At 70.7% G+C, this 57,671-nt stretch carries 49 protein-coding genes and 4 tRNA genes (1 of these 53 running past the window's edge); 15 read left to right on the forward strand and 38 right to left on the reverse strand.

The genetic code is table 11. The features are described from left to right. The 13 genes from ACX9I7_RS16865 to ACX9I7_RS16925 form a co-directional block, all read right to left on the reverse strand. A partial coding sequence (locus ACX9I7_RS16865; RefSeq protein WP_459387795.1) for a GTP-binding protein occupies window positions 1-231 on the reverse strand: 231 nt, incomplete at its 3' end. Window positions 232-397: 166 nt separating this feature from the next. Further along, window positions 398-2,521, reverse strand: coding sequence for an elongation factor G (gene fusA, locus ACX9I7_RS16870; RefSeq protein WP_387569091.1), 2,124 nt, complete (start codon window positions 2,519-2,521; stop codon window positions 398-400). Window positions 2,522-2,560: 39 nt separating this feature from the next. Continuing rightward, window positions 2,561-3,031, reverse strand: coding sequence for a 30S ribosomal protein S7 (gene rpsG / locus ACX9I7_RS16875; RefSeq protein WP_004950419.1), 471 nt, complete (start codon window positions 3,029-3,031; stop codon window positions 2,561-2,563). Window positions 3,032-3,033: 2 nt separating this feature from the next. After that, window positions 3,034-3,405, reverse strand: coding sequence for a 30S ribosomal protein S12 (gene rpsL, locus ACX9I7_RS16880; protein ID WP_003948652.1), 372 nt, complete (start codon window positions 3,403-3,405; stop codon window positions 3,034-3,036). An 802-nt stretch (window positions 3,406-4,207) separates the two neighbouring features. Then, complete coding sequence (locus ACX9I7_RS16885) at window positions 4,208-8,107, reverse strand: DNA-directed RNA polymerase subunit beta' (RefSeq protein WP_126914717.1); 3,900 nt, start codon at window positions 8,105-8,107, stop codon at window positions 4,208-4,210. A 119-nt stretch (window positions 8,108-8,226) separates the two neighbouring features. Further along, window positions 8,227-11,709 (reverse strand): DNA-directed RNA polymerase subunit beta, encoded by a 3,483-nt coding sequence (gene rpoB, locus ACX9I7_RS16890; RefSeq protein ID WP_358625993.1) that lies wholly within the window; start codon window positions 11,707-11,709, stop codon window positions 8,227-8,229. Window positions 11,710-12,335: 626 nt separating this feature from the next. Next, window positions 12,336-12,722 carry a 50S ribosomal protein L7/L12 gene (gene rplL, locus ACX9I7_RS16895; RefSeq protein ID WP_126914720.1) on the reverse strand — a complete coding sequence of 129 codons (387 nt, stop codon included), beginning with the start codon at window positions 12,720-12,722 and terminating at the stop codon, window positions 12,336-12,338. 106 nt (window positions 12,723-12,828) lie between these two features. Next, a complete protein-coding gene (rplJ, locus tag ACX9I7_RS16900) occupies window positions 12,829-13,359 on the reverse strand; it encodes a 50S ribosomal protein L10 (RefSeq protein WP_126914721.1) in 531 nt (176 codons plus the stop codon). A 361-nt stretch (window positions 13,360-13,720) separates the two neighbouring features. Next, entirely contained in the window at window positions 13,721-14,434 is a 714-nt protein-coding gene (gene rplA / locus ACX9I7_RS16905) for a 50S ribosomal protein L1 (RefSeq protein ID WP_126914722.1), read from the reverse strand. Window positions 14,435-14,542: 108 nt separating this feature from the next. Beyond that, the gene (rplK, locus tag ACX9I7_RS16910) at window positions 14,543-14,977 is read right to left on the reverse strand and encodes a 50S ribosomal protein L11 (protein ID WP_126914723.1); all 435 of its coding nucleotides are present in this window, start codon (window positions 14,975-14,977) and stop codon (window positions 14,543-14,545) included. A gap of 163 nt (window positions 14,978-15,140) precedes the next feature. Next, entirely contained in the window at window positions 15,141-16,025 is an 885-nt protein-coding gene (gene nusG, locus ACX9I7_RS16915; protein ID WP_459387796.1) for a transcription termination/antitermination protein NusG, read from the reverse strand. A gap of 84 nt (window positions 16,026-16,109) precedes the next feature. Continuing rightward, a complete protein-coding gene (gene secE, locus ACX9I7_RS16920; RefSeq protein WP_189456499.1) occupies window positions 16,110-16,394 on the reverse strand; it encodes a preprotein translocase subunit SecE in 285 nt (94 codons plus the stop codon). A 105-nt stretch (window positions 16,395-16,499) separates the two neighbouring features. After that, window positions 16,500-16,572 (reverse strand) — tRNA-Trp (locus ACX9I7_RS16925). 252 nt (window positions 16,573-16,824) lie between these two features. Here ACX9I7_RS16925 and ACX9I7_RS16930 point away from each other — a divergent pair. Continuing rightward, the gene (locus tag ACX9I7_RS16930; protein ID WP_189456501.1) at window positions 16,825-18,057 is read left to right on the forward strand and encodes a pyridoxal phosphate-dependent aminotransferase; all 1,233 of its coding nucleotides are present in this window, start codon (window positions 16,825-16,827) and stop codon (window positions 18,055-18,057) included. Window positions 18,058-18,205: 148 nt separating this feature from the next. Next, window positions 18,206-19,225 carry an adenosine deaminase gene (locus ACX9I7_RS16935; protein WP_459387797.1) on the forward strand — a complete coding sequence of 340 codons (1,020 nt, stop codon included), beginning with the start codon at window positions 18,206-18,208 and terminating at the stop codon, window positions 19,223-19,225. 11 nt (window positions 19,226-19,236) lie between these two features. Here ACX9I7_RS16935 and ACX9I7_RS16940 read toward each other — a convergent pair whose 3' ends face one another. The 6 genes from ACX9I7_RS16940 to ACX9I7_RS16965 all read right to left on the reverse strand — a co-directional run bounded on the left by ACX9I7_RS16940 (window position 19,237) and on the right by ACX9I7_RS16965 (window position 22,038). Next, window positions 19,237-20,292 carry a UDP-N-acetylmuramate dehydrogenase gene (locus ACX9I7_RS16940; RefSeq protein ID WP_387569107.1) on the reverse strand — a complete coding sequence of 352 codons (1,056 nt, stop codon included), beginning with the start codon at window positions 20,290-20,292 and terminating at the stop codon, window positions 19,237-19,239. 301 nt (window positions 20,293-20,593) lie between these two features. Further along, a complete protein-coding gene (locus ACX9I7_RS16945; RefSeq protein WP_358626004.1) occupies window positions 20,594-21,028 on the reverse strand; it encodes a MaoC family dehydratase in 435 nt (144 codons plus the stop codon). After that, complete coding sequence (locus ACX9I7_RS16950) at window positions 21,028-21,480, reverse strand: MaoC family dehydratase N-terminal domain-containing protein (RefSeq protein ID WP_189456509.1); 453 nt, start codon at window positions 21,478-21,480, stop codon at window positions 21,028-21,030. Before ACX9I7_RS16950 ends, ACX9I7_RS16945 begins: the two co-directional genes overlap by 1 nt. A gap of 112 nt (window positions 21,481-21,592) precedes the next feature. Continuing rightward, entirely contained in the window at window positions 21,593-21,757 is a 165-nt protein-coding gene (gene rpmG / locus ACX9I7_RS16955) for a 50S ribosomal protein L33 (RefSeq protein ID WP_004571794.1), read from the reverse strand. An 85-nt stretch (window positions 21,758-21,842) separates the two neighbouring features. Further along, window positions 21,843-21,915 (reverse strand) — tRNA-Met (locus ACX9I7_RS16960). A 50-nt stretch (window positions 21,916-21,965) separates the two neighbouring features. Then, window positions 21,966-22,038, reverse strand: a tRNA-Thr gene (locus ACX9I7_RS16965). A gap of 229 nt (window positions 22,039-22,267) precedes the next feature. On the opposite strand from ACX9I7_RS16965, the gene ACX9I7_RS16970 reads away from it, so the two are divergent. Continuing rightward, on the forward strand, window positions 22,268-23,536 hold the full coding sequence (locus ACX9I7_RS16970) for an amidohydrolase family protein (RefSeq protein ID WP_459387798.1): 1,269 nt from the start codon (window positions 22,268-22,270) through the stop codon (window positions 23,534-23,536). A 24-nt stretch (window positions 23,537-23,560) separates the two neighbouring features. Then, a complete protein-coding gene (locus ACX9I7_RS16975) occupies window positions 23,561-24,235 on the forward strand; it encodes an NAD(P)H-binding protein (protein ID WP_459387799.1) in 675 nt (224 codons plus the stop codon). Between the two features lie 54 nt (window positions 24,236-24,289). Here the strand turns inward: ACX9I7_RS16975 and ACX9I7_RS16980 are convergent. Next, a tRNA-Tyr gene (locus tag ACX9I7_RS16980) sits at window positions 24,290-24,371 on the reverse strand. Window positions 24,372-24,555: 184 nt separating this feature from the next. On the opposite strand from ACX9I7_RS16980, the gene ACX9I7_RS16985 reads away from it, so the two are divergent. Further along, window positions 24,556-25,044, forward strand: a complete 489-nt coding sequence (locus tag ACX9I7_RS16985; RefSeq protein WP_387569119.1) for a YajQ family cyclic di-GMP-binding protein — start codon at window positions 24,556-24,558, stop codon at window positions 25,042-25,044. A 104-nt stretch (window positions 25,045-25,148) separates the two neighbouring features. Here the strand turns inward: ACX9I7_RS16985 and ACX9I7_RS16990 are convergent, their stop codons facing one another. Further along, window positions 25,149-25,541: a YccF domain-containing protein gene (locus ACX9I7_RS16990; protein ID WP_459387800.1), complete on the reverse strand. Its 393-nt coding sequence runs from the start codon at window positions 25,539-25,541 to the stop codon at window positions 25,149-25,151. A 636-nt stretch (window positions 25,542-26,177) separates the two neighbouring features. Between ACX9I7_RS16990 and ACX9I7_RS16995 the strand changes: the two genes are divergently transcribed. Beyond that, window positions 26,178-26,612 carry a hypothetical protein gene (locus ACX9I7_RS16995; protein ID WP_459387801.1) on the forward strand — a complete coding sequence of 145 codons (435 nt, stop codon included), beginning with the start codon at window positions 26,178-26,180 and terminating at the stop codon, window positions 26,610-26,612. 61 nt (window positions 26,613-26,673) lie between these two features. On the opposite strand, the gene htpX is transcribed toward ACX9I7_RS16995, so the two are convergent. The 11 genes from htpX to ACX9I7_RS17050 form a co-directional block, all read right to left on the reverse strand. Beyond that, entirely contained in the window at window positions 26,674-27,537 is an 864-nt protein-coding gene (htpX, locus tag ACX9I7_RS17000) for a zinc metalloprotease HtpX (protein WP_189456521.1), read from the reverse strand. Between the two features lie 162 nt (window positions 27,538-27,699). Next, a complete protein-coding gene (locus ACX9I7_RS17005) occupies window positions 27,700-29,235 on the reverse strand; it encodes an NADH-quinone oxidoreductase subunit N (protein ID WP_459387802.1) in 1,536 nt (511 codons plus the stop codon). Further along, window positions 29,235-30,827 (reverse strand): complex I subunit 4 family protein, encoded by a 1,593-nt coding sequence (locus tag ACX9I7_RS17010; RefSeq protein WP_459387803.1) that lies wholly within the window; start codon window positions 30,825-30,827, stop codon window positions 29,235-29,237. The genes ACX9I7_RS17005 and ACX9I7_RS17010 overlap by 1 nt, the downstream gene beginning before the upstream one ends. A 3-nt stretch (window positions 30,828-30,830) precedes the next feature. Further along, window positions 30,831-32,834 (reverse strand): NADH-quinone oxidoreductase subunit 5 family protein, encoded by a 2,004-nt coding sequence (locus ACX9I7_RS17015; protein ID WP_459387804.1) that lies wholly within the window; start codon window positions 32,832-32,834, stop codon window positions 30,831-30,833. Continuing rightward, window positions 32,831-33,196 carry an NADH-quinone oxidoreductase subunit NuoK gene (gene nuoK, locus ACX9I7_RS17020; protein ID WP_387569136.1) on the reverse strand — a complete coding sequence of 122 codons (366 nt, stop codon included), beginning with the start codon at window positions 33,194-33,196 and terminating at the stop codon, window positions 32,831-32,833. The genes ACX9I7_RS17015 and nuoK overlap by 4 nt, the downstream gene beginning before the upstream one ends. Beyond that, window positions 33,196-33,801 carry an NADH-quinone oxidoreductase subunit J family protein gene (locus ACX9I7_RS17025; protein ID WP_459387805.1) on the reverse strand — a complete coding sequence of 202 codons (606 nt, stop codon included), beginning with the start codon at window positions 33,799-33,801 and terminating at the stop codon, window positions 33,196-33,198. Before ACX9I7_RS17025 ends, nuoK begins: the two co-directional genes overlap by 1 nt. Beyond that, the gene (locus ACX9I7_RS17030; RefSeq protein WP_189456532.1) at window positions 33,798-34,349 is read right to left on the reverse strand and encodes a NuoI/complex I 23 kDa subunit family protein; all 552 of its coding nucleotides are present in this window, start codon (window positions 34,347-34,349) and stop codon (window positions 33,798-33,800) included. Before ACX9I7_RS17030 ends, ACX9I7_RS17025 begins: the two co-directional genes overlap by 4 nt. A 2-nt stretch (window positions 34,350-34,351) precedes the next feature. Next, window positions 34,352-35,320, reverse strand: a complete 969-nt coding sequence (locus tag ACX9I7_RS17035; RefSeq protein ID WP_459387806.1) for a complex I subunit 1/NuoH family protein — start codon at window positions 35,318-35,320, stop codon at window positions 34,352-34,354. Then, a complete protein-coding gene (locus ACX9I7_RS17040; protein WP_459387807.1) occupies window positions 35,317-36,714 on the reverse strand; it encodes an NADH-quinone oxidoreductase subunit C in 1,398 nt (465 codons plus the stop codon). Before ACX9I7_RS17040 ends, ACX9I7_RS17035 begins: the two co-directional genes overlap by 4 nt. After that, entirely contained in the window at window positions 36,711-37,334 is a 624-nt protein-coding gene (locus ACX9I7_RS17045; RefSeq protein WP_387569147.1) for an NADH-quinone oxidoreductase subunit B, read from the reverse strand. Before ACX9I7_RS17045 ends, ACX9I7_RS17040 begins: the two co-directional genes overlap by 4 nt. Next, complete coding sequence (locus ACX9I7_RS17050; RefSeq protein WP_126914744.1) at window positions 37,325-37,741, reverse strand: NADH-quinone oxidoreductase subunit A; 417 nt, start codon at window positions 37,739-37,741, stop codon at window positions 37,325-37,327. Before ACX9I7_RS17050 ends, ACX9I7_RS17045 begins: the two co-directional genes overlap by 10 nt. Before the next feature lie 172 nt (window positions 37,742-37,913). Here ACX9I7_RS17050 and ACX9I7_RS17055 point away from each other — a divergent pair, with 172 nt between their 5' ends. The 8 genes from ACX9I7_RS17055 (at window position 37,914) to ACX9I7_RS17090 (ending at window position 49,274) form a co-directional block, all read left to right on the forward strand. Continuing rightward, window positions 37,914-39,167, forward strand: a complete 1,254-nt coding sequence (locus ACX9I7_RS17055) for a sensor histidine kinase (protein WP_459387808.1) — start codon at window positions 37,914-37,916, stop codon at window positions 39,165-39,167. A gap of 124 nt (window positions 39,168-39,291) precedes the next feature. Next, on the forward strand, window positions 39,292-40,626 hold the full coding sequence (locus tag ACX9I7_RS17060) for a sensor histidine kinase (protein ID WP_459387809.1): 1,335 nt from the start codon (window positions 39,292-39,294) through the stop codon (window positions 40,624-40,626). Between the two features lie 156 nt (window positions 40,627-40,782). Next, window positions 40,783-41,442 (forward strand): response regulator transcription factor, encoded by a 660-nt coding sequence (locus tag ACX9I7_RS17065; protein ID WP_311609155.1) that lies wholly within the window; start codon window positions 40,783-40,785, stop codon window positions 41,440-41,442. Between the two features lie 186 nt (window positions 41,443-41,628). After that, complete coding sequence (locus ACX9I7_RS17070) at window positions 41,629-43,602, forward strand: 2-oxoacid:acceptor oxidoreductase subunit alpha (RefSeq protein WP_387569157.1); 1,974 nt, start codon at window positions 41,629-41,631, stop codon at window positions 43,600-43,602. Further along, the gene (locus ACX9I7_RS17075) at window positions 43,595-44,644 is read left to right on the forward strand and encodes a 2-oxoacid:ferredoxin oxidoreductase subunit beta (protein ID WP_387569160.1); all 1,050 of its coding nucleotides are present in this window, start codon (window positions 43,595-43,597) and stop codon (window positions 44,642-44,644) included. Before ACX9I7_RS17070 ends, ACX9I7_RS17075 begins: the two co-directional genes overlap by 8 nt. Before the next feature lie 90 nt (window positions 44,645-44,734). After that, the gene (locus ACX9I7_RS17080; RefSeq protein ID WP_387569163.1) at window positions 44,735-46,699 is read left to right on the forward strand and encodes an APC family permease; all 1,965 of its coding nucleotides are present in this window, start codon (window positions 44,735-44,737) and stop codon (window positions 46,697-46,699) included. 80 nt (window positions 46,700-46,779) lie between these two features. Further along, window positions 46,780-47,784: an EamA family transporter RarD gene (gene rarD, locus ACX9I7_RS17085; protein ID WP_387569166.1), complete on the forward strand. Its 1,005-nt coding sequence runs from the start codon at window positions 46,780-46,782 to the stop codon at window positions 47,782-47,784. A 110-nt stretch (window positions 47,785-47,894) separates the two neighbouring features. Then, window positions 47,895-49,274 carry a M20/M25/M40 family metallo-hydrolase gene (locus ACX9I7_RS17090; protein WP_459387810.1) on the forward strand — a complete coding sequence of 460 codons (1,380 nt, stop codon included), beginning with the start codon at window positions 47,895-47,897 and terminating at the stop codon, window positions 49,272-49,274. Between the two features lie 37 nt (window positions 49,275-49,311). On the opposite strand, the gene ACX9I7_RS17095 is transcribed toward ACX9I7_RS17090, so the two are convergent. The 6 genes from ACX9I7_RS17095 to ACX9I7_RS17120 form a co-directional block, all read right to left on the reverse strand. After that, a complete protein-coding gene (locus ACX9I7_RS17095) occupies window positions 49,312-50,175 on the reverse strand; it encodes an ABC transporter permease (RefSeq protein WP_459387811.1) in 864 nt (287 codons plus the stop codon). Continuing rightward, the gene (locus ACX9I7_RS17100) at window positions 50,162-51,112 is read right to left on the reverse strand and encodes an ABC transporter ATP-binding protein (RefSeq protein ID WP_387569174.1); all 951 of its coding nucleotides are present in this window, start codon (window positions 51,110-51,112) and stop codon (window positions 50,162-50,164) included. The genes ACX9I7_RS17095 and ACX9I7_RS17100 overlap by 14 nt, the downstream gene beginning before the upstream one ends. A 134-nt stretch (window positions 51,113-51,246) precedes the next feature. Then, on the reverse strand, window positions 51,247-52,527 hold the full coding sequence (locus ACX9I7_RS17105) for a LolA family protein (RefSeq protein ID WP_387569177.1): 1,281 nt from the start codon (window positions 52,525-52,527) through the stop codon (window positions 51,247-51,249). Between the two features lie 163 nt (window positions 52,528-52,690). Continuing rightward, on the reverse strand, window positions 52,691-53,704 hold the full coding sequence (locus ACX9I7_RS17110; protein WP_358631081.1) for a polyprenyl synthetase family protein: 1,014 nt from the start codon (window positions 53,702-53,704) through the stop codon (window positions 52,691-52,693). A gap of 218 nt (window positions 53,705-53,922) precedes the next feature. Further along, window positions 53,923-55,146: an FAD-dependent oxidoreductase gene (locus ACX9I7_RS17115; RefSeq protein ID WP_189456561.1), complete on the reverse strand. Its 1,224-nt coding sequence runs from the start codon at window positions 55,144-55,146 to the stop codon at window positions 53,923-53,925. A gap of 105 nt (window positions 55,147-55,251) precedes the next feature. Further along, window positions 55,252-56,544, reverse strand: coding sequence for a carboxylate--amine ligase (locus ACX9I7_RS17120; protein ID WP_459387812.1), 1,293 nt, complete (start codon window positions 56,542-56,544; stop codon window positions 55,252-55,254). A 331-nt stretch (window positions 56,545-56,875) separates the two neighbouring features. Here ACX9I7_RS17120 and ACX9I7_RS17125 point away from each other — a divergent pair, with 331 nt between their 5' ends. Then, a protein-coding gene (locus ACX9I7_RS17125) for a fumarylacetoacetate hydrolase family protein (RefSeq protein ID WP_459387813.1) crosses the window boundary here: on the forward strand, window positions 56,876-57,671 show its 5' portion. The gene runs 392 nt beyond the window's last position; 796 of the gene's 1,188 nt are visible here — the first part of the coding sequence; it begins with the start codon at window positions 56,876-56,878; its stop codon lies beyond the right edge, outside the window.

A 57,671-nucleotide genomic window follows, 5' to 3' on the forward strand; every position in this document is an offset into this window, starting at 1 on the left:
ACGCGCCTCGGTCTGGTACTCGACGTGCGCGATGGAGATGGTGATACCGCGCTGACGCTCCTCCGGGGCCTTGTCGATCTCGTCGAAAGGCGTGAAGGGGTTCAGGTCCGGGTACGCGTCGTGCAGCACCTTGGTGATCGCCGCGGTAAGAGTGGTCTTACCGTGGTCGACGTGACCGATGGTGCCGATGTTGACGTGCGGCTTAGTCCGCTCGAACTTCGCCTTCGCCACTGGGGTCCTCCTGTGGAGTGGTTCTGTACGCCTAGATACGTTCGGCGCCAGGGATCTTTGCTGGGAAGCCGCCCACCGGGGCATTCCGACATGGTTTGTTGCGGAATGCCCCGACAGCCGGTGTCAAGCCTAAAGCGTGTACAACGCCCGCCGTAGCGGGAGCTGGTTACTCGCCCTTGGCCTTCGCGATGATCTCCTCGGCGACGTTCCGCGGAACCTCGGCGTAGGAGTCGAACTGCATCGAGTAGCTTGCGCGACCCGAGGTCTTGCTGCGGAGGTCTCCGACGTAGCCGAACATCTCCGACAGCGGAACCAGGCCCTTGACGAGCTTGGCGCCGTGACGGTCCTCCATGGCCTGGATCTGGCCACGGCGGGAGTTGATGTCGCCGATGACGTCACCCATGTAGTCCTCGGGGGTGGTGACCTCGACCGACATCATCGGCTCGAGCAGAGCCGGCGATGCCTTGCGAGCACCCTCCTTGAACGCCATGGAACCGGCGATCTTGAACGCGAGCTCGGAGGAGTCGACGTCGTGGTAGGCACCGTCGAGCAGCGTCACCTTGACGCCGGTCAGCGGGTAGCCGGCCAGCACACCGAACTCCATGGCCTCCTGGCAACCCGCGTCCACGGACGGGATGTACTCCCGCGGGATACGGCCACCGGTGACCTTGTTCTCGAACTCGTAGCCGTCGCCCTCGAGGGGCTCGATCGCGATCTGCACCTTAGCGAACTGGCCGGAACCACCAGTCTGCTTCTTGTGCGTGTAGTCGATCCGCTCGACGGCCTTGCGGATCGTCTCGCGGTACGCGACCTGCGGCTTGCCGACGTTGGCCTCGACCTTGAACTCACGCTTCATACGGTCGACCAGCACGTCGAGGTGCAGCTCGCCCATACCCGCGATGATGGTCTGGCCCGTCTCCTCGTCCGTGTGGACCTGGAAGGACGGGTCCTCCTCGGCCAGACGCTGGATGGCGACACCCAGCTTCTCCTGGTCGCCCTTGGACTTGGGCTCAATGGCGACCTGGATGACCGGGGCCGGGAAGTCCATCGACTCGAGGATCACCGGGTTGGACGCGTCGCAGAGGGTCTCACCGGTGGTGGTCTGCTTCAGACCCATGACGGCGACGATGTCGCCGGCACCCACCGAGTCGATCTCCTCACGCTTGTTCGCGTGCATCCGGTAGATCTTGCCGATGCGCTCCTTCTTGCCCTTCACGGAGTTCTGCACCTGGGTGCCGGCCTCCATGCGGCCCGAGTAGACCCGGACGAAGGTGAGCTTGCCGAGGTGCGGGTCGCTCATGATCTTGAAGGCAAGGCCGGCGAACGGCTCGTCGTCGGACGGCTTGCGCTTCACGACCTCGTCGGCGTTGTTGACCGCGTGGCCCTCAACGGCCTCGATGTCCAGCGGCGACGGCAGGTAGCGGACCACGGCGTCGAGCAGGGGCTGAACGCCCTTGTTCTTGAACGCGGTACCACAGAACACCGGGGTGACGGTGACGGAGTCGCCGCCGCCACGCGAGGCGAGAGTGATGCGGCGGATGGCCGCCATCAGCTGCTCCTCGGTCGGCTCCTCGCCGCCCAGGTACAGCTCCATCATCTCGTCGTCGTTCTCGGCGACGCCCTCGAGGAGCTTGCCGCGCCATTCCTCGGCAGCCTCGATGTGGGTGTCCGGGATGTCGACGACGTCGTACATCTCGCCCTTGGCGGCCTCGGCGGACCAGACAAGAGCCTTCATGCGGACCAGGTCCACAACGCCCTTGAAGTCAGCCTCGGTGCCGATCGGCAGCTGCATGACCAGCGGAACCGCGCCCAGGCGGTCGACGATCATGTCGACGCAGCGGTGGAACTCGGCACCCGTACGGTCGAGCTTGTTGACGAAGCAGATACGCGGCACGCCGTAGCGGTCCGCCTGACGCCAGACAGTCTCGGACTGGGGCTCGACACCGGCAACGCCGTCGAACACCGTCACGGCACCGTCGAGCACGCGCAGGGAGCGCTCCACCTCGACGGTGAAGTCGACGTGACCCGGGGTGTCGATGATGTTGATGGTGTGGTCGACGTTGTCGAGCGGCCAGTGGCAGGTGGTGGCAGCGGACGTGATCGTGATGCCACGCTCCTGCTCCTGCTCCATCCAGTCCATCGTGGCAGCGCCGTCGTGGACCTCACCGATCTTGTACGAAACACCGGTGTAGAACAGGATCCGCTCGGTGGTGGTCGTCTTGCCCGCGTCGATGTGGGCCATGATCCCGATGTTGCGGACCTTGGCCAGGTCAAGCGAAGTGGTGGCCATATGGCTCAGTCTTCTCTCGGTTCTCGATGGGGGTAGCGACTACCAGCGGTAGTGCGCGAAGGCCTTGTTGGACTCGGCCATCTTGTGCGTGTCCTCACGCTTCTTGACCGAGGCGCCGAGACCGTTCGAGGCGTCCAGCAGCTCGTTCATGAGGCGCTCGGTCATGGTCTTCTCGCGACGGGCGCGGGAGTAACCGACCAGCCAGCGCAGCGCCAGGGTGGAGGCGCGGCCCGGACGGACCTCGACCGGCACCTGGTAGGTGGCGCCACCGACACGGCGGGACTTGACCTCGAGAGCCGGCTTGACGTTCTCGAGAGCGCGCTTGAGGGTGATGACCGGGTCGTTACCGGTCTTCTCGCGCAGACCCTCCATGGCGCCGTACACGATGCGCTCGGCGGTGGAGCGCTTGCCGTGCAGGAGGATCTTGTTGATCAGCGACGTCACCAGGGGGGAGCCGTAAACCGGGTCGATGATGACCGGGCGCTTCGGGGCGGGGCCCTTACGAGGCATTCTTACTTCTCCTTCTTGGCGCCGTAGCGGCTGCGAGCCTGCTTACGGTTCTTGACGCCCTGCGTGTCGAGGGAACCGCGGATGATCTTGTAGCGAACACCCGGAAGGTCCTTCACACGGCCACCGCGCACGAGCACGATGGAGTGCTCCTGCAGGTTGTGGCCCTCACCCGGAATGTAAGCGGTGACCTCGATGCCGGAGGTCAGACGCACACGCGCGACCTTACGGAGCGCCGAGTTCGGCTTCTTCGGGGTGGTGGTGAACACACGCGTGCAGACGCCACGACGCTGGGGCGAACCCTCAAGTGCGGGCGTCTTGTTCTTCTCGACCTTGTCCTGCCGGCCCTTCCGGACCAGCTGCTGGATCGTAGGCACCGTTTCTCCGGTTTCTGTGATCTCGATAAAACTAACCTGGGCGTCACCGCCGACCCACGCGGTCGGGCGTGTCGAAGGCTGCAGACCCCACTGGAGGGCGGAATCAGCGCAGATTTCGGTGTTTCCGGCCGCTGGGTCCGTCCGGCTCCGGGTCTCTCACACGGTCTGAAGGCACGCGCGAGAGCCCAGGGACACCCCAGGCACAAGGTCAGAGCGTACCTACAGCATGGGCTGCGGTCAAAACAAATGCACACGCGGAGGACACCCCGATGTGCTGCATATGTCGCAGATCAGAGCGGCCGTGCGGGCCCCGCCGGGGCCGCTCCCGGCGCGACTACCGGCCGGCCGATACACCCCGATGGACGCTGGGGGTGACCGCCGCACGGTGGACGCCGGTGTCCTCCGCCAGCTGTGACCTGCCTCCGCCACGCGGGCTGTCACAGGGAGTCCGGCATGTGGGCCGGAACACATGAACGGTATGTGTTGCGCTCACGCGCTCACGCCGCTTCACCCCGCCCCGGCGCTCCCACGCCGCCTGCGTCGGCCTCCCGGACGCGGCGGTCTTCGCCCGCCGCCCCAAGGACGCCCTCCCCGCCCTGCGGGCCTGCGGCGGCTGCCCCGTCCCCCGCTACTGCCTGGAGGCGGCGGCACAGGACGAGGACGGGCACGAGGAGGGCTCGGACCGCAAGCGGGCACGCGCCGGGCGCACGAGCGTCGGGAGGGGCGCACGGCGTCCGGAAACGCCGCAGGGCGGCCACCCCGCGTGCGCGGGGCGGCCGCCCTGACGAGCGAACCAGAAGGGTTACTGGTTGTACGGACCGTAGTCGTAGTCCTCCAGCGGGACCGCCTGGCCGGAGCCGGTGCCGAAGGGCGAGTAGTCGATGTCGTCGTAACCGACGGCCGAGTACATCGCGGCCTTGGCCTCCTCGGTGGGCTCCACCCGGATGTTGCGGTAGCGGGACAGACCCGTACCGGCCGGGATGAGCTTACCGATGATGACGTTCTCCTTGAGGCCGATGAGCGAGTCGGACTTGGCGTTGATCGCCGCGTCCGTCAGCACTCGGGTCGTCTCCTGGAAGGAGGCGGCCGACAGCCAGGACTCCGTCGCCAGCGAGGCCTTGGTGATACCCATCAGCTGCGGACGGCCGGAGGCGGGGTGACCGCCCTCGGTGACCACACGACGGTTCTCGGACTCGAAGCGCGAGCGCTCCACGAGCTCGCCCGGCAGCAGCTCCGCGTCGCCGGACTCGATGATCGTCACGCGGCGGAGCATCTGCCGGATGATGATCTCGATGTGCTTGTCGTGGATCGACACACCCTGCGAGTTGTAGACCTTCTGGACCTCGCCGACCAGGTGGACCTGGACGGCGCGCTGGCCGAGGATCCGCAGGACGTCGTGCGGGTTGGTGGCACCCACGGTGAGCTTCTGGCCCACCTCGACGTGCTCGCCCTCGCTGACCAGCAGACGGGCACGCTTCGAGATCGGGAACGCCGTCTCGTCGCTGCCGTCGTCCGGAGTGACGACGATCTTCTTGGTCTTCTCGGTCTCCTCGATCCGCACGCGGCCGGCGGCCTCGGAGATCGGGGCGACACCCTTCGGGGTACGGGCCTCGAAGAGCTCGACGACACGGGGCAGACCCTGGGTGATGTCGTCACCGGCCACACCACCGGTGTGGAAGGTACGCATCGTCAGCTGGGTACCGGGCTCACCGATGGACTGGGCGGCGATGATGCCGACCGCCTCACCGATGTCCACCAGCTTGCCGGTCGCCAGCGAGCGGCCGTAGCAGAAGGCACAGGTGCCGACCGCGGACTCACAGGTGAGGACCGAACGGGTCTTGACCGTCTCGACGCCGTGGGCGACGAGCTGCTCGATGAGCACGTCACCGAGGTCGACGTTGGCAGGCGCGATGACCTTGCCGTCGACGACGACGTCCTCGGCGAGCATACGGGCGTAGACGCTCGTCTCGACGTCGTCCGTCTTGCGCAGGACGCCGTCCTCGCCCTTGACGGCGATCGCCAGCTTGAGGCCGCGCTCGGTGCCGCAGTCCTCCTCGCGGATGATCACGTCCTGGGAGACGTCGACCAGACGACGGGTGAGGTAACCCGAGTCGGCGGTACGGAGGGCGGTGTCCGCGAGACCCTTACGGGCACCGTGGGTGGAGATGAAGTACTCCAGCACGGTGAGACCCTCACGGAACGACGCCTTAATGGGTCGCGGAATGGTCTCGTTCTTCGCGTTCGACACCAGACCACGCATACCGGCGATCTGCCGCATCTGCATCATGTTTCCTCGGGCACCCGAGTCAACCATCATGAAGATGGGGTTCGTCTTGGGGAAGTTCGCGTTCATCGCCTCGGCGACCTCGTTGGTCGCCTTGGTCCAGATCGCGATGAGCTCCTGCGTGCGCTCGTCCTTGGTGATCAGACCGCGCTCGTACTGCTTCTGGACCTTCTCGTCCTGCGCCTCGTAGCCCTTGACGATCTCCTTCTTCGCCTCGGGAACGACGACGTCGGAGATGGCCACGGTGACACCGGAACGGGTCGCCCAGTGGAAACCGGCCGCCTTCAGGTTGTCGAGCGTCGCCGCCACGATGACCTTGGGGTAGCGCTCGGCCAGGTCGTTGACGATCTCGGAGAGCTGCTTCTTGCCCACCGAGTAGTCGACGAACGGGTAGTCCTCGGGCAGCAGCTCGTTGAAGAGCGCGCGGCCCAGGGTGGTGCGCAGGCGGAACGAGTCACCCTGCTGCCACTCCGGCTCGCCCTCCTCGCGGACCGGGGGAACCCAGCCGCGCGGCGGAACGGTGCCGATCGGGAAGCGGATGTCGACCTTCGCCTGGAGCGAGAGCTCACGGGCGTCGAACGCCATGATCGCCTCGGCGACCGAGCCGAAGGAACGACCCTCGCCGCGGACCTCGCGCTCCTCCTCGTCGGTGGTGAGGAAGAACAGGCCCAGCACCATGTCCTGGGTCGGCATGGTGACCGGACGGCCGTCGGCCGGCTTGAGGATGTTGTTCGAGGACAGCATCAGGATGCGGGCCTCGGCCTGCGCCTCCGCGGAGAGCGGCAGGTGGACGGCCATCTGGTCACCGTCGAAGTCCGCGTTGAACGCGGTGCAGACGAGCGGGTGGATCTGGATGGCCTTGCCCTCGACCAGCTGCGGCTCGAAGGCCTGGATGCCGAGGCGGTGCAGCGTGGGCGCACGGTTCAGCAGCACCGGGTGCTCGGCGATGACCTCTTCGAGGACGTCGTACACCACGGTGCGGCCGCGCTCGACCATGCGCTTGGCCGACTTGATGTTCTGCGCGTGGTTCAGGTCGACCAGGCGCTTCATCACGAACGGCTTGAAGAGCTCCAGCGCCATGGCCTTGGGCAGACCACACTGGTGCAGCTTCAGCTGCGGACCGACGACGATGACGGAACGGGCCGAGTAGTCGACACGCTTACCGAGCAGGTTCTGACGGAATCGACCCTGCTTACCCTTCAGCATGTCGCTGAGGGACTTCAGCGGACGGTTGCCGGGGCCCGTGACCGGGCGACCACGACGGCCGTTGTCGAAGAGGGCGTCGACCGCCTCCTGGAGCATCCGCTTCTCGTTGTTCACGATGATCTCGGGGGCACCGAGGTCGAGCAGACGCTTCAGACGGTTGTTGCGGTTGATCACACGGCGGTACAGGTCGTTCAGGTCGGAGGTCGCGAAGCGGCCACCGTCCAGCTGCACCATCGGACGGAGGTCCGGCGGGATCACGGGGATGCAGTCCAGCACCATGCCGCTGGGGCTGTTGCGGGTCTGCAGGAAGGCGGAGACGACCTTGAGGCGCTTGAGCGCACGGGTCTTCTTCTGGCCCTTGCCGGTCCGGATGATCTCGCGGAGGCGCTCGGCCTCCTCGTCGAGGTCGAAGGACTCCAGGCGCTTCTGCAGCGCGGCGGCGCCCATCGCACCCATGAAGTAGGTGCCGAAGCGGTCGCGCAGCTCGCGGTAGAGGAGCTCGTCGCCCTCGAGGTCCTGGACCTTGAGGTTCTTGAAGCGGCTCCACACCTCGTCGAGGCGGTCGATCTCGCGCTGCGCGCGGTCGCGCAGCTGCTTCATCTCACGCTCGGCGCCCTCGCGCACCTTGCGGCGCACATCGGCCTTGGCGCCCTCGGCCTCGAGCTCGGCCAGGTCGGACTCGAGCTTCTTGGCGCGGGCCTCCAGGTCGGCGTCGCGACGCTGCTCGATCTGCTGACGCTCGACGGAGACGTGGGCCTCCAGCGAGGGCAGGTCGCGCGTACGGCGCTCCTCGTCCACCCACGTGATCATGTAGGCGGCGAAGTAGATGACCTTCTCGAGGTCCTTCGGGGCGAGGTCGAGGAGGTAGCCCAGGCGCGACGGGACGCCCTTGAAGTACCAGATGTGGGTGACGGGAGCGGCGAGCTCGATGTGGCCCATCCGCTCACGGCGCACCTTGGCGCGCGTGACCTCGACGCCACAGCGCTCACAGATGATGCCCTTGAAGCGGACACGCTTGTACTTGCCGCAGTAGCACTCCCAGTCCCGGGTCGGACCGAAGATCTTCTCGCAGAAGAGTCCGTCCTTTTCGGGCTTCAGGGTGCGGTAGTTGATGGTCTCCGGCTTCTTGACCTCGCCGTGGGACCAGGTCCGGATGTCGTCCGCGGTCGCCAGGCCGATCCGCAGCTCGTCGAAGAAGTTGACGTCGAGCACTGTTCGTCAATCCCTCTTTCAGGGTCGTGCCCCTCGCGTTAGCGATTTATGGGCTCTACATCAGTGGTCTGGGGGTCCGGGGACGGTGGGGGCCTCTCGCGAGGCCCCCACCAGACCCGTCAGACCTCTTCGACGCTGCTCGGCTCGCGCCGGGACAGGTCGATACCGAGCTCCTCCGCCGCGCGGAAGACGTCCTCGTCGGTGTCCCGCATCTCGATGGACATGCCGTCCGAGGACAGCACCTCCACGTTGAGGCAGAGGGACTGCATCTCCTTGATGAGCACCTTGAAGGACTCGGGGATGCCGGGCTCGGGGATGTTCTCGCCCTTGACGATCGCCTCGTAGACCTTCACGCGGCCGGTGACGTCGTCGGACTTGATGGTCAGCAGCTCCTGGAGGGCGTACGCGGCGCCATAAGCCTCCAGCGCCCACACCTCCATCTCACCGAAGCGCTGGCCACCGAACTGAGCCTTACCACCCAGCGGCTGCTGGGTGATCATGGAGTACGGACCGGTCGAACGGGCGTGGAGCTTGTCGTCGACCAGGTGGTGCAGCTTGAGGATGTACATGTACCCGACCGAGATCGGGTCCGGGAACGGCTCGCCGGAGCGGCCGTCGAACATCCGGGCCTTGCCGGACGGGAGCACCAGGCGCTCGCCGTCGCGGTTGGGGATCGTGGACTCGAAGAGACCGGCGATCTCGTCCTCGCGGGCGCCGTCGAAGACCGGGGTCGCGACGTTGGTGCCGGCGGCGACGTCGTCGGCGCCGATCGCCTGGAGGCGCTTCATCCACTCCTCGTCGCCCTCGACCTTCCAGCCGCGGCTGGCGAGCCAGCCGAGGTGGATCTCGAGGACCTGTCCCGGGTTCATTCGGGACGGGACACCGAGCGGGTTGAGGATGATGTCGACCGGGGTGCCGTCCTCGAGGAACGGCATGTCCTCGACCGGGAGGATCTTGGAGATGACACCCTTGTTGCCGTGACGGCCGGCGAGCTTGTCACCATCGGTGATCTTGCGCTTCTGGGCCACGTAGACGCGGACCAGCTGGTTCACGCCCGGGGGCAGCTCGTCGCCCTCTTCGCGGTCGAAGACGCGGACGCCGATGACCTTGCCGATCTCACCGTGGGGGACCTTCAGCGAGGTGTCACGGACCTCACGGGCCTTCTCACCGAAGATCGCGCGGAGCAGACGCTCCTCGGGGGTCAGCTCGGTCTCACCCTTCGGGGTGACCTTGCCGACGAGGATGTCGCCGGCGACGACCTCGGCACCGATGCGGATGATGCCGCGCTCGTCGAGGTCGGCGAGGACCTCCTCGGAGACGTTCGGGATGTCCCGGGTGATCTCCTCGGGGCCCAGCTTGGTGTCACGGGCGTCGACCTCGTGCTCCTCGATGTGGATCGAGGAGAGGACGTCGTCCTGGACGAGGCGCTGCGACAGGATGATCGCGTCCTCGTAGTTGTGGCCCTCCCACGGCATGAACGCCACGAGGAGGTTCTTGCCGAGCGCCATCTCACCGTTCTCGGTGGACGGACCGTCGGCGAGCACCTGGCCGGCGACGACGCGGGCGCCCTCGTCGACGACGACCTTCTGGTTGAAGGAGGTGCCCTGGTTGGAGCGGGAGAACTTGGCGACGCGGTAGGTGTTGTACGTGCCGTCGTCGTTGGCCACCGTCACGTAGTCGGCGGAGACCTCCTGGACGACACCGTCCTTCTCGGCCTTGATGACGTCACCGGCGTCGACCGCGCAGCGGTACTCCATGCCGGTGCCGACCAGCGGCGCCTCGGCCTTGATCAGCGGAACGGCCTGGCGCATCATGTTCGATCCCATGAGCGCGCGGTTGGCGTCGTCGTGCTCGAGGAACGGGATCATGGCGGTCGCGACCGACACCATCTGGCGCGGCGAGACGTCCATGTAGTCGACCTCGTCCGGCGCGATGTAGTCGATCTCGCCGCCACGGCGGCGGACCAGCACGCGGGCCTCGGCGAAGCGCATGTCCTCACCCAGGGCGGCGTTCGCCTGGGCGATGACGAAGCGGTCCTCCTCGTCGGCGGTCAGGTAGTGCACCTCGTCGGTGACCTGGCCCTCGACGACCTTGCGGTACGGGGTCTCGACGAAACCGAACGCGTTGACGCGACCGTAGGAGGCGAGCGAGCCGATCAGACCGATGTTCGGGCCTTCGGGCGTCTCGATCGGGCACATACGGCCGTAGTGCGACGGGTGGACGTCTCGGACCTCGAAGCCGGCCCGCTCACGGGAGAGACCACCCGGACCCAGCGCCGACAGACGACGCTTGTGGGTCAGACCCGACAGCGGGTTGGTCTGGTCCATGAACTGGGACAGCTGGCTGGTGCCGAAGAACTCCTTGATGGAGGCGACGACCGGCCGGATGTTGATCAGGGTCTGCGGCGTGATCGCCTCGACGTCCTGGGTGGTCATCCGCTCGCGGACGACGCGCTCCATACGAGCCAGACCCGTGCGGACCTGGTTCTGGATGAGCTCGCCGACGTTGCGCAGACGACGGTTGCCGAAGTGGTCGATGTCGTCGGTCTCGACGACGATGTCCGTGCCGTTCTCACCGACGGTCTCGACCTCGCCGGCGTGCAGCTTCACCAGGTACTTGATCGTCGCGATGACATCGTCGACGGTCAGCACACCGGCGTCGAGCGGAGCGTCGGCGCCCAGCTTCTTGTTGACCTTGTAGCGACCGACCTTCGCGAGGTCGTAGCGCTTCGGGTTGAAGTAGAGGTTCTCGAGCAGCGTCTGCGCGGCCTCACGGGTCGGCGGCTCGCCCGGGCGCAGCTTGCGGTAGATGTCGAGCAGCGCGTCGTCCTGGCCCTGGGTGTGGTCCTTCTCCAGGGTGGCGCGCATGGACTCGTACTCGCCGAACTCCTCGAGGATCTGCTCGGTGGTCCAGCCGAGAGCCTTCAGGAGGACGGTGACGGACTGCTTGCGCTTGCGGTCGATGCGGACGCCGACCATGTCGCGCTTGTCGACCTCCATCTCCAGCCAGGCACCCCGGGACGGGATGATCTTGGCGGTGAAGATGTCCTTGTCGGACGTCTTGTCGATGGAGGAGTCGAAGTAGACACCCGGCGAACGGACCAGCTGCGAGACGACGACACGCTCGGTGCCGTTGATGCAGAAGGTGCCCTTCGGCGTCATGAGCGGGAAGTCGCCCATGAAGACCGTCTGGGACTTGATCTCACCGGTCTCGTTGTTGGTGAACTCGGCGGTGACGAAGAGCGGGGCCGCGTACGTGAAGTCGCGCTCCTTGCACTCGTCGATCGAGTTCTTCGGGGGCTCGAAGCGGTGGTCACGGAAGGTCAGCGACATCGACCCGCTGAAGTCCTCGATCGGGGAGATCTCCTCGAAGATCTCCTCCAGACCGGACTTGGTGGGGACGTCCTGACCACTTTCCAGCGCAGCCTCGACGCGAGCCTTCCAGGCGGCGTTGCCGAGCAGCCAGTCGAAGCTCTCGGTCTGAAGCGCAAGAAGGTTCGGAACCTCGAGGGGCTCCTTGATCTTCGCAAAAGAGATGCGCAGCGGGGCGGTGCTGGCGCCGGTGTTCGTATTGGCGGTCGAGGCGTTGCGCGAGGCGGCCAAGAGGGGGTCCTTCCGAGGGCTCGGACTCACTACGCGCGTACCGGTCCCACTCGTCGCGTACGAGAGAAATCCCAGCTCAGGGGGTTTCCTTCAGCTGTGCTCGAGAGTGGGCATGCCCCTGGTGACGGGCAGGGAGCAGCTAACAGGCAGCGCAAAGGGTCAGTGTAGCCACTTGGCCCACTGATGTCCAGAGCGGATTTCCGGAGACCGGTGCGATACCAATCTCTCCCTCCGGGATCCTGTTGTTCCGCATCGCCTGGCGTCCTGCCCGACGCAAGCCATGCGCGGGAAGCGCATGACGATACTTCCCGCTCCGCCCCCGATCCATGCCTCGGACGGAGGATCGATGTGGCGGCGCGTCCGTAGGACGCGTCCTGAGAATCGCGCGCGGCGTGCCGTTCGTCAAGGCCCCTCGGCCCCCGGCGGCCGCTCCGGGCGCCCTCCCGCCCTGCTGGGAGCGGGTTCGTCGCCTCGGCGAGGCGGCGAAGATCACCATACTCGTCTCCGGGCCGCCGTGCGCGCATCCGTCCCGGGAACGCCCAAGGGCGACCACCCGTGCGGGTGATCGCCCTTGGTTGATTCCGGCCCGGGGGCCGGAAAGGAGAGTCGGCAGACTCCCGAGGTACTTACTTGACCTCGACGGAGGCGCCGGCGCCCTTGAGGGCCTCGGCGGCCTTCTCCGCGGCGTCCTTGGCGACCTTCTCGAGGACGGGCTTCGGGGTGCCGTCGACGAGGTCCTTGGCCTCCTTCAGGCCCAGGGAGGTCAGCTCACGCACGACCTTGATGACCTGGATCTTCTTGTCACCGGCGGCGGTGAGGATGACGTCGAACTCGTCCTTCTCCTCGACCTCGGCGGCAGCGGCGCCACCGGCGGCACCGGCAACGACGACCGGCGCGGCGGCGGCGGCGGTGACGTCGAACTTCTCCTCGAACGCGGACACGAAGGCCGCGAGCTCGATGAGGGTCATCTCCTCGAACTGCGCGAGCAGCTCGTCCTGGGTCAGCTTCGCCATGATTGGCGTCCTTCCACTAAATCGGCAGGTGCCGGATGTACATGTCGGCGGGCGTGCGGCCCGCTACGACCGGTGCCGGGTGGCGCCGGTCAATGCGCGAGCCGAATTACTCGGCACCGCCCTGCTCGGCGAGCTTGGCGCGCAGCGCGTCCGCAGTGCGGACGAGCTTCGTCGGCAGCGCCTGGAAGAGCGAGGCAGCCTGGGACTGCTTGCCCTTCATGGCACCGGCCAGCTTGCTGAGCAGAACCTCGCGGGACTCGAGGTCCGCAAGCTTCTTGATCTCATCGGCGGACAGCGCCTTGCCATCAAGGACACCGCCCTTGATGATCAGGTTCGGGTTCTCCTTGGCGAAGTCACGAAGACCCTTCGCCGACTCCACCGGGTCACCGGTGACGAAGGCGACAGCCGTCGGGCCAGCGAAAAGCTGGGCGTCGAGCTGGTACCCGGCCTCTTCGGCCGCGATCTTGGTCAGCGTGTTCTTCACCACGGCGTACTGCGCGTTCTCACCGAGCGAACGGCGCAGCGTCTTGAGCTGCGCCACGGTGAGACCGCGGTACTCGGTCAGCACAGCGGCGTTGGAGCTGCGGAACTTGTCCGTGAGCTCGGCAACCGCGGCGGCCTTGGCGGACGTCGCCATGAGCCTCGGCCTCCTTCCGGGTGATTCGGACCGCTTAGGCGCGAGAAGGGGGCTTGGGCAAAACGAAACGCCCCGGCGCAGGCGCTCGGGGCGTGACTCGACCGCGGGGACGTAATCCTCTTACGTCTCGGCGGGAGTGCAATCCACGTGACACCTGCGCAGGTCGCCCGCAGCTAGCGGATCCTTCGGCCGTCGCACCCCCGGATGGAGGCGCGACAACGACCAGCGGTCTTTGGCTTCCTCAGGAGATTACGCGATAGGTGCGTATGGATGCAAATCGAGCCGGGCCCCGCACCTTCGAAAGAGGTGCGGGGCCCGGCCCGTACTGCTCAGAGCGCCACTACGCGCCCGCGAGGCCGTCTCAGACGGTCTCGTCCTCCACGAGGAGGTTGCGGGTGCGGTTGGAGTCCAGGGCGATGCCCGGGCCCATCGTGGTGGTCAGGGTCGCCTTCTTGATGTAGCGGCCCTTCGCGGCGGACGGCTTGAGGCGGTTGATCTCCTCGAGCGCGGCGGCGTAGTTCTCCACCAGCTTGGCCTCGTCGAAGGAGACCTTGCCGATGATGAAGTGGAGGTTCGAGTGCTTGTCGACTCGGAACTCGATCTTGCCGCCCTTGATCTCGGTCACGGCCTTGGCCGTGTCCGGGGTGACCGTGCCGGTCTTCGGGTTCGGCATCAGACCACGGGGACCGAGCACGCGGCCGAGGCGGCCGACCTTGCCCATGAGGTCCGGGGTGGCGACGACGGCGTCGAAGTCCAGACGGCCCTTGGCGACCTCGTCGATGAGCTCGTCGGCACCGACGATGTCGGCGCCCGCGGCACGCGCGGCCTCGGCACGGTCGCCGGTCGCGAAGACCAGGACCCGGGCGGTCTTACCGGTGCCGTGCGGAAGGTTCACGGTGCCACGGACCATCTGGTCGGCCTTGCGCGGGTCGACACCCAGGCGGAAGGCAACCTCGACGGTCGCGTCGAACTTGGTGGTGGAGGTCTCCTTGGCGAGACGGACGGCCTCGAGGGGAGCGTACAGACGCTCCTCGACCTTGGCGTCCGCAGCGCGGAGAGTCTTGCTGCGCTTCACTTCTGCTCCTGAAAGGTTGAGCGTGGAGTCGTGGTCCGGGCCAGCGCTTGGCCCTGCCACTGCTGTGTCGATCATGCGGCTGACGCCGCGTGGTCAAACGGGAGCTGATCAGCCCTCGACCGTGACGCCCATGGAACGGGCGGTGCCGGAGATGATCTTCTCGGCGGCGTCCAGGTCGTTGGCGTTCAGGTCGGGCATCTTGATGGTGGCGATCTCGCGGACCTGCTCGCGCGTAAGCTTCGCGACCTTGGTCTTGTGCGGCTCGCCGGAGCCCTTCTCCACGCCCGCGGCCTTGAGGATCAGCTTGGCGGCCGGCGGAGTCTTGGTGACGAAGGTGAAGGAACGGTCCTCGTAGACCGTGATCTCCACCGGCACGACCATGCCACGCTGCGACTCGGTCGCGGCGTTGTAGGCCTTGCAGAACTCCATGATGTTGACGCCGTGCTGACCCAGCGCGGGGCCGACCGGCGGAGCCGGGTTGGCGGCGCCGGCCTTGATCTGGAGCTTGATGAGCCCCGTGACCTTCTTCTTCTTGGGAGGCATTGCTCTCTCCGGGTCCTAGTGAGAGTTTTTTTGCCATACGCACACTGCGCGCAGGCATACCGCACCACGATAACGGGTAACGCGGCGGGACCAAAAACCGAGAGGTCAGACCGGCCCTGGGGCGCGGTCTGACCTGTTCGGTGGTGTGTGGGCCAGAAGTGTCTTAGTTCTTCTGGATCTGGTCGAAGCTGAGCTCGACCGGGGTCTCGCGGCCGAAGATCTCGACGAGGCCCTTGACCTTCTTCGAGTCGGCGTTGATCTCGTTGATCGTGGCCTGGAGGGTCGCGAACGGACCGTCCGTGACGGTGACCGAGTCGCCGACCTCGAAGTCCAGGACCTGGACCTCGACCTTGCGGGACGGGGCCGGACGGCCCTCGGCCTCCGCGGCCTCCTTGGCGGCCTTCGCCTCGGCCTCCGGGGCGAGCATCTTGACGATCTCGTCCAGGGTCAGCGGGTACGGGTCGTAGGCGTTGCCGACGAAGCCGGTGACACCCGGGGTGTTGCGGACGACGCCCCAGGACTCGTTCGTCAGGTCCATGCGCACCAGCACATAGCCGGGGAGCTTGTTCTGGCGGACGGTGCGGCGGTCGCCGTTCTTGATCTGGACGACCTCTTCCTGCGGCACCTCGGCCTGGAAGATGTAGTCCTCGACGTTCAGCGAGACGGCGCGCTGCTCGAGGTTGGTCTTCACGCGGTTCTCGTAGCCCGCGTAGGTGTGGATGACGTACCACTCGCCGGGCAGACCACGCAGTTCCTCGCGGAGCGCGGCGACCGGGTCGACCGGGGCGGCCTCCTCCTCGGACTCCGCCTCCTCGTCGGCGGCGTCCTCGGCGGCGGCCTCGTCCTCGTCGGACTCGACGTGCAGCGCGGCCTCCTCGGCCGGCTCGCCCGCGGCGGCTTCCTCGGCGTCGAGCTCGTCGACGTTGTCGGCGTTCTCGACGATCTCCTGCGGGGTGTCGTCGCCCTGCACCTCGGCCGAGACAGCCTCGTCAACGTTGGCCTCCGCCGCGACGGGCTCGGCGGCGTCGTTCAGGTTCGGGTCAGACACGTGGCTGCTTCTTCCTGGCTACAAGGGGTGGAACGAGCGAATAGGCGGCACTCTACGAGGGCCGCCTTGCGCACGGGGGCCGGCTCAGCCGAAGACGTACTTGACGGCCTGCTCAAACCCATAGTCAATCACGGTCACCAGTCCAATGACGATGACAACGAAGACGATCACCACAGTGGTGTACGTCGACAGCTGGCTCTTGGTGGGCCAGACGACCTTGCGGAGCTCGGCGACGACCTGCCGGTAGAACAGCGCGAGGCGGCCCAGAGGGCCCTTCTTCCCGCGCTTTCCGCCGCGGCGCTTCGCGGGCGCCTCGTCCTCGGGACGACCACTCTCAGGTGTCGCGGTGGAGCCGAGGGCTTCCGTCACTACGTCCTCACCTGAATCCCGGTCGTGGCCGTGCCGCGCCCGGGTGAGCCGCACGGCGGTGCATTTCAGTACGTACGCATGCACGCAACCTGGCGGTGCGTGTAGCAGGGCCGAAGGGACTTGAACCCCCAACCGCTGGTTTTGGAGACCAGTGCTCTACCAATTGAGCTACGACCCTTTGTGGTTCCCCCAACGTACCGCATCCGCCCGGAAGCACGGTGTGCCCGGGAGTGGATTCGCCGGTGGAGGCCAACGAGGCATGAGTGTACGTGCTCGAGCCGCCGACGTCGAACAGCTATCAGCGGCGACGCGTCCCGGCCGCCGCCGCGCTGCGCTCCAGGAGGGTGCCGGGACCGGCGGTAACCCCGTGGGACGGCGCCTCCGGGCAATCCGCGTGCCCGGCTTCCGGCCGGTCTGGGACGATGCCCCTATGACCGCTGCGACTCCTCCCCAGTCCCCCACCGAGCGCCGGGTCTCCGCCCGCGTCGGTGCCATCTCCGAGTCCGCCACCCTGGCCGTGGACGCCAAGGCCAAGGCCCTCAAGGCCGCCGGGCGCCCGGTCATCGGCTTCGGCGCCGGCGAGCCCGACTTCCCGACCCCCGGCTACATCGTCGAGGCCGCGGTGGAGGCCTGCCGTACCCCCAAGTACCACCGCTACACCCCGGCCGGCGGCCTCCCCGAGCTCAAGGCCGCCATCGCCGCCAAGACCCTGCGCGACTCCGGCTACGAGGTCGACGCCTCCCAGGTGCTCGTCACCAACGGCGGCAAGCAGGCCATCTACGAGGCGTTCGCCGCGATCCTCGACCCGGGCGACGAGGTCATCGTCCCCGCCCCGTACTGGACCACCTACCCGGAGTCCATTCGTCTCGCGGGCGGTGTGCCGGTGGACGTCGTGGCCGACGAGACCACGGGCTACCGGGTGTCGGTCGAGCAGCTGGAGGCGGCCCGTACGGAGCGCACCAAGGTGCTGCTCTTCGTGTCCCCCTCCAACCCCACGGGCGCCGTCTACACCCGCGCCCAGGTCGAGGAGATCGGCCGCTGGGCCGCCGAGCACGGGCTGTGGGTGCTGACGGACGAGATCTACGAGCACCTGGTCTACGGCGACGCCGAGTTCTGCTCGCTGCCGGTCGTCGTGCCGGAGCTGCGCGACAAGTGCGTCGTCGTCAACGGCGTCGCCAAGACGTACGCCATGACGGGCTGGCGCGTGGGCTGGATCATCGGCCCGAAGGACGTCGTCAAGGCCGCGACGAACCTGCAGTCGCATGCCACGTCGAACGTGTCCAACGTCGCCCAGGTCGCGGCCCTGGCCGCCGTGTCCGGTGACCTGACGGCCGTCGACGAGATGAAGGTCGCCTTCGACCGGCGCCGCCGGAAGATCGTCTCGATGCTGAACGAGATCGACGGCGTGGTCTGCCCCGAGCCGGAGGGCGCGTTCTACGTCTACCCGTCCGTCAAGGAACTGCTCGGCAAGGAGATCCGCGGCAAGCGGCCGGCCTCCTCGGTCGAGCTGGCGGCGCTGATCCTGGACGAGGCCGAGGTGGCCGTGGTGCCGGGTGAGGCGTTCGGTACGCCGGGCTACCTGCGGCTGTCGTACGCGCTGGGCGACGAGGACCTGGTGGAGGGTGTCTCGCGGATCCAGAAGCTGCTGGCCGAGGCGAAGTAGCCTGCGGCTCGCTTCGGCGTGACGATGCGGGGTTCCGGCCGTGCTGTGCGGCCGGGGCCCCGCATTCGTTTTCGGGTTCGTTTTCGGGTCCGTCCCCGATCAGGGAAAACGCCTTCCGGTCCGGTGCCGGTTGAGGCAGGATCGGGCAATGGAACGCTCGCGTGATCTCCGTCTGCTGCCCAAGGCCCATCTCCACCTGCACTTCACCGGGTCCATGCGCCCCTCGACCCTGCTGGAGCTGGCCGACAAGTACGGCGTGCACCTGCCCGAGGCGCTGAGCGGCGGCGAGCCGCCGAAGCTGCGGGCCACGGACGAGCGGGGCTGGTTCCGCTTCCAGCGGCTCTACGACATCGCGCGCTCCTGCCTGCGGTCCGAGGAGGACATCCGGCGGCTGGTGCGCGAGGCCGCGGAGGAGGACGTCCGGGACGGTTCGGGCTGGCTGGAGATCCAGGTCGACCCCACCTCGTACGCGCCCCGGCTGGGCGGTCTGATCCCCGCCCTGGAGATCATCCTGGACGCGGTGGAGGACGCGTCGCGGGAGACCGGGCTGGGGATACGGGTCCTCGTCGCCGCGAACCGGATGAAGCACCCACTGGACGCCCGGACGCTCGCGCGGCTGGCGGTGCGCTACGCCGACCGGGGCGTGGTCGGCTTCGGGCTCTCCAACGACGAGCGGCGCGGGCTCGCCCGCGACTTCGACCGCGCCTTCGAGATCGCCCGGGAGGGCGGCCTGCTGGCCGCCCCGCACGGCGGCGAGCTCTCGGGGCCGAGCAGCGTCCGCGACTGCCTGGACGACCTCCACGCGGCCCGCGTGGGGCACGGCGTGCGGGCCGCGGAGGACCCGCGGCTGCTGCGGAAGCTCGCGGAGCGCGGGGTGACGTGCGAGGTCTGCCCGTCCTCGAACGTCGCCCTGGGCGTCTACGACAAGCCGTCGGACGTCCCGCTGCGGACGCTGTTCGACGCGGGCGTGCCGATGGCGCTGGGCGCGGACGACCCGCTCCTGTTCGGCTCGCGCCTGGCGGCGCAGTACGAGCTGGCGCGGGAGCACCACGGCTTCACGGACGCCGAGCTGGCGGAGCTGGCGCGGCAGTCCATCCGCGCCTCCCGCGCCCCGGAGGGGGTGCGGGAGGGGCTCCTGGCGGGGGTGGACGCCTGGCTGGCGGCGTAGCCGCCGGGCGACTACAGGCTGACCCCGACGGTCACCGGCTCGTTCACGAGCGTGACCCCGAACGCGGCGTGGACGCCGTCCCGGACCTCGCGGGCGAGGGCCAGAAGGTCCTCGGTCGTGGCCGAGCCCCGGTTCGTGAGGGCGAGCGTGTGCTTGCCGGAGATGCGGGCCGGCCCGGAACCGTAGCCCTTGGTGAAACCGGCGCGGTCGATCAGCCACGCGGCCGAGGTCTTGACCAGGCCGTCCCCCGCCGGGAAGGCGGGCGGCATGACGTCCGGCCCGAGCCGCTCGGTCACGCGGGCCAGGAACGCCTCGTGCTCGGCGGCCGTGAGGATGGGGTTGGTGAAGAAGGAGCCCGCCGACCAGGTGTCGTGGTCCTCGGGGTCGAGGACCATGCCCTTGCCGGCGCGCAGCTTGAGCACGGTCTCCCGGGCCTGGAAGGCCGGGACGCGGTCGCCCGCCTCGACGCCGAGGGTGCGCGCGGTCTCGGGGTAACGGATGGGCGCGGAGAGCCCGCCCGCGTCCTCCAGCTCGAAGCGGACCCGCAGGACGACGTAGCGCGAGGGGTCCTGCTTGAAGCGGCTGTGCCGGTAGGTGAAGGCGCACTCGGCGTTGGTGAGGGTGACGGTCTCGTCGGTGCGGCGGTCGTAGGCGACGACCTCGGTGATCGTCTGGGAGACGTCCTGGCCGTAGGCGCCGACGTTCTGGATGGGGGTGGCGCCGGCGGAGCCGGGGATGCCGGCCAGGCACTCGACGCCGGCGAGGCCGGCGTCGACGGTGCGGGCGACGGCGTCGGACCAGTTCTCACCGGCGGCGAGCTCGAGGCGGGTGCCCTGGAGGTCGAAGCCGGTGGTGGCGATGCGCAGGGCCGTGCCGTCGAAGCCCTTGTCGGAGATGACCAGGTTGCTGCCGCCGCCGATGATCAGCAGCGGGGTGCCGGTGCGGTCGGCCTCGCGGACGGTCTCGACGATCTCGGCGTCGGTGACGGCCGTGATGAGTCGGGTCGCGGGGCCGCCGAGCCGGAAGGTGGTCAGGGGGGCGAGGGGGGCGTCGTGTCGTTCCTGCACGGGCACCAGGGTACGGGGGTGGGTCGGGGTCGGGGCGGGGTGGACGGGCCCTTACGGGGCTGAGCTCTTCGCGGGGCCTGCCACTTTGGTAAGGGTTGCCCCGTACTTGGCTCCAGCGGCGAAGAGCTCTTTACGCCCCTACCAGGGCCCATCCACCCCGCCCCGCCCCCTTCCGCTACTACCTCGTGGACACGCTTCCGGGCAATCGGGCGGGTGGGTGGGGTAGAACCGCGCCGCCAGGCGCGGGAAACCCCACCGGGGGCAGCCGGAAAGCCACGGAACCCCGCGCGGGAGGCGCCGGTCAGGCGAGGGCGACGACCGCTCGGGCCATGCCGAGGACCTTCTGGCCGTCGCAGACGGCCGTGAGGTCCACGCGGACCTGCCGGGCCTCGTCGTCGAGCTTGGCCGCGACCTTGGCGGAGACCTCGATGACCGCGCCCTCGTCGTCGTTCGGCACAACGACCGGCTTGGTGAAGCGGACGCCGTAGTCGACCACCGCCGCCGGGTCGCCGACCCAGTCCGTCACGACGCGGATCGCCTCGGCCATGGTGAACATGCCGTGCGCGATGACGTCCGGCAGACCCACCTCCTTGGCGAACTTCTCGTTCCAGTGGATCGGGTTGAAGTCGCCGGAGGCGCCCGCGTAGCGGACGAGTGTGGCGCGTGTCACGGGGAAGGTCGCGGCGGGCAGCTCGGTGCCGACCTCGACGTCGTCGTACGAAACCGTGGCCGCCATCACGCCTCCTCGGCGGCGCGCGCCACCAGCTTCGTGTGCGCGGTCACGACGTGTTCGCCGGCCGCGTCGTGGACCTCGCCGCGGACGAGCAGGACGTCGTTGCCCGCCAGCGACTTGATCGACTCGATCGTGGACGTGACCGTCAGCCGGTCGCCCGCCCGGACGGGGCGGGTGTACGCGAATTTCTGGTCGCCGTGCACCACTCGGGAGTAGTCCAGCCCCAGCTGCGGGTCCTGGATGACCAGCCCGGCGGCCTTGAAAGTGATCGCGAACACAAAAGTGGGCGGAGCGATCACATCGGGGTGGCCGAGCGCCTTGGCGGCCTCGGGGTCGGTGTACGCCGGATTGGCGTCGCCGATGGCCTCGGCGAATTCGCGGATCTTCTCCCGGCCGACCTCATAGGGGTCGGTGGCCGGATAGGTCCGTCCGACGTAGGACTGGTCGAGCGCCATGGCCCGGCACCTCCTGAGTGGACTGGTCCTTGAGGGACTGTTTACGGGTCGGAATATGCCATGAGGCCGCCCCCAGAAGCTGGGGACGGCCTCATGAACGACCTGTGCGCTGTTAGCGCGTCTCGCGGTGCGCCGTGTGGGCGTTGCAACGAGGGCAGTGCTTCTTCATCTCAAGACGGTCCGGGTCATTACGCCGGTTCTTCTTGGTGATGTAGTTCCGCTCCTTGCACTCCACGCAGGCCAGCGTGATCTTCGGGCGGACGTCGGTGGCAGCCACGTGAGTGCTCCTTGACGGATGGACGGATACAACGCATAAAAGAGTAGCCGATCGGAGGACCGACCCCACAATCGGCTACTGTGTGTAGCGGCGACCGGACTTGAACCGGTGACACAGCGATTATGAGCCGCTTGCTCTACCGACTGAGCTACGCCGCTTTGATGAGGTTGGTTCCCCCGTCCGAAGACGGGAGAACCTCTCCCACCAGAGCCCCAAAACGGAATCGAACCGTTGACCTTCTCCTTACCATGGAGACGCTCTGCCGACTGAGCTATTGGGGCGAGCGAGGAAGACATTACACGGTCTGCGGCCGAAGGTGAAATCCGTATGCGGCCGCCCCTGCCAGGGCGTTCTTCCCGGCCGTCACCGGCGTGGCCGCCGGCGTGTTCCCGGCCGCCCCGAAGGCCACACCAGTACGACTATTCGGCGGTTCCGCCGACCGGCTCGGTGCGCGGCCTACGCTCGAACCGCTGCGTGATCATGCCCGCCCCGGCCTACCGGAGGATCGTGATGCCCGACAGTCAGCCGCAGCCCGCGAGAAGCCCCGACGGCGACGCCGCCGCCCCGCCGGGCGAGGGCGCGCTGGTGCTCTGCGGTGCCCGGCTCGCCGACGGGCGCGTGGTGGACGTACGCCTCAGCGGGGGGCGCATCGAGGCCGTCGGCACGGCGGGCAGCCTCGCGCCCGGCCCGCGCGTCGACCTCACCGGCTATGTGCTGCTGCCCGCGCCCGCCGAGCCGCACGCCCACCTGGACACCGCGCTGACGGCCGACGCCGGCGGCCCCGTCCCGCACGGCGTCGAGGACGTCCAGCGCCGGACGACGGAGGCCGCCCTGCTGCAGCTGGGCCACGGCGCCACCGCCGTGCGCACCCACGTCCGCGTCGGCGACGTGGCGGGGCTGCGCGCCCTGGAGGGCGTCCTGGCGGCGCGGCGCTCGCTGCGGGGGCTCACGGAGCTCAGCGCGGTCGCCGTGCCCCGGCTGCTGACCGGCGTCGCGGGGGCCGACGGGCTCGCCATGCTGCGGGACGCCGTCGGGATGGGCGCCACCGTCATCGGCGGCTGCCCCGACCTCGACCCCGACCCCACCGGCTACGTCGAGACCGTCCTCGCGCTGGCCGCCGAGCACGGCTGCGCCGTCGACCTCCACACGGACGGCGCCGAACCGGCCCGGCTGGCCCGGCTCGCCGCCATGGCGGGCGGGCTGCGCCCCGGTGTGGCCATCGGGCCGTGCGGGGCCCTCGCCCGGCTCCCCCGGGACCAGGCCGCCCGCGCGGGCCAGCAGCTGGCGGCGGCCGGGGTGACGGTGGTCTGCCTGCCCCAGGGCGACTGCGGGGTCGCGGGCGGCGCCCGGGGCGGCGGGGGCGCCTGGTGCGCGCCGGTACGGCTGCTGCGCGCGGCGGGCGTCAAGGTCGCGGCGGGCAGCGGCTCGCTGCGCGACGCCGTCAACCCCGTGGGGCGCGGCGACCCCCTGGAGGCCGCCTTCCTGCTCGCCTCGCACGGCGAGCTGGCCCCCGAGCATGCCTACGAGGCCGTCAGCGGCCGGGCCCGCGCGGTGATGGGCCTGCCCGAGGTCCGGGTGGAGGCGGGCTTCCCGGCGGAGTTGCTGGCCGTCCGGGGCCGCGCCGTCGCGGGCGTGCTGTCCCTCGGCTACAGCCGGCTCGTCATCCACCGCGCCCGGGTCGTCGCGCGGACCAGCGCGGTCCGCGAGTACGGCGACGTCCAGGCCACGGTGGCCCTGGACCTGCCCCGGCAGTCGCCGCGCGGCGGGGACCCCTCGTGAGGGGTCGCGACGTACGGTCGGATCATGCGCATTGTCATCGCTGGAGGACATGGCCGGATCGCGCTGCGGCTGGAGCGGTTGCTCGCCGCGCGCGGTGACGAGGTGGCGGGGATGATCCGCCGTCCCGGGCAGGCGGGAGACCTGCTGGCGGCGGGCGCCGAGCCCGTCGTGTGCGATCTGGAGTCGGCGGGCGTGGCGGATGTCGCCCGCCACCTGGAGGCCGCCGACGCGGCCGTCTTCGCGGCCGGCGCGGGCCCGGGCAGCGGGTCCGCGCGCAAGGAGACCGTGGACCGGGCCGCCGCGGTCCTCTTCGCCGACGCGGCGGAGGCGGCGGGCGTACGGCGCTTCGTCGTCGTCTCGTCCATGGGCGCCGACCGCGAGCCGCCGGAGGGCACGGACCCGGTCTTCGCCGCCTATCTGCGGGCCAAGGGCGCCGCGGACGCGGACATCCGCTCCCGGGCCGGGCTCGACTGGACGATCCTGCGCCCGGGCCGGCTGACGGACGAGCCCGGCACGGGCCGGGTCACGCTCTCGGCGGGCTCCACGGGCCGGGGCGACGTGCCCCGGGACGACGTGGCGGCCGTGCTCGCGACGCTGCTCTCCGAGGACGAGCGGGGGGCCGTGGGGCTGACGCTGGAGCTGATCGGCGGCGACACGCCGGTGGCGGAGGCCGTGCGGGCGCTGGGCGAGGTCTCCTGAACGTCTCCGGAAACGAAAGAAGCCCCTGATCCGTAGATCAGGGGCCTCATTCCGTGGCGGCGCCAGGATTCGAACCTGGGTAGGCTAAGCCGACGGATTTACAGTCCGCTCCCATTGGCCACTCGGGCACACCGCCATGGGTCGTCACCTCGGTCGCTCTTTCGAGCACTCCGTGGCAACGACGTAAACAATACCCGATGACCTGGGGTGCTCCGCCACTCGGTTCACAGCCCCTCGTTCGGGCCCCGGGTGACTAGGCTTGCCACGCGGCCCCCGGGCCGCGCCCCCTGACGGATCTACGCACGAGGAGCCAACTCAATATGGCCGACTCCAGTTTCGACATCGTCTCGAAGGTCGAGCGGCAGGAGGTCGACAACGCCCTCAACCAGGCCGCCAAGGAGATCTCGACGCGCTACGACTTCAAGGGCGTCGGCGCCTCGATCGCCTGGTCGGGCGAGAAGATCGAGATGCGTGCCAACTCCGAGGAGCGCGTGAAGGCCGTTCTCGACATCTTCGAGACCAAGCTGGTCAAGCGCGGCATCTCCCTGAAGTCCCTGGACGCGGGCGAGCCGCAGGCGTCCGGCAAGGAATACAAGCTCTTCGCGTCCATCGAGGAGGGCATCTCCCAGGAGAACGCGAAGAAGGTCGCGAAGATCATCCGCGATGAGGGCCCCAAGGGCGTCAAGGCCCAGGTCCAGGGCGACGAGCTCCGCGTCTCCTCCAAGAGCCGCGACGACCTCCAGACCATCATCGCCCTCCTCAAGGGCAAGGACCTGGACTTCGCGCTCCAGTTCGTGAACTACCGCTAGTTCGCGAACCATCGCCGGCCACACCGAAAGGGGTGCGTCAGGAGCGGCTTCGCCGCCGCTCCTGACGCACCCCTTTCGTCTGCCGCTCGGTCCTCGGTGGACAACTATCGCGTCGCGAACGGCCGGTCCGTCGGGACGATCTCGCGCCCCAGGGGCATCAGCGAGATCGGGATCAGCTTGAAGTTCGCGATGCCCAGCGGGATGCCGATGATCGTGCAGCACATGGCGATGCCGGTGACGATGTGCCCCAGCGCCAGCCACCACCCGGCAAAGATGAACCAGACGACGTTGCCGATCAACGACCCGGCCCCGGCGTCCCGCCGCTCCACGGTCGTCCGGCCGAACGGCCACAGCGCGTAGCCGGCGATGCGCAGGGAGGCGATGCCGAAGGGGATCGTGACAATGAGGACGCAGCAGATCAGACCCGCCACGACATAGCCGAGCGCCATCCAGAAACCACAGAGCACCAACCAGATGACATTGAGGATGAACTTCATAACAGCAGCCTTCCACTGGACCGAACCGACAGCCACTGAGACGTCGGCGGACTGGTCCATAGTTGCTGCCTGACCTGGTGCTCTACCCCGAGAAACCCCCTAGGGGTCATCGCCGGGCGACAGGCTCCGCATGCTCCCCGAACAAAGTGCCGCTGGATCGATACAGCGCACCCCACACGAGGGAGCGGACGCCTGGAGCGATCCGGCCCGGGGCATCCCTTGCCGCGACCAACTCGCGATCTCGCAAGGAGACATCATGCTGCTTCTCGTCACCCAGCCCCTCGGCCTCGCCGTGGCCGGTCTCGCCGCCCTGGCGAACCCGCTGGTCGGCTTCTTCGCATCCGCCCTCGGCAAGTAGGCGCCTGGCAACGGTGACTTCGGATGGGCCCGGATGCTTTCCGGGCCCTCCGTCGTTCGCGGTGGTGGGCGCCCTGCGCCAACTGTCGTTCGATGTATGCGACTTGGCGCCCGTATGCGCCGTATGGGGGATGGGCCGCCACCTCGGCGACGCGTTTCGTGACCCGTCCGGCGCAGCCCAGCGCGCCGTGGGGTCCGGGGCGTGGTCATGTGGCTGGACCGGACGTATCACGCGGACGTACGCACGGAACGGACGACAGGACGAGGAGTCGGAGCCCCATGCACACGTACCGAATCGCAGGTCTGGCGGTCGCGGCGGTGGCGATCGTCGCCGTCAGCGCGCCCAGCAGCGCCCGAGCCGCCGCTCCCGCCACGCCCGCCGATGTCGACATCCTCGGGTGCGTCACCGGGGGCGGCTGGCCCGGCTACCCCGGCGACGACGACGGGCTCGGAGTCCTCGACGACGACAACAACTCGATGGTGTGCCAGGGTGGTTCGCACAACGGCGAGACGATCAGCCTGGCCAGCGGGCGGGGCGACCGGCCGTCGTCGGGGCACCGGCCGCCCGGTGGCCACCGGCCGACCAACGGGCACCTCCCGGGCCTCAGCGACCGGCCGACCAGCGGACGCCCGCCGGCTCACGGCGACCGGCCGACCAACAGCCACCTCCCCGGCCTCAGCGACCGGCCGACCGGCGGTCACCACCGGCACTGAGCGAGCACCGCGCCCCGTAGGGGCGCGTGACGAAGATCCGCCGGACACGGCCTGGGGCCGGTCAGGCGCGCGGGCCCGCCATCCGCTCCAGGCGCGCGATGCGCTCCCGCATGGGCGGGTGCGTCGAGAAGAGCTTCGACATGCCCTCGCCGGGGCGGAACGGGTTCGCGATCATCATGTGGCTCGCCGTCTCCAGGCGGGGCTCCGGCGGCAGGGGCAGCCGCTGGGTGCCGAGCTCCAGCTTGCGGAGGGCGGCCGCCAGGGCCAGGGGGTCGCCGGTGAGGCGGGCGCCGGAGGCGTCGGCCTCGTACTCGCGGGAGCGGCTGACGGCGAGCTGGATGAGGGAGGCCGCGACGGGGCCCAGGATCATAATCATGATCATGCCGACGATGCCGGGGCCCTCGTCGTCGTCGGAGCGCCCGACGGGGATCAGCCAGGCGAAGTTGACCAGGAACATCACCACCGAGGCGAGGGCTCCGGCCACCGAGGAGATGAGGATGTCGCGGTTGTAGACGTGGCTGAGCTCATGGCCGATGACGCCGCGCAGCTCGCGCTCGTCCAGCAGGCGCATGATGCCCTCGGTGCAGCAGACGGCGGCGTTGCGCGGGTTGCGGCCGGTGGCGAAGGCGTTGGGGGCCTCGGTCGGGGAGATGTACAGCCGGGGCATCGGCTGGCGGGCGGCCGTGGAGAGTTCGCGGACCATGCGGTAGAGCTGCGGGGCCTCGAACTCGCTGACGGGCCGGGCCCGCATCGCGCGCAGGGCGAGCTTGTCGCTGTTCCAGTAGGCGTAGGCGTTGGTGCCGAGGGCCACCAGGACCGCGACGATCAGGCCGCCACGCCCGAACATGCTGCCGATGACGATGATGAGCGCGGACAGGCCCCCGAGGAGCAGGGCCGTCCTGAGCCCGTTGTGCCGGCGGTGCACGGTACGCCCTCCAAATGGTGCGGCAGGGGAACCCTTGAACCAGTGGAACCTTTCGAACTGGTCAACGCCAGACGAGGGCCGCTAGTTCCCTTGTGCACCCCCGCAGGGACCGCGAGGGGCCGCTGAGGGCCGCGCCATTCGGGTGAAAAAGCGGTGATACCGCTACAGGAGTGCCTGCGAGGCGAAGCGCAGGACGAGCTGGGGCGCGCCGGAGAGGGCCACTCCGATGGCCGTGGCCAGGGCGATGGCCACCCCGAGGGTGGCCGGAACGCGCACCGCCGGGGCGGTCGTCGCTCCGGACGGCAGCGTTTCCCCGGCTTCCTCGCGGCCGCCCTTGAAGAGGACCGCTGTCCACTGGAGGTAGTAGTAGAGCGCGATCACGACGTTGACGGCCATGACGACGGCCAGCCAGCCCAGCCCCGCGTCGACCGCCGCCGAGAAGACGGTGACCTTGGCGAAGAGGCCGATGACGCCCGGCGGCAGGCCGGCGAGGCACAGCAGGAAGAAGGCGTGCGCGAGGGCGGCGAGCGGGTTGCGGGCGGACAGGCCGCGGTAGTCGGTGATCCGGTTGTCCGGGCGGGTGCGGGCCACGAGGGCGACGACCGCGAAGGCGCCGAGGTTCACGGCCGCGTACATCAGGGCGTAGGCGACGGTGGAGCCGATGGCCCGCGAGGGGTCGTCGCTGTAACCGGCGGCGGCGAGCGGGACGAGCAGGTAGCCCGCCTGGCCGACGGAGGACCAGGCCAGCAGGCGTACGGCGCTGTGCTTCCGGTCGGGGCGCTGGCGCAGCGCGGCGACGTTGCCGGCGGTCATGGTGAGCGCGGCGAGCACGGCCAGGGCGGGGCCCCAGACGTCGGCGTACGAGGGGAAGGCGACGACCGTCACCAGGGCGATGCCGGTGAAGCCGACCGCCTTGCCGACCACCGACAGGTACGCGGCGATGGGCAGCGGCGCTCCCACGTAGGTGTCGGGCACCCAGAAGTGGAAGGGGACGGCGGCGGTCTTGAAGGCGAAGCCGACGAGGGTCAGGGCGACGCCGGCCTTGGCGAGGACGGCCAGGCGGGGGTCGACGTGGCCGAGGCCGTCGGCGATCTCCGTGAGGTGGAGGGTGCCGGTGGCGGCGTAGAGGAAGGACACGCCGAGGAGGGTGACGGCGGTGGCGGTCACGGACGACAGGAAGAACTTCAGTGCCGCCTCGGAGGAGCGGCGGTCGCCGCGGCGCAGGCCGACGAGGGCGAAGGCGGGCAGCGAGGCCACTTCCAGGGCGACGACGAGGGTCGCCAGGTCACGGGAGGCGGGCAGCAGCGCGGCACCGGCGGCCGACGACAGCAGCAGGAACCAGTACTCCCCCGCGGGAAGTTTGGAATCGGCGATCGCGCCAACGGACAGCAGGCCCGTCAGCAGGGCGCCGCCCAGCACCAGCAGCTGGATGACGAGCGTGAAGTGGTCCGCCGTGTAGCTGCACGCCGTGACGGCGACGTCGGGCCCGGTGAGGCAGAAGGTCGAGCGGTCGCCGCGCAGGAGCGGGAGGAGGGAGAGACCGGCCAGCACGAGACCGCCGAGGGCGATCCGGCCGAGGAGGGGTTTGCGGTCCTCGGGGAGGAAGAGGTCGACGACGAGGACGACCAGCGCCACGACGGCCGTGACGGTGGGCGGGGCGATGGCGAGCCAGTCGACGGACTGGACCAGGGAGCCCATCAGTTGCCTCCTGCGAGGAGCTGCTGAACGGCCGGGTCGGTGAGGCCGAGGAGGGCCGCGGGCCAGAGTCCGGCGAGGACGGTGAGGGCGACGAGCGGGGACCAGGCGGCGAACTCGTACCGCCGGACGTCGGCGAGGGCCGGGCCGTCGGGCATCAGGCCCGCCTTCTCGGCCGCCGGGTCCACCTCACCGCCCATGCACACGCGCCGCACGACGACCAGCAGGTAGGCGGCGGTGAGCAGGGTGCCGAGGCCGGCCAGGGCCATGAAGACGAGGAACGCGGGGCGGCTGAGCCCGTCGGCGGGGCGGAAGGAGCCGAACATCGCCAGCATCTCGCCCCAGAACCCGGCGAGGCCGGGGAGGCCGAGGGAGGCCACGGCGCCGAAGGCCAGCAGGCCGCCGAGGCGCGGGGCGCGGCCGTAGAGCGCCGCGCCGGTGGTGCCGGCGAGGCTGTCGAGGTCGCTGGTGCCGTAGCGGTCCTTGATGGCGCCGACGAGGAAGAAGAGGAGGCCGGTGATGAGGCCGTGGGCGACGTTGGCGAAGAGGGCGCCGTTGACCCCGGTGGGGGTGAGGGTGGCGATGCCCAGGAGGACGAAGCCCATGTGGCCGACGGACGAGTAGGCGATCAGGCGCTTGAGGTCGCCCTTGGCGCCCTTGCGGGCCAGCGCGATGCAGACCAGGGAGCCGTAGACGATGCCGACGGCCGCGAAGGCGCCGAGGTAGGGCGCGAAGGTGTGGGCGCCGTCGGGGGCCACCGGCAGGATGATGCGCACGAACCCGTAGGTGCCCATCTTCAGCAGGACGCCCGCGAGGAGCACCGAGCCGACGGTGGGGGCGGCGGTGTGGGCGTCGGGCAGCCAGCTGTGCAGGGGCCACATGGGGGCCTTGACGGCCAGTCCGACGCCGATGGCCAGAACCGCGATGACCTGCGTGGTGTGGCTGAGCGAGGCCCCGTTGTCAGTGGCGAGTGCCACCATGTCGAACGTGCCGCCGTCCAGGCCGACGAGGAGGAGGCCCAGCAGCATCACGACCGAGCCGAGCAGCGTGTAGAGGATGAAGCGCCAGGAGGCGCGCTCCCGGCCCTCGCCGCCCCAGCGGGCGATGAGGAAGTACATCGGGATGAGCACCGTCTCGAAGGCCAGGAAGAACAGCATCAGGTCGAGGACGGCGAAGGTCGCCAGCGTGCCGGTCTCGAGCACGAGGAGCAGCGCGACGAATGCCTTGGGGGACGGGCCCGACGGCATCTTGAAGTAGCTGTACAGCGCGCAGAGGAAGGTCAGCAGCGCGGTCAGGACGAGGAGGGGGAGCGAGATGCCGTCGACGCCGAGGTGGATCCGGATGCCGAGGGCGGGGATCCAGGGGAGGTCGGTGGTCGCCTGCATCCGGGCCGGGTGGTCGTGGTCGAAGCCGGCGGCGAGGGCGACGGACAGCGCGAGGACGACGCCCGTGACGGTCACCCCGTGGCGGAGCACGGCCTGCTCGGGGCTGGTGCCCTTCAGGCCGGGCGGGGCGGGGAGCAGGGCGGCGACGGCTCCCAGCAGGGGGAGGGCGACGATCGCGGCGAGGAGGAGCTGCATGACGGTGTGACTCATGGATCAGGCTCCGGTGGCGACGAGGACGGCGGTGACGGCCAGGACGACGGAGCCGGCGAGCAGGGCGCCGAGGTAGGTCTGCACATTGCCGGTCTGGGCGCGGCGGACGGCCGCGCCGAGCAGCCCGGGCGCGGTGGCGGCACCGCGCACGTACGCGTCGACGACCTCGCGGTCGAGGAAGCGGGCGAGGCGGGCGGCGGCGCGGGTGGGCCGGACGAACAGCGTGGAGTACACGGCGTCGAGGTGGAATCCGGTGACGGCGTGCCGGTGGAGGGGGCCGAGGAGCAGCCTGCCGGGGTCGCCGGGGTCGGGGGCGGCGGCGATGGTGCCGTACACGGGCTCGTGGCTGGCGATGGCCTCGATCTCGGAGACGGCGGGGGAGGCGTCCGGGTCGGCGGCCACGGCGCCCAGGGGGGTGCGGGTGGCGAGCGCGGCGGTGCGGCGCCAGGCCGCGTACATGACGAGCGCGCCGGCGAGGGCGCAGCCGGTGGACAGCAGGGAGGTGGTGAGGCCGGGGGTGAGCGAGCGGCCGTCGAACCAGTCGGGCAGCTTCCAGGCGGCCAGGCCCAGGGCTGCGGTGGGCACGAACAGGACCCACAGCACGCCGTTCATGGCGACGGGCTCGCGGCCGTGGTCGGGGGCCTCGGCGCCCTTGCCGTGGAAGGCGAGCAGCCACAGGCGGGTGGCGTAGCCGGCGGTGAGGGCGGCGGTGACCAGGCCCGCGATCAGGACGGTCCAGCCGGCCGGGCCGGCCGCGGCGGCGGGGATGCCGTGGGCGCCGCCGGTGGCGGCGTGCTCGGCGGCGCCGAGGACGGCCTCCTTGGAGAAGAAGCCGCTGAACGGGGGGATCGCGGCGAGCGCCAGGAGGGCGACGGTCATCGTCCAGTAGGCGTCGGGGATCCGCTTGGCCAGGCCGTTCATGCGGGCCATGGCGGCGAGCGAGTTGGTGCCGGCGGCGTGGATGATCACGCCTGCCCCGAGGAAGAGGAGGGCCTTGAACGCGCCGTGGGAGATGAGGTGGAAGACGGCCGCGCCGCGGTCGCCGACGGCCAGGGCGCCGGTCATGTAGCCGAGCTGACCGACGGTGGAGTAGGCGAGGACGCGCTTGATGTCGTCCTGGGCGAGCGCGGCGAGGGCCGAGCCGACCATGGTGACCGCGGCCATCACGGCGAGGACGACCAGGGCCGCCGCCGAGGCGGCGAAGACGGGGAGGAGCCGGGCGATGAGGTAGACACCGGCGGCGACCATCGTCGCGGCGTGGATCAGCGCGGAGACGGGCGTCGGGCCGGCCATCGCGTCGGGCAGCCAGGTGTGGAGGGGGAACTGCGCGGACTTGCCCGCGACGCCCGCCAGGAGCAGCAGCGCGACGAGGGTGGGGTGGTCCAGCCCGCCGGAGGCGGCGGTGGCGATGATGCCGTTGATCCGGAACGTGCCGGCGTCGGCGGCCAGCGCGAAGATCCCGATCAGGAAGGGGACGTCGCCGAGCTTGGTGACCAGGAAGGCCTTGAGGGAGGCGGACCGGGCGGCCTCGGTCTCCCAGTAGTGGCCGACGAGGAAGTACGAGCAGATGCCCATGATCTCCCAGCCGACCAGCAGCACCATCAGGTCGCCGGTGTAGACGACGAGGAGCATCGCGGCGGTGAAGAGGGAGACGAGGGCCGCGTAGGAGGGGTAGCGGGGGTCGTCGCGCAGATAGGCGGTCGAGTACAGCTGGACGCAGGCGGCCACGACCCCGACGAGCACGGCCACGAGCACGGCGAAGCCGTCGAGGTGGAGGGCGAGGTCGATGGGCACGGAGCCGGTCGGGGTGAGCCGGGTGGCGGCGTCGAGCGCCGCTCCGCCGCCCTGCCGGCAGGCGACGACGATCGCGAGCACGGCGGCGGCGAGCGTCGGCAGCACGGCGAGCGGGCGGACGAGGCCGGGGGCGCGGCGGCCCGTCAGGAAGCCGGCGAGGGCGCCGAGGAAGGGCAGCAGGGGAACGAGGACGGCGGTGGTCGTGGTGCTCACGCGGCGGCCTCGGCCTTCTCCTCGCGGTGCTCATGGTCGGTGTCGGGGCCGGGGGCGTCCTCGGCGAGGTCGCGGAGCCGGTCGACGTCGGCGGTGCCGCGGTTGCGGTGGACCTGGAGGACGATCGCCAGGCCGATGCCGATCTCGGCGGCGGCGATGGCGATGGTGAAGAGGGTGAGCGCCTGGCCGGCGTGGAGCGTGTCGCGCAGCCACACGTCGAAGGCGACGAGGTTGAGGTTGACGGCGTTGAGCATCAGCTCGACGGACATCAGGACCAGGATCGCGTTGCGCCGGGCGAGGACGCCGTAGAGGCCCACGCAGAAGAGGAGGGCGGCGAGGACGGCGGGGTAGACGAGATGCATCAGCGCTCCTCCTTCTTCGCGTCGGGCTTCGCGTCGGACTTCTCGTCGGGCTTCCGGCGGGAGAGGACGATCGCGCCGACGAGCGCGGCGAGCAGCAGGACGGACAGCGCCTCGAACGGCAGCACCCAGTGCCGGAAGAGGATCTCGCCGGAGACCTCCGTGCTGCCCTGCGGCGCGCCGTCCAGGCCGATCCACGTGGTGCGGAAGGCGTCCACGACCACCCAGACGAGGGCGGCCGCGGCGGCGCCGGCGACCCCGAGGGCGGCCCACCGGTTGCCGGAGTCGGCGTCCGGGGAGCGGCCGATGGGGGCCTTGGTGAGCATGAGCCCGAAGAGGAGGAGGACCACGACGGAACCGACGTAGATCAGCACCTGCACCCAGGCGATGAACTCCGCCGTCAGCAGCAGGTACTCCACGGCGAGCCCGCCGAGCGCCACGACCAGCCAGAGGGCGGCGTGCACCAGTTGCCGGGTGGTGACGGTGACGACGGCCGCGCCGAGGGTGACGAGGCCGACGAGGAGGAAGACGATCTCGACACCGGAGGTGGAGAGGAAGCCGCGCGAGACGTGCTCGGCGGCGAGCGCGCTCAGGGCGGTGCCGGTCACGCTTCTCCCTCCTTCTCCTGCTGCTCCCGTTGGGCTGCCAGTTTCTCGGCCGTCTTGCGGGCCGCCGCGATCTCCTTGGGCTCCTCGGCCGCCGGGTCGAGCGCGGGCGGCTCGGGCACGGTCCACATCCACTCGCGGAGCTTGTCGCGCTCGTGGGTGAGCTCGTGGATGTCCGTCTCGGCGTACTCGAACTCGGGCGACCAGAACAGCGCGTCGAAGGGACAGACCTCGATGCAGATGCCGCAGTACATGCACAGCGCGAAGTCGATCGCGAAGCGGTCGAGGACGTTGCGGCTGCGCTCGCGGCCGCCCGGGGCGGCCGGGGGCACGGTCTCCTTGTGGGAGTCGATGTAGATGCACCAGTCCGGGCACTCGCGGGCGCACAGCATGCAGACCGTGCAGTTCTCCTCGAACAGTCCGATGACGCCGCGCGTGCGGGGCGGCAGCTCGGGCTGGGCGTCCGGGTACTGCGCGGTGATCGAGCGCCGGGTCATGGTGCGGAGGGTGACGGCGAGGCCCTTGGCCAGGCCGGAGCCGGGGATGCCCATGGTTACTGGATCACCACCTTGACGACGCCGGTGAGGGCGATCTGCGCGAGGGCGAGCGGGATGAGAACGGTCCAGGCCAGCTTCTGGAGCTGGTCCTCGCGCAGCCGCGGATAGGTCACGCGGAGCCAGATCACGACGAAGGCGAGGACGAGGGTCTTCATCAGCGTCCACAGCCAGCCCAGGCCGTCGGCCCCGAACGGGCCGTGCCAGCCGCCGAGGAACAGCACGGTCGTCAGACCGCACAGGACGACGATGCCCGCGTACTCGGCGAGCAGGAACATCGCGAACCGCAGACCGGTGTACTCGGTGTACGCACCGAAGATGATCTCCGAGTCGGCGACCGGCATGTCGAACGGCGGCCGCTGGAGCTCGGCCAGACCGGCCGTGAAGAACACGACGCCGCCGACGATCTGCCACGGCACCCACCACCAGTGGAAGGCGTCGACGATCCCCGGCAGCGACACGGTGCCCGCCGCCATGGCGACGGACGCCGCCGCGAGGAGCATCGGCAGCTCGTACGCGAGCAGCTGCGCGGCGGTGCGCAGGCCCCCGAGCAGCGAGAACTTGTTCGCCGACGCCCAGCCGGCCATCAGCGACCCCAGGACGCCGACGCCCATCACGGCGAGCACGAAGAAGATGCCCGCGTCGACGGCCTGCCCGACGGCGTTGCCCGGCCCGACCGGGATCGCGAGCAGCACGAGGAGGTACGGCAGCAGCGCCACAGCGGGGGCGAGCTGGAAGATCCGCCGGTCCGCGTCGGCCGGGACGACGTCCTCCTTCTGCGCGAACTTCACCCCGTCCGCGACGAGCTGCGCCCAGCCGTGGAAACCACCGGCGTACATGGGGCCGAGGCGGCCCTGCATGTGGGCCATCACCTTGTGCTCGGTCTGACCGATGACCAGGGGCAGCACGACGAAGCAGACGAAGACGGCGAGGAGACGCAGCACGACGTCGAGAGTGTCGCTGCTCATGCGGGGTCGCCTCCGGCGGGGTTCTGATCGTTCTCGGGCACGCCCTCGCCTGCGGCGGGCTTCCGGGTGACGGGCTCGTCCGCGCCGGGTTCGCCTGCGGCGGGCTCGGCATGTCCGGGTTCCGCGCCGGGGCGGGGGCCCGTGCCGGGGGCCTCGGGTGCCGGTGCGTCCGGCGCCGCCGGGCGGGGGGACACGGGCTCGCCCGTGCCGGGTTCGCCTGCGGCGGGCTCGGCCGTGCGGGTCGGCGCCTCGGCTTCGGGTGCCGGTGCGTCCGGCGCCGCCGGGCTGCGGTCCGCCGGCTGAGCGCCGTCGCGGCGGGGGGACACGGGCTCGCCCGTGGCCGGGGGCGTGGAGTCCGGCGTCTCGTCGAAGGCCGGGCGGGCGTGGTGCCAGGGGGCGTCCGAGGAGCGGGGGGCCGGGCGGGGGCCGGTGGGCTGGGCCTCGGCGCCCTGCTGGCTCGCGGAACCGTCCGACGCGCTACGGGTACGCCGAGGCGCCGCCTCCGCACCCCCCGCCTGGCTCGCCGAGCCATCGGCCGCGCTCCGTGCACGGCGCGGGGGCGCGCCCTCGCCCGCCTGGCTCGCCGAGCCGTCCGCCGCGCTGCGCGCGCGGCGTGGGGGTGCGCCCTCGGTCGTCTGGCTCGCGGAGCCGTCGGCCACGCTGCGGGTACGGCGAGGCGCGGCCTCCGCTCCCGCCTGGCTCGCCGAGCCCTCCGACGCGGTGCGCGCGCGGCGGACCGGGCGTTCCGCGCCCGCCGCCGCGCCCGCGGCGCGAGGGGTGCGGGCCGGGCGGGCGGGGGCCGGGGGGAGCTGGCCCTTGAGGGGGCCCCATTCGTTGGGGTCGGGGACGCCCGGGGGAAGCATCTGTCGGCGCTTGGGGCCGCCTTCCGCCGCCTCGCCGGGCTCCTTCGCGCCCGGCCACGCCTTCACCACGCGGGCCGCGAGGACGAAGTCCTTGCGCAGCGGGTGGCCCTCGAAGCCCTCGGGCAGCAGGAGCGGCACGAGGTGGGGGTGGCCCGGGAAGTCGATGCCGAACATCTCGTGGGTCTCGCGCTCGTGCCACGCCGCGCCCGCGTAGACGCCCACCGCGCTGGGCAGCGCGGGGGCCTCGTGCGGCACGGTCGTGCGCAGGAGCAGCCGGCGCGTCGTACCGCCCGCGCCCCCCGGCAGCGCCGCCACGTGCGCGCAGACGCGGAAGCCCGTGCCGGGCTCGTCGACGGCGCTCAGCCAGTCGAAGAACGTGCAGCCCAGCACGGAACGCGCGGTCTCGAGCGCGGTCAGCCACTCCCCCGCCGGGACGTCGACCGTCAGCAGGTCGTACGCCTCCTCGGCGGTCGCGTCCGCGCCGAAGAGGTCCGTCACGGCACCCGGAAGCCAGGCAACGGGCTCGGTCATCGGTCCGTCTCCTCGGAAGCCGCCGCGGAAGCCCCAGCGGAAGGGGGCGGCGGCGGGGTGACCAGGCCGCTGCGGAGCGCCGCCGTGGACGCCCGCCCCCCGCCGGAGGCGTACCGCTCGCCCAGCGACTCCTTCGCGATCTTCTCCTGGAGCTTGATGATCCCCTGGAGCAGCGCCTCCGGCCGCGGCGGGCAGCCCGGCACGTACACGTCCACGGGGATGATCTGGTCGACGCCCTTGGTCACCGAGTACGAGTCCCAGTAGGGCCCGCCGCAGTTGGAGCAGGCGCCGAAGGAGATCACGTACTTGGGCTCGGGCATCTGCTCGTACAGCCGCTTCACGGCCGGGGCCATCTTGTCCGTGACCGTGCCCGAGACGATCATGAGGTCGGCCTGGCGCGGGCCGGGCGCGAAGGGGATCACGCCCAGGCGGATGAAGTCGTGGCGCGCCATGGACGCCGCGATGAACTCGATCGCGCAGCAGGCGAGCCCGAAGTTGAAGACCCACAGGCTGTAGCGGCGGCCCCAGTTCAGGACGACCTTCATGGGCTCGGGGGCCAGGCGCGCCAGCGGGCCGAGCCGGCGGGGCTCGGGCAGGTCGACCGGGGGTGTCACGTCCATTCCAGGACGCCCTTCTTCCATGCGTACAACAGGCCCACGGCGAGGAAGCCGAGGAAGACGAACATCTCCACGAGCGTCGCCCCGCCGAAGCCCGGCGCGGCGAACACCGTGGCCCAGGGGAACAGGAAGATCGAGTCCACCGCGAAGATCACGTACAGGAACGCATAGACGTAGTAGCGGACCTGTGTGTGGGCCCAGCCCTCGCCGACGGGGTCCACTCCGCACTCGTACGTGAGCAGCTTCTCGGGCGTCGGCACCACCGGTCGCAGCAGCCGTCCGGCCCCGAAGGCCACGGCCACGAACAGCACGCCGATGACGGCGAGCAGTCCGACGACCGAATAGGCGTGGAAGTAGTCCGCCGCGAGCTGGACATCGGCGCCACTGGTGCGCACGGTCGCCTCCGGCACGTCCGCCCCTCGCTCCCTGTCCTGTTTGTTCGACGATCTGTACGCACGCGAGTCTAGGCCCTGTGGCGCCCGGGACGATCCGCCCCGGCGGGCGCGGGGTGGGGTTATCCCCACCCCGCGGCACCCACGGCCCCCATGGCGGCGGCGGTCCTGACCAGGGCACGCTTGCCGTATGACCGCCCGTACCCACCCCCGTTCCCACCCCGTCCCGGTCGCCGTCGAGGACGACGACCGGCTGCCTCCCGCGCGCTTCGCCTTCGGCCCCGCGACGTGGAAGGAGGTCGCGCACCTCCACCTCAATCTGCTGGAGGGGATCCTCGGCTTCGTCTACGTCTCCCTGTGGCTCTACGTGGGCGCGCTGCTGTCGGTGACGGTCGTCGGGCTGCCGCTGCTGGTGGCCGGCCTGATGGGCGCGCGGGTGCTGGGCAGGGCCGAGCGGTGGCGGGCGCGGGTGCTGCTGGGCATGCGGATCGACGAGCCGAGCCCCCTCTCCCGGCACCGTGCCCGCGGTTTCCTCAACCGGATGTGGATAACGCTGAAGGATCCGGTGGCCTGGCGGAGCTCGCTGTACGCGTTCATACGACTGCCATGGGGTGTTCTCACGTTCGCCATCGCGCTGACGTCCCTCTTCGTCGCGTGGCCGGTGCTGGGGCACATCGCGCGGGGGCTGACCAATGTGGACCGGGCGATGGTGCGCGGGCTGCTGTCGCCGTCGAGCGAGCTGGAGCGGCGGATCGCCGAGCTGGAGGAGGACCGGGGCGTGGTCGTGGACACGGCCGCCGCCGACCTCCGCCGTATCGAGCGCGATCTCCACGACGGCGCCCAGGCCCGTCTCGTCGCCCTGGCCATGGGGCTCGGCCTCGCGAAGGAGCGGCTGCTGGAGGACCCGGAGGCGGGCGCGCGGATGGTCGACGAGGCGCACGGCGAGGTGAAGCTCGCTCTCCAGGAGCTGCGCGACCTCGCGCGCGGCATCCACCCGGCGATCCTCACCGACCGCGGCCTCGGCCCGGCGCTGACGTCGGTGGCCGGGCGCTGCACGGTGCCGGTGAACGTGGCCGTGGACCTGGAGACCCGTCCGGCGCCCGCGATCGAGGGCATCGCCTACTTCACCGTCTCCGAGCTGCTGCAGAACATCAGCAAGCACAGCGGGGCCCGGACGGCGCAAGTCGAGCTGTGGCGCGCGAAGGACCGGCTGCTGATCCGGGTCGGCGACGACGGGCGGGGCGGCGCCTCGACCGCCCGGGGCAGCGGGCTGGCCGGGCTGGCCGAGCGGCTGGGCTCGGTGGACGGGCTGTTCGTCGTGGACTCCCCCGCCGGCGGCCCGACGGTCGTCACGGCCGAACTGCCCTGGCGGAGCCGTACCGAGAGCCGTGGCGAGAGCCGCGCGGAGAGCCGTACCGAGAGCCGTCCCGGCGGCCGTCCCTAGCCGGGGGGTGGGGCTTTCCCCACCCCGAGGACACCCACCCGCCTCATGGTCCCCGGCCGCCCGCCGGGAGAGCCTGGACGGGACAGGACACAGGCCCACCAGGACAGCACGAGGACAGGACGACATGGCCATCGACCACGCGACCGGACGACCCCACCGGGTCCCCGCCGTGCTGCGCGCCCCGCTGGAGGGCCGCACCTGGCGGGAGTTCCTCTACCTGCTGACGAGCCTGCCCATCGCGGCCGTCGCCTTCTCGCTCGCCATCGCCCTGACCGCCGCGGGCGTCGGCACGCTGGTGACCTTCGTCGGCGTGCCGCTGCTGGCCGCCACCCTCGCCGCCGCGCGCGGGCTGGGCGTCCTGGAGCGGGCGCGGGCCCGGGGGCTGCTGCGGCTGGAGATCGCCGAGCCCGAGCCGGTCCGGGTCCGGCGGCGCCGCGACGGGCGCGGCCCCGGCCCGATGGCGTGGGTGGGCGCGCTGTTCAAGAGCGGTACGTCCTGGCGGCACCTGCTCTACGCGGTGGTGCACTTCCCGTGGGCGCTGTTCACGTTCGTCCTGTCGCTGGTGCTGTGGTCGGTCGGCTGGACCACCTTCCTCTACCCGCTCTGGCAGTGGACGCTGCCCACGTTCGCGCACCAGCCCGGGATCCAGATCTACGGCGAGACCGGCGGCCGGCACTTCTACGTCGACTCCCCGTTCACGATCGGCATCACCTGCGCCCTCGGCCTCGTCCTCGTGCTGGGCACGCCGTGGGTGATCCGGGGCCTGGCACACGTGGACCGGCTGCTGGTGCGCGGGCTGCTGGGGCCGTCGCGGCTGGCGGAGCGCGTCTGGGAGCTGGAGGAGGACCGGGGCGTGGTCGTGGACACCGCCTCCGCCGACCTCCGCCGCATCGAGCGCGATCTCCACGACGGCGCCCAGGCCCGTCTCGTCGCCCTGGCCATGGAGCTGGGCCTGGCGAAGGAGCTGGTGGAACGGGACCCGGAGAAGGCCGCCCGCATGGTCGACGAGGCCCACGGCGAGGTGAAGCTCGCCCTCCAGGAGCTGCGCGACCTCGCCCGCGGCATCCACCCCGCGATCCTCACCGACCGTGGCCTCGGCCCGGCGCTCGCCTCGCTGGCCGGCCGCTGCACCGTGCCGGTGGCGACCGAGGTGGACCTGGACTCCCGTCCGGCGCCCGCGATCGAGGGCATCGCCTACTTCACCGTCTCCGAGCTCCTCCAGAACGTGAGCAAGCACAGCCGGGCGCGCTCCGCCCAGGTGGACGTCTGGCGCTCGGGCGACCGGCTGATGCTGCGGGTGGGGGACGACGGGCGCGGCGGCGCCGGGACCACGAACGGCAGCGGGCTGGCGGGGCTCGCCGAGCGGCTGGGCTCGGTGGACGGGCTCCTGGTCGTCGACTCGCCCGTCGGCGGCCCGACGACCGTCACCGCCGAGCTGCCCTGGCGCGCCCGGGGCTAGCGCCCCGCGCACACCCCGCCCCCGCGCACACCCCGCCCCGGCCGCCCCGGCCACGCGCCGCGCGCTCCGCCCCCGGATGCTGCGATGCTGACGCGGTACGAACCACGTCGGCAGCAACACCAGGGGGCAGGAGACAACGTGATCGCGGACGACAGGGTGCGGGTGGTCATCGCCGAGGACTCGGTGCTGCTCAGGGAGGGCCTGACCCGGCTGCTCACCGATCTGGGGCACGAGGTCGTGGCGGGTGTGGGCGACGCGGAGGGGCTGCTCAAGACGATCGCCGAGCTCTCCGCCGCCGACGCCCTCCCCGATGTGGTCGTCGCGGACGTCCGGATGCCCCCGACCCACACCGACGAGGGCGTCCGCGCGGCGGTGCGGCTGCGCCGCGACCACCCGGAGCTGGGGGTGCTGGTCTTCTCGCAGTACGTCGAGGAGCAGTACGCCACCGAGCTGCTGGCCGGCAGCACCCGGGGCGTCGGCTATCTGCTGAAGGACCGGGTCGCCGAGGTCCGCGAGTTCGTGGACGCGGTCGTCCGCGTCGCGCGCGGCGGGACCGCGCTGGACCCCGAGGTCGTCGCCCAGCTGCTGGGCCGCAGCCGCAAGCAGGACGTGCTCGCCGGGCTCACCCCGCGCGAGCGGGAGGTCCTCGGCCTGATGGCCGAGGGCCGGACGAACTCGGCCGTCGCCAAGCAGCTCGTGGTCAGCGACGGCGCGGTGGAGAAGCACGTCAGCAACATCTTCCTGAAGCTGGGCCTCTCCCCGAGCGAGGGCGACCACCGCCGGGTACTGGCGGTGCTCACGTATCTGCGGTCCTGACAGACCGAAGAGTCCTGACCGCCCGAAGAGCCCGGCACCGGCGAGGACACCTACCGGAGCGTTACCGTCCGCTGTTGATTCGTTGATCCCCTCGGGGAAGGCTGCCCTTGCCCACGTACGATGGCCGTGGGATCGCCGGTCGGCGCCATCGTCCGGCCGGCGCCGCCACGAGGGAGGTCCGAAGCAGTGACCAGCCAGGTCAGCAGCCCGGCCGAAGAGGCCGCACCAGACGGTCCGGGCGGCGAGGCCGACGCCCGTGAACGCCTCGCCGGACAGCGCGGCCCGACCGACGGCCCGGACGGCGCCAAGGAAGTACGCCGGCTGGACCGGGTGATCATCCGGTTCGCGGGTGACTCGGGTGACGGCATGCAGCTCACCGGGGACCGGTTCACCTCCGAGACGGCGTCGTTCGGCAACGACCTCTCCACCCTGCCGAACTTCCCCGCCGAGATCCGGGCCCCCGCCGGCACCCTCCCGGGCGTGTCCTCGTTCCAGCTGCACTTCGCCGACCACGACATCCTCACCCCCGGCGACGCGCCGAACGTCCTGGTCGCGATGAACCCGGCCGCGCTCAAGGCCAACATCGCGGACGTGCCCCACGGCGCGGAGATCATCGTCAACACGGACGAGTTCACCAAGCGCCCCATGGCGAAGGTGGGTTACGACAGCAACCCCCTGGAGGACGGCTCGCTGGACGCCTACAACGTCCATCCGGTGCCGCTGACGACGCTGACCATCGAGGCGCTCAAGGAGTACGGCCTCTCCCGCAAGGAGGCGGAGCGCAGCAAGAACATGTTCGCGCTCGGCCTGTTGTCGTGGATGTACCACCGGCCGACCGAGAGCACCGAGGCGTTCCTGCGGAAGAAGTTCGCCAAGAAGCCGGAGATCGCGGAGGCCAACGTCACCGCCTTCCGGGCGGGCTGGAACTTCGGTGAGACGACGGAGGACTTCGCGGTCTCCTACGAGGTCGCGCCCGCCACGGCGGCCTTCCCGCCGGGCACCTACCGCAACATCTCCGGCAACCTCGCGCTGTCCTACGGCCTGATCGCCGCCGCCCGCCAGGCGGACCTGCCGCTCTACCTGGGCTCGTACCCGATCACCCCGGCCTCGGACATCCTCCACGAGCTGTCGAAGCACAAGAACTTCGGCGTGCGCACCTTCCAGGCCGAGGACGAGATCGCCGGCATCGGCGCGGCGCTGGGCGCGGCGTTCGGCGGCGCGCTCGCCGTGACCACCACCTCCGGCCCGGGCGTGGCCCTGAAGTCCGAGACGATCGGACTGGCCGTCTCGCTCGAACTGCCGCTGCTGATCGTCGACATCCAGCGCGGCGGCCCCTCCACCGGTCTGCCCACCAAGACCGAGCAGGCCGATCTGCTGCAGGCGATGTACGGGCGCAACGGCGAGGCCCCCGTGCCGATCGTGGCCCCCCGGACGCCCGGAGACTGCTTCGCCGCGGCCCTGGACGCGGCCCGGATCGCGCTCACCTACCGGACGCCGGTCTTCCTGCTGAGCGACGGCTACCTGGCCAACGGCTCCGAGCCCTGGCGGGTCCCGGAGCCGGACGAGCTGCCCGACCTGCGGGTCCAGTTCGCCTCCGGGCCCAACCACACCCTCGCCGACGGCACCGAGGTGTTCTGGCCGTACAAGCGCGACCCGCACACCCTGGCCCGCCCGTGGGCCGTGCCGGGCACCCCGGGCCTGGAGCACCGCATCGGCGGCATCGAGAAGCAGGACGGCACGGGCAACATCTCCTACGACCCGGCCAACCACGACTTCATGGTCCGCACCCGCCAGGCCAAGGTCGACGGCGTCGACGTCCCCGGCGTCGAGGTGGACGACCCGTCGGGCGAGGCCCGCACGCTGGTGCTCGGCTGGGGCTCCACCTACGGCCCCATCACGGCGGCCGTACGGCGCGTACGGGCGGGCGGGGGCGCGGTGGCCCAGGCCCATCTGCGCCACCTCAACCCGTTCCCCGGGAATCTCGGCGAGGTCCTCGGGCGTTACGAGAAGGTGGTCGTACCGGAGATGAACCTCGGTCAGCTCGCCACGCTGCTGCGGGCGAAGTACCTCGTCGACATCCGCTCGTACACCCAGGTGAGCGGAATGCCGTTCAAGGCCGAGCAGCTCGCCACCGTGCTCAAGGAGGCCATCGATGACTGAGGCGCTGAAGCTGGTGCCCAAGGCCGAAGCCCGGCAGACGATGAAGGACTTCAAGTCCGACCAGGAGGTGCGCTGGTGCCCCGGCTGCGGTGACTACGCCATCCTCGCCGCCGTCCAGGGCTTCATGCCGGAGCTCGGGCTGGCGAAGGAGAACATCGTCTTCGTCTCCGGCATCGGCTGCTCCTCCCGCTTCCCGTACTACATGAACACCTACGGGATGCACTCCATCCACGGCCGCGCCCCGGCCATCGCCACCGGCCTGGCCACCTCGCGCCGTGATCTGTCGGTGTGGGTCGTCACGGGCGACGGCGACGCGCTGTCCATCGGCGGCAACCACCTGATCCACGCCCTGCGGCGGAACGTCAACCTGAAGATCCTGCTGTTCAACAACCGGATCTACGGGCTGACCAAGGGCCAGTACAGCCCGACCTCCGAGGTCGGCAAGATCACCAAGTCCACGCCCATGGGCTCCCTGGACGCGCCCTTCAACCCCGTGTCGCTGGCGCTCGGCGCGGAGGCGTCCTTCGTCGCCCGCACGGTGGACTCCGACCGCAAGCACCTCACGGAGGTCCTGCGGCAGGCCGCCGACCACCCGGGCACGGCGCTCGTGGAGATCTACCAGAACTGCAACATCTTCAACGACGGCGCGTTCGACGTCCTGAAGGACAAGCAGCAGGCCGAGGAGGCGGTCATCCGCCTCGAACACGGCGCTCCCATCCGCTTCGGCGTGGACGGTGAGAAGGGCGTGGTGCGGGACGCGGCGACGGGTGATCTGAAGGTCGTCGCGGTGACGCCGGAGAACGAGGCGTCCATCCTGGTCCACGACGCGCACAGCGCGTCCCCCACCACGGCCTTCGCGCTCTCGCGCCTCGCCGACCCGGACACGCTCCACCACACGCCGATCGGCGTCTTCCGCAGCGTCGACCGGCCGGTCTACGACGCGCTGATGGCCGAGCAGCTGGAGACCGCCGTCGAGCAGAAGGGCAAGGGCGACCTGGCCGCGCTGCTGGGCGGGAACGACACCTGGACGGTGGTCGGGTAGGTCCGGGCCCAAACGCCGGACGGGCTGTTTTCGGCCCGTCCGGCGGGGCGTCTGACGCCCCGGCGGCTGGGCAGCCGTTCTCATATGAACATGGCCGAGCCCGAACCCGTCGTCCGCGACCGCCTCGCCTACCGACTGAAGCGCGCGTTCCTCGGTCCTCCGCTGGTCACCGAGCGGCTCTCGCAGGAGAAGCTGTCCAACCCGATGGCGCTCGGCGTCCTCGCCTCCGACTGCATCTCGTCGACCGCGTACGGCACCGAGGAGATGCTCCGCATCCTCGTCCCCGTCGCCGGTGTCGCCGCGTTCACGCTGCTCATGCCCGTGACCGGCGCGATCCTGCTGGTCCTGCTGCTCCTGACGCTCTCCTACCGCGACGTCGTCTCCGTCTACACCCGCGCGGGCGGCTCGTACGTCGTCGCGCGCGAGAACTTCGGGCCGCGCGTCGCGCAGATCGCGGCCGTGGCGCTGCTCGTCGACTACATCGTCACCGTCGCCGTACAGACCTCCGCCGGCACCGACGCCCTCATCTCCCTCGCCCACCTCACCGGTGACGGCTACACCGGCATCGACCACCTCAAGCTCCCCATCACGGCGGGAGTGGTGGTGCTGCTGATGTACGGGAATCTGCGCGGGGTGCGGGAGGCGGGGCGGGCGTTCGCCGCGCCCGCGTACCTCTTCATGCTCGCCGTCGCGGCCATGCTGGTCGTGGGGCTGCTGCGGGCGCTGGACGGCGGGCTGCCGCACGCGGACGTACGGGCCCACGGCGCGGTCCCGCTGGGCGAGAGTGGGCACGGCTGGCTGTACGGGGCGTCGCTCTTCATGGTGCTGCGCGCCTTCGCCAACGGCGGCTCCTCCCTGACCGGCCTGGAGGCCATCTCCAACGGCGTCTCCGCCTTCCGCCGCCCCCAGGGCGTCAACGCCCGGCGGACGCTCACCGCGATGAGCTGCGTCCTGGGCGTCATGGTCTTCGGCGTCTCCGCGCTCGCCCACTTCACCCACGCCATCCCCTACACCGACGGCAACCCCACCGTCCTCGCCCAGGAGGCCCGCCTGGTCTTCGGCGGCGGCTGGGCGGGCACCGCCGGGCTCGTCTACGTCCAGCTCGCCACCGCGCTGATCCTCTACACGGGCGCCAACACGCCCTTCACCGGCTTCCCCTTCCTCGCCAGCTTCGTCGCCGAGGACCGCTTCCTGCCCCGGCAGCTGATGCGGCGCGGGCACCGGCTCGCCTTCTCCAACGGGATCATCTGCCTCACCGTCGTCTCGCTGGCGCTGCTGCTGGTGACGCGCGCCAGCGTCGACAAGCTCGTCGCGCTGTACGCCATCGGCGTCTTCACCGGCTTCACGATGGCGGGCGCCGGGATGACGGCCCACTACTGGCGGCGCCGCGAGTCCCTCTGGAAGACGGCGCCGAACCTCGCCGCGTCCGTGGTCTCCGCGCTGGTCGTCGTGATCTTCGCGATCACCAAGTTCACCGAGGGCGCCTGGCTGGTCGTGGTGGTCTTCCCGCTCGGGGTGTGGGCGCTGATCCGGATCAACCGCCAGTACCGGGAGGAAGCCGCCGCCCTGGAGAACGTCCCCACGTTCGTCTCGGACCGCCCCCACTGGCGGCGGCACGTCGTCCACGTCCTCGTCGACAGCCTCGACCTGGCCACGATCAAGGCCCTGCAGTACGCCCACGAGCTGCGCCCCGACGAGGTGCGCGCCCTCCACTTCGTCATCGACGAGCCCCGGGCGCGGCGGCTGGTGACCCGCTGGGACGACTCGTCCGGCACGACCGTCCCGCTGGAGCTCGTGGACTGCCCCGACCGGCGGCTGCGGCACGCCGTGGCCGGGCACGCCGCCCGGACGACGGCCGACGGCACGACAGCGCTGACCCTGCTGATCCCCCGCCGCACCTACCGCTCCCCGCTGGGCCGGCTGCTGCACCGCGGCACGGCGGAGGAGATGGCCCGGGTCCTGGAGCAGCTGCCGAACGTCGCGGTGACGATCCTGCCCTTCGACGTCACCACCGCGATGCAACGTGTCCGCGCGGGGGGCGCACCACGACCGTAATGCGATACGGGCATGACAGTCCCGCGCGCCGGGGTCTACCGTCGCTAGGTCGCCGTCGCCGTACCCCAGGGAGGGACCCCGTGTCACCCGAGCCATCACCCCAGGAATCCCGCGCAGGGCTGCTCTACGGGGTGGCCGCCTATGGCATCTGGGGGCTGTTCCCCCTCTACTGGCCGCTGCTGGAGCCCACCGGGGCGATCGAGATCCTCGCCCACCGCATGGTGTGGTCGCTGGTCACGGTCGCGGCCGTCCTGGCCCTGACCCGGCGCTGGGGCTGGATACGCCCGCTGCTGCGGCAGCCCAAACGACTGGCGATGGCGGCGGTGGGCGCGGCCGTCATCTCCGTGAACTGGTGGGTCTACATCTGGGCCGTGAACTCCGGCCACGTCGTGGAGACCTCCCTGGGGTACTTCATCAACCCCCTCGCCACCATCGGCCTGGGCGTCCTCGTGCTGCGCGAGCGGCTGCGCCCGGCGCAGTGGGCGGCGGTCGGCGTGGGCGTCGCGGCGGTGATCGTGCTGGCCGTGGGCTACGGCAAGCCGCCGTGGGTGGCGCTCACCATCGCGGCGACGTTCAGCACCTACAGCCTGGTGAAGAAGAAGGTGGGGCTGGGCGGCCTGGAGTCGATGGCCGTCGAGACGGCCGTGCAGTTCCTGCCGGCGCTCGTGGTGCTGCTCGTCCTCGGCGCGCAGGGGAAGTCGACCTTCGTCTCCGAGGGCGGCGGGCACACCCTGCTCCTGCTGGGCACCGGTGTGATCACCGCGATTCCGCTGGTCTCCTTCGGCGCGGCGGCGGTACGGCTGCCGCTGTCGGTGCTCGGGATGCTCCAGTACCTGGCGCCGGTCTTCCAGTTCGCCCTGGGGCTGCTGGTCTTCCACGAGGCGATGCCGGCGGAGCGCTGGGCGGGCTTCGCGCTCGTCTGGCTCGCGCTGGCCGTGCTCACCTGGGACGGGCTGCGCACGGCGCGGCAGTCCCGGGTGGAGCTGAAGGAGGCCCAGGAGCGGGCGGTCACAACTGGCAACACAGAAAACACAATTGCCACTGAGACCTCTCAGGACACAGAAACCACAGCTCAGCGCGGTTGAGCAGTCGACCGATATCCGGAAACCGGTGATCGGTGTCCGAAACACGCTCTTGACGCGCTTTCGGGGGGCCCTCAACATCATGGCCACGTCAAACAGAGTTGGAGCCCCCCATGCTTGCACTCAACGGACCAGCCCTGACCCCGCCCCGAAGAGCCCGTTCCGCCACCGCCGCCCTGCTCGCCTCGGGCGCGGCCGTCACCGCGGCCCTTCTCGGCATCTCCTCCGTCCCGGCGACCGCGGCTCCCACCACCGCGACCGCCGGCCGGAGCACCGCCGCCAAGTCCGTGGCGGCACCCGACATATCCGGGGCCAACGTCAAGGCCCACCTGAACCAGCTCCAGTCGATCGCCACCGCCAACGGCGGCAACCGTGCCCACGGCCGCGCCGGCTACAAGGCGTCCCTCGACTATGTGAAGGGCAAGCTGGACGCGGCCGGCTTCACCACGACCGTCCAGCAGTTCACCTCTTCCGGCTCGACCGGCTACAACCTCATCGCCGACTGGCCGGGCGGCGACACGAGCCACGTCGTCTTCGCCGGCGCCCACCTCGACTCCGTCACCCGGGGCCCCGGCATCAACGACAACGGCTCCGGCTCGGCGGGCATCCTCGAGGTCGCCCTCACCGTCGCCAAGCAGAACTACAAGCCCGACAAGCACCTCCGCTTCGCCTGGTGGGGCGCCGAGGAACTGGGCATGGTCGGGTCGAAGTACTACGTCAACAACCTGCCCGCCGCCGAGCGCTCGAAGATCGACGGCTATCTGAACTTCGACATGATCGGCTCGCCCAACCCGGGCTACTTCGTCTACGACGACGACGCGCGGCTCGAAGGCGTCTTCAAGGACTTCTTCGCCACCCGCAACATCCCCACCGAGATAGAGACCGAGGGCGACGGCCGCTCCGACCACGCGCCCTTCAAGAACGCGGGGATAGCCGTCGGCGGCCTCTTCAGCGGCGCGGACTACATCAAGACCGCCGAGCAGGCCCAGAAGTGGGGCGGCACGTCGGGCCTGGCGTTCGACCGCTGCTACCACGCCTCGTGCGACTCGATCTCGAACATCAACGACACGGCGCTCGACAACAACAGCGACGCGATCGCCTACGCCATCTGGAACCTGAGCGGCGGCTCCACCACCCCGCCCAGCGGCAACGTCTTCGAGAACAAGTCCCAGGTCGCCATCCCCGACGCGGGCCCGGCCGTGGAGTCCCCGATCACCGTCTCCGGCGTCACCGGCAACGCGCCCGGCGCGCTGAAGGTCGGCGTCGACATCAAGCACACCTACCGGGGCGACCTGAACGTCGACCTCGTCGGCCCGAGCGGACGCGCCTACCGGCTGAAGTCCGCCGACCCGAACGACTCGGCGGCCGACCTCAGCACCACCTACACGGTCAACGCCTCGACGGAGACCGCCAACGGCACGTGGAAACTCCGCGTCCAGGACGTCGCCGCCCAGGACGAGGGCTACGTGGCGGGCTGGAAGCTCACGTTCTGACCGGGGCTCCGCCCCGGACCTCGTCCGGGGCGGAGGCTCACACCGTCACGTCCCGCGACGTGAAGCGTGCCCACGCCGCCGAGCCGAAGACGGCCACGTAAAGGGCCTGCAACCCCAGGTTGCGCAGAATCTGATCCCAATAGAGCGGATCCCGCAACACGTCCGCGAAACTCAACCAGTAGTGCGGAAAAAGATACGGCTGCACCGCACTCAACTGCGGAAACTGATCAAGTATCTGCACCGTGATCAGCAGCCCCACCGTCGTGGCCATCGCCGCGATCCCGCTGTTGGTGAGCGTCGAGACGAACAGCCCCAGCGCCGCGAGCCCGGTCAGCGACAGGGCGACCACCCCGGCGATCGCGAGCGCGCGCAGCAGCCCCTCGCCGAACGACACGGTCGTGCCGCTGATCAGCGTCACCTCGCCGACCGGGAAGAGCAGCGCGCCCACCGCCAGCGCCGAGACGGCGACGACGAGCGTGGCAGCGAAGGCGAAGAGGACGGTCGTCGTGAACTTGGCGAGCAGCAGCCGGGTCCGCCCGGCCGGGGCGACCAGCAGATAGCGGAGCGTGCCCGCCGCGGCCTCGCCCGCCACGGAGTCGCCCGCGATCACCCCGATCGCCATCGGCAGGAAGAACGGCAGGGTCGCGGCGAGCGAGGCGAAGACGAGGAAGAGGCCGTTCCCGGCGACCTGCCCGATGAACGCCGGGCCGCCACCGTCGCCGCGCCCGCCGCCACCACCGCTGCCCGTCTCGATCCGCACCGCGATGCCGACGAGCACCGGCACGGCCGCCAGCACGCCCAGCAGGGCGAGGGTGCGCCAGCGCCGGAAGGTGGTCGTCACCTCACTGCGGAACAGCGACAGCGACGGCATCCCGATCGGCAGTGTCTCAGCCCGCGACATCGAAACCCTCCCCCGTCAGCGCGACGAACGCGTCCTCCAGCGAGGCCCGCTCGGTGCCGAAGGACCGCACGCGCACGTCCGCCCGGACGAGCGCGGCGTTGAGGTCGGCGAGGTCCACGGGGGGAAGTTCGCCGGTGACGCGGTCGTCGGTGACCGTCAGGTCGTGCACGCCGTGCTCCTTCAGGACCCGCACGGCGTCCGCCGTGTCGGGAGTGGTGACGGCCAGCCGGGCGCGGGCCGAGGCGGCCAGCTCCCGGACCGTGCCCTGGGTGAGGAGCCGGCCCTGCGCCATGACGGCGGCGTGGGTGCAGACCTGCTCGATCTCGTCGAGGAGGTGGGAGGAGAGGAAGACCGTGGTGCCCTCCGCCGCCAGCCCGCGCACCAGGGCGCGGATCTCGCGCATGCCCTGCGGGTCGAGGCCGTTGGTGGGCTCGTCCAGGACGAGGAGCTCGCGCGGCCGGAGCAGGGCGGCGGCCAGGCCGAGCCGCTGCTTCATGCCGAGGGAGTAGGCGCGGGCCTTCTTGCCGGCCGCGCTCGTCAGCCCCACCCGTTCCAGCGCGGCGCCGACGCGGGCGGCGCGGGTGCGGGGGTCGGCGGTGGGGTCGGCGGCGTCGAACCGTAGGAGGTTGTCGCGGCCGGAGAGGAAGCCGTAGAGCGCGGGGCCCTCGATCAGGGCCCCCACCCTGGGCAGGACGCGCCGCCCGGCGCGCGGCATCTCCTGGCCGAGCACCCGGGCGGCACCGGAGGTGGGCTCGACGAGGCCCATGAGCATCCGGATGGTGGTGGTCTTCCCGGAACCGTTGGGACCGAGGAAGCCGAAGACGCTGCCGCGCGGCACGACGAGGTCGAGCCGGTCGACGGCGAGCTGACGGCCGAAGCGCTTCGTCAGCGCGGCCGTCTCGATCACGGCGCCTTCCCCCGCGGCGCCCTCCCCCACGGCCCCAGGCCACGGACCCTGCTTGGACCGGCCCTCCACGGTGTCTCCTCTCGCGTGCGGCCCGGCGCCACCAGGTGGCCCTGGGGCGCCGGGCGCGCCGGCGCCTGCGGGCCATGGCAGGGGCAGCAGCCTGCTTACTTCGCGTTCGCGGCCTTGACCAGCGCGTCCTTGGTGACCGCGCCGACGTAGACCTTGCCGTCGTCCGTCATCAGGGCGTTGACGATCCGGGTGCTGTAGACGCGGCCGGAGCCGAAGTCGCCCGAGACCTTGGTGCCGAAGCCGTCCAGCAGGGCCTGCGCGTCCGCGCCGCCCTTGCCGCCCGCGCTCTTCTTCCCGGCGCCCTTGCCGTTCAGCGCGGACCCGGCGTCCTTGCCCGCGTCGAACTCGGCGATGGAGCTCCAGCCCTTGCCGAGGACCTTCGACTTGCCGGCGCCCGCCGCGTCGGTGCCGGGCATGCCCGGCATCCCGGGGAGGCCCTTGTGGTCGCGGTCGGCCTTCCGGTCCTGGTCGGCCGCGCCACCCTCGGTCACCTTGGCGCCCTTGGGCGGGGTGAAGTCGAACGTACCGGCGCCCGGCTTGCCGAAGTCGACCTTGGTGAAGGCCGCGTCGACGACCGCCTTGCCGCCGCCCTTCGCCGCGAGGGTGAACTTCAGCGGCACGCCGTTCTTCGCGTCGACCGCGATCCGGATCGAGCCGACCGTCGTGTCGTCCGCCTTGGGCTTGATCAGCAGCTGGTAGGCGTCCCGGCCGGCCACCTTGGCCGTGCCGTCGACGGTGACGGCCGTGGTCTCGTCGGCGGCGGCGAGGACCTTCTTGGCCAGCTCCTGAGGCGAGGCGCCGCCCAGGTCCTTCGGCAGGACGTCGTCCTTGGCGCCCTTGGCGCCCTTACCGGCCTTCGCGTCCTTGGAGTGGTGCACGGTGTTACTGGCGCTGTCGTACGCCCACACGTCGTCGCCGTTGCGGACGACGCTGTACTCGGCGGCGCGCTCGACGATCGACACCCGCTGCTTGTCGGGGCCGTCCACGGCCAGCCGCAGGGTGTGCGAACCGGCGGCGAGCTCGGTGAGCTTGGACTGCGGGGACGGCGCGGAGCCGCCCTTCTTCCCCTCGCCCTTCTTGTCCCCGTCGCCGAAGGAGAGGCCCGACGGGAGCGAGGGCAGACCCAGATCAGTGTTGATCTTGATGCTTCCGGACATCTGCTGGGTGTCCGACTGCGCCATCTTGGCTATGAGGTCCTGCGCGCTGATCTTCGGCAGATCCGGGTCACCGGTGCTGGCGAGCGCCGACCCGATCCCGATCGTGGCCGCCGCGACGCCCGCGACCGCGACCGGCACGGCGTAGCGGACGGCTTTGCGACGGCGCCGGGACGGGCCCTCGAAGTCCTGGACCTCTGATGTCGGCTGGTTCCCTGCCATGTCTCTACCCTCCGTCGTCGGCAGCGGCCTTACCCTTCGATTCCATCAGGGCGTCGGCTTCCCGTCGTCAGCCGACGGGATCAACTCCCCGTACGCCTTGGGTATGACGCGCGAGCCGAGCGGCGGAGTTCCCCCGGAGCCGTCGGGCCATCAGCCGCGGCCGTCAGCCGGCGCGGTGCACCACCGCGTCGCACAGCTCTTCGAGCGCCGTCCGCGCGGCGCACGCGGGCAGCGGGGCCAGGGTGGCGCGCGCCTCCTCGGCGTAGCGGACGGTGTCCCGGCGGGCCTGCTCCAGCGCCGGGTGGGCGCGCAGCCGGCGGAGCACCTCGGCGTGGAGGGCGTCGTCGTCGAGGTCGCCCTCGAGCATCCGGCACAGCTCCAGGTCCTCGGGGTCGCCGGTGGCGGCGGCCCGGGCCCGCAGGTGGAGGACGGGCAGGGTGGGGATGCCCTCGCGGAGGTCGGTGCCGGGGGTCTTGCCGGACTCGTGGGAGTCGCTGGCGATGTCCAGCACGTCGTCGGCGAGCTGGAAGGCGATGCCCAGGCGCTCGCCGTAGTGGGTGAGGATCTCGACGATGCGCTCGTCGGCGCCGGACATCATGGCGCCGTAGCGGCCGGCGACGGCGACCAGGGAGCCGGTCTTGCCGGCGAGGACGTCGAGGTAGTGGTCGATGGGGTCGCGGCCGTTCTGGGGGCCGGCCGTCTCCAGGATCTGGCCGGTGACCAGGCGCTCGAATGCCTCGGCCTGGATGCGCACGGCCTCGGGGCCGAGGTCGGCGAGGATCCGGGAGGCGCGGGAGAAGAGGAAGTCGCCGGTGAGGACGGCCACGGAGTTGCCCCAGTTCACATTGGCGCTGGGCACACCGCGGCGGACGTCGGCCTCGTCCATGACGTCGTCGTGGTAGAGGGTGGCCAGATGGGTGAGCTCGACGACGACGGCCGAGGGCACCACGCCGGGGGCGTAGGGGTCGCCGAACTGCGCGGCGAGCGACACCAGCAGGGGGCGGAACCGCTTGCCTCCGGCCTTGACCAGGTGCTGGGCGGCCTCGGTGATGAAGGGCACGCCGCTCTTGGTGGCCTCGATGAGGCCCTCCTCGACAGCGGCCAACCCGGCCTGGACATCGGCTTCAAGAGCCTGGTCCCGCACGCTCAGCCCAAAGAAAGGCCCGACGACGGTCACGAGGGTCACTCCTGTCTGCCTGCGAACACGGGGATTGTCGATGTGTCGCTGTCTTCACCAAAAGTCAGCGTATCCGGTCGGCTGTCGATCACCGTGGGCACCCTCAGCCACCACGGCAGGACAGTGGCCCCGGCGCCGCCGTTCGGCAGCGCCGGGGCCACTGTTCTTCTTCCAGCCAATACTCCCCTGAAAGGCACGGCCCCCTAGACCACGGGCCGTCACCCCAGCCCCGCCACCGCCCTGGCCAGCCGGGGGGAGGCGTACGCGGTGCCGCAGACGAAGCGCATGACGGGCCCGTAGCTGGCGGCGGCGGGCAGGCCGGTGAAGTGCAGACCGGGTACGGAGGAGCGATATCCGGCCATCAGCCGGGGCCCTCCGGCGCTCACCTGGAGGCGGGTGCGCAGCCCGGTGCCGAGGAAGTCCATGGCCGCCACATCCATCCGGTAGCCGGTGGCGGCGATGACGTGGTCGGCGCGGAGTTCGCTCTCGGTGCCGTCCCGGTCGGGGCCGTCGCCCGACGCTGTCAGCGTAAGAACTGGACGGCCTGATTCCACTCGGGCGCGGACGATCCGCTTCCCCTCCGTGACCTCCACCCGGCCCACGAAGCGCTCGCGCAGCCACCACGCGCCCAGCGGCCCCAGCACCCGGCGCACCAGGTACTGCCGGGTGGGCGCGGGCAGCCGGCGGAAGCCGTCCGCGTAGTAGGAGAAGGCGTACAGCGACCAGGCCCGCCCGAAGGGGGTGTCGGGCTTGAACAGCGGCTGCCCGTCGGGCGCCGCGCCGAAGCGGACCGCGCCCCGCCGCCGGGCCAGCACCCGTACCGACGCCGCGCCCGCCTCGGCCAGCAGCACGGCGGTCTCCAGCGCCGACTGCCCGGCGCCCACGACCACGACGTCCTTGCCCACCAGCGGCGAGAGGTCGCGGTGCTGGGAGCTGTGCGAGATCGGCCCGCTCGCCGAGGGCCCGCCCGGGACGGCCGCCGCGAGCTCGGGCGGCAGCTGGGCCAGCCCGCTCAGCCCCGTGGCGACGACCACGGCCCGCGCCGTGAACTGCTCCCCCGAGTCCAGCTTCAGCTCGAAGCCACCGCCGGGGCCGCGCCGGTCGACCGACACCACCCGCTCCCGCTCCAGCTGGGGCACCAGCCGCTGCTGGAACCACATCCCGTACCCGGCGAAGGTCTCCACAGGAATGGCGTCCCAGTCGGACTCGAAGCGGCGCTCGCCGACGTCCTGGCAGTAGTCGAAAAGGGTGTGGCCGGGCTGGGGGGCGTCGATGTCGGAGGCGGCGGGAGTGGATTTCAGCAGCATCCCGGCGGGCATGTGCTCCCGCCAGCTCACCATGGGCGAGCCGAAGACGCGTGTCGGCACGGCACGCGCTTTGAGGTGGGCTGCGGTCGAGAGGCCGTACGGACCGGCCCCGATGACGGCTACGGGAAGTGTCACGGATCCCCTCCCAGGGCACGCGGGGTGTTCGGCGTGGCGAATACGGGCGTTGTCGCGTTCTCGGTCGTGCTCGTTACCGGTGGTGCTTGTTATCGGTAGTGCTCGTTATCGGTGGTGCTCGACGGACGAGGCCGCCGAAGCGGCCGAGGCAGCCGAGGCGGCGCGGCGCCGGCTGCGCCACAGCTGCCACAGATGCCGGGCGCCCGGTCGTACGAACCGGGCGAGCATGGTGAAGAAGGGCTTCATGTCGTCACGGGCGGCCCACGCCAGCTCGGTGCCGCTGGCCCGGGCGGGGGCGTGCGGGGTGGTGTAGCCGCTGCGCCGGTAGGCGGCGAAGGCGGGCAGGTCGATGTTCTCCACGATGAAACGGCGGCCGGTGAGCTGCTCGGCCTCCGGGACGGCCCGGCCGGTGAGGTCCAGGTGCTGGGCCCGGACGACGTCGATGCCGGCCTCGTTCTCGAAGAGGCGGAACTGGGCGCCCATGCGGGGGTTGAAGTCCAGCAGCTTGTACCGGCCGTCACGCCGGTCGAAGCGCCAGTCCAGGTCGATGATCCCGCAGAAGCCGATCTGTTTGATGAACTGCGCCGCCATGGCCGCCAGTTCCGGGTTGTCGACGACGTAGGCATTGGCGGTCATGCCCGCGTGCGGCGGCCAGGAGCGCACCTTCACGCCCGTGAACATCGCCAGCGGGGTGGACTCGGCGTCGAAGTAGGCGTGGACGATCCAGTCCTCGGCGTGCTCGCGCGGCAGGTACTCCTGGAGGATCACCCCCGGGGCGGGCCCCCAGCCGCGCGCCAGCTCCAGCAGCTCCCCGGGCCCGCCGATCCGGGTGGTGCCGTGCACCGCGGGGCGCCGACGCCGCTCGAACGCCTCGCGGTTCTTGGCGACGACCGGGTACGTGGCGATCGCGGCGTAGTTCTCGATCTCCTCGAACGACGCGGGGAACAGCGTGGCCGGGGCGGGCACCCCGTGCTCCACGCACAGCTCGTGCAGCCCCTGCTTGCTGGCCAGCCGGCGCGGCAGCGCGGGCTCCACGGGCGGGAAGAGGAAACGGCCCGCGAGCGACTCGGCGTGCTCGGCGATCAGGACCGCCGCCTCCTCGTCGGTGGGGATCAGCACGGCCGGGCGCCCGATCCGCCGCCCGATCCCCAGCAGGCCCGCCACCAGCTCCTCCGCCCGTTCCGTACCGGTCGTCGGCCAGACGAAACCGGAGCGCAGATAACGGGAGAGGGCGGCGGGGGTCCATCTGTCCTCGGTGACGGCGTACATCGGAACGCCCAGCCTGCCGAGGCTGCGGATGGCGCCGACGCCGCCGTGGTGCAGGGGATAGTCGCCGATCTTCACAATCAGCCCGGGTACGGACCGGTCCGCCGCCACGGGCGCGATCCTGCTCGCCACCAGCACCCCCCTCGGCCACCCAGCCTCAGCGGCCCCCCACTGTGTGTGACCCGACTTAGGACGCTACTTCGGAATCGACGTCTCCAGCAAGGAGTTACCGGACATTGCCCTCCCTTTAGCCAGCGGTCGGACACCTGTCGGACACCTCTTGCCCGGACGGCTTCACCCTCGCTGTGTCTTCCGGGGGACAACCCCCGGACCCCCGGCCGGAACCGCAGGCCCACGGGGGCTGCCGAACCTATATCGCGGAGGGAAACGTAAGTACTGTGTGGATCAGGTCACCGGGCCCGTCAGGCCCCCTGAGCTCACCGGAAGGCGAGGCAGCGTCCCCATGCCCCAGAACCGCCCCGAGCTGCCCGAAGGCGACCCCTTCGGCGCGGACACCCTCCCGTACGGCGTCTTCACCACCGCGGGCGCTCCCGACCGCCCCCGGATCGGCGTGCGCTACGGCGCGTACGTCCTGGACGTCGCCGCGGCCGCCGCCGACCACGGCTCCGCCCACGCCGCGCTGCTCGCCGCGCCCACGCTCAACCCCCTGCTGGCCGCCGGCCGCCCCACCTGGCAGGCCGTGCGCGCGGAGATCCGCGGCTGGCTCGACGGGCCGTACTTCCACCCGCTGGCGGAGGTCACGCTGCGGCTGCCCTTCGAGGTCGCCGACTACGTCGACTTCTACGCCAGCGAGCACCACGCCTCCAACGTGGGCCGCATCTTCCGCCCCGACGCGCCGGAGCCGCTCACCCCGAACTGGAAGCACCTGCCGATCGGTTACCACGGGCGCGCCGGCACGATCGTCGTCTCGGGCACCGACGTCGTCCGCCCCCAGGGCCAGCGCAAGGCCCCCACCGACACCACCCCCACCTTCGGCCCCTCCCTGCGCCTGGACATCGAGGCAGAGGTCGGCTTCGTCGTCGGCACCCCCGCCCCCGAGAACACCCCCGTGCCGCTCGACGCCTTCCGCGAGCACGTCTTCGGCGTCTGCCTCGTCAACGACTGGTCGGCCCGCGACCTCCAGGCCTGGGAGTACGTGCCGCTGGGCCCCTTCCTCGGCAAGTCCTTCGCCACGTCCGTCTCCGCCTGGATCACCCCGCTGGACGCCCTCGACGCGGCGCGCACACCCGCGCCGGAGC

It is taken from the genome of Streptomyces sp. L500 (assembly GCF_054551825.1).

Coding starts and splice junctions, on each gene's coding strand:
- ACX9I7_RS17005 (WP_459387802.1), bottom strand. CDS start 29,235: ATGGGCTCCCTGGTCCAGTCCGTCGACTGGCTCGCCATCGCCCCGCCC.
- ACX9I7_RS16935 (WP_459387797.1), top strand. CDS start 18,206: ATGGAACGCTCGCGTGATCTCCGTCTGCTGCCCAAGGCCCATCTCCAC.
- rpsG (WP_004950419.1), bottom strand. CDS start 3,031: ATGCCTCGTAAGGGCCCCGCCCCGAAGCGCCCGGTCATCATCGACCCG.
- ACX9I7_RS16945 (WP_358626004.1), bottom strand. CDS start 21,028: ATGGCGGCCACGGTTTCGTACGACGACGTCGAGGTCGGCACCGAGCTG.
- ACX9I7_RS17095 (WP_459387811.1), bottom strand. CDS start 50,175: ATGTCGCGGGCTGAGACACTGCCGATCGGGATGCCGTCGCTGTCGCTG.
- ACX9I7_RS17045 (WP_387569147.1), bottom strand. CDS start 37,334: ATGGACGTGACACCCCCGGTCGACCTGCCCGAGCCCCGCCGGCTCGGC.
- rplK (WP_126914723.1), bottom strand. CDS start 14,977: ATGCCTCCCAAGAAGAAGAAGGTCACGGGGCTCATCAAGCTCCAGATC.
- nuoK (WP_387569136.1), bottom strand. CDS start 33,196: ATGCATCTCGTCTACCCCGCCGTCCTCGCCGCCCTCCTCTTCTGCGTG.
- fusA (WP_387569091.1), bottom strand. CDS start 2,521: ATGGCCACCACTTCGCTTGACCTGGCCAAGGTCCGCAACATCGGGATC.
- ACX9I7_RS16990 (WP_459387800.1), bottom strand. CDS start 25,541: ATGAAGTTCATCCTCAATGTCATCTGGTTGGTGCTCTGTGGTTTCTGG.
- ACX9I7_RS16985 (WP_387569119.1), top strand. CDS start 24,556: ATGGCCGACTCCAGTTTCGACATCGTCTCGAAGGTCGAGCGGCAGGAG.
- ACX9I7_RS17075 (WP_387569160.1), top strand. CDS start 43,595: ATGACTGAGGCGCTGAAGCTGGTGCCCAAGGCCGAAGCCCGGCAGACG.
- ACX9I7_RS16950 (WP_189456509.1), bottom strand. CDS start 21,480: ATGGCGCTCGACCAGTCCTACGTCGGACGGACCTATCCGGCCACCGAC.
- ACX9I7_RS17040 (WP_459387807.1), bottom strand. CDS start 36,714: ATGACCGAGCCCGTTGCCTGGCTTCCGGGTGCCGTGACGGACCTCTTC.
- ACX9I7_RS17080 (WP_387569163.1), top strand. CDS start 44,735: ATGGCCGAGCCCGAACCCGTCGTCCGCGACCGCCTCGCCTACCGACTG.
- ACX9I7_RS17010 (WP_459387803.1), bottom strand. CDS start 30,827: ATGAGTCACACCGTCATGCAGCTCCTCCTCGCCGCGATCGTCGCCCTC.
- ACX9I7_RS16930 (WP_189456501.1), top strand. CDS start 16,825: ATGACCGCTGCGACTCCTCCCCAGTCCCCCACCGAGCGCCGGGTCTCC.
- rplJ (WP_126914721.1), bottom strand. CDS start 13,359: ATGGCGACGTCCGCCAAGGCCGCCGCGGTTGCCGAGCTCACGGACAAG.
- rplL (WP_126914720.1), bottom strand. CDS start 12,722: ATGGCGAAGCTGACCCAGGACGAGCTGCTCGCGCAGTTCGAGGAGATG.
- ACX9I7_RS17030 (WP_189456532.1), bottom strand. CDS start 34,349: ATGGGCATCCCCGGCTCCGGCCTGGCCAAGGGCCTCGCCGTCACCCTC.
- ACX9I7_RS17090 (WP_459387810.1), top strand. CDS start 47,895: ATGCTTGCACTCAACGGACCAGCCCTGACCCCGCCCCGAAGAGCCCGT.
- ACX9I7_RS16995 (WP_459387801.1), top strand. CDS start 26,178: ATGCACACGTACCGAATCGCAGGTCTGGCGGTCGCGGCGGTGGCGATC.
- ACX9I7_RS16970 (WP_459387798.1), top strand. CDS start 22,268: ATGCCCGACAGTCAGCCGCAGCCCGCGAGAAGCCCCGACGGCGACGCC.
- ACX9I7_RS17105 (WP_387569177.1), bottom strand. CDS start 52,527: ATGGCAGGGAACCAGCCGACATCAGAGGTCCAGGACTTCGAGGGCCCG.
- ACX9I7_RS16975 (WP_459387799.1), top strand. CDS start 23,561: ATGCGCATTGTCATCGCTGGAGGACATGGCCGGATCGCGCTGCGGCTG.
- ACX9I7_RS17035 (WP_459387806.1), bottom strand. CDS start 35,320: ATGAGCAGCGACACTCTCGACGTCGTGCTGCGTCTCCTCGCCGTCTTC.
- ACX9I7_RS17060 (WP_459387809.1), top strand. CDS start 39,292: ATGGCCATCGACCACGCGACCGGACGACCCCACCGGGTCCCCGCCGTG.
- ACX9I7_RS17055 (WP_459387808.1), top strand. CDS start 37,914: ATGACCGCCCGTACCCACCCCCGTTCCCACCCCGTCCCGGTCGCCGTC.